The following is a 54,304-nucleotide window of genomic DNA, read 5'->3' on the forward strand; positions in this document are numbered from 1 at the left end:
GGCCAAATGCGAGCTTTGCGACGAAGCGACCAGCGTATAGCCGTCCGGCTTGGCGCGTGCCACGCGCTGGCTGCCGATGGCGCCGCCTGCGCCGTCACGGTTTTCGATGATGATCGTGGTGCCCAATGCCTTGCCCAGCGCCTCGGCGTAGATGCGGCCGATCAGGTCGACGGAGCCGCCTGCGGGAAACGGCACGACCAGGGTGATGGGGCGGGAAGGGTAGGTACTGGCCCGCGCGGCCAGGGGCAGCAGGGTGGCGCCCAGGCCGGCAAGGACGAGGCTGCGGCGCATCAAGGACGGCGCAGCGGAGTGGTGCTTCATGAAGCTCTCTTGTGATGACAGTCAGGATGGTCTATGTTGCAATATTCATTGCAGATAGAAATATAAGATGCAATGAAAATTGTGGAATTTGGGGTTATCACCTAGAGCCGCCGCTTACGGAATTGCTGCCATCATGAATCTGAACCAACGCATCGCCACCTACGCCAAGAAGCTCAGCAAGACGGAAAGCCTGCTGGTTGAGGAAATGCAGGCGCGCTACCCCCAAAGTCTGCTGGAATCTGCCACGGCGTTGGCCAAACGGGTTGGCACAAGCGCCTCTACGGTGGTTCGCCTGTTGGCCAAGCTGGGCTATGACAGCTACCCGCAGGCGCAGATGGAGGCGCGTTCGGAGGTGACGGCACGCCTGGCTTCGCCCGGTGAACGCGCGGATGCGGTCAGCGGAGATAACCCGTCAGCGCGGGCCTGCCTGCATAACGCTCTGCTGCATGATCAGCACAATTTGCAAGAGACCTTTGCGGCAATCGACGTCGGGGCGTTTGAGTCGGCCGTACGCTTGCTGACCCAGCGCAAGGGCCGGGTGCATGTGCTGGGCCTGCGGCAAGCCGCGCCGCTGGCCAGTCACGTGGCGCTCTATCTGAATCTGTGCCTGCCGTCGGTCAAGCCGATGGGCGGGGCGGGGCCGATGTTCCTGGAAGACCAGCTGCTTTGGATCGATGCCAATGACGTGCTGCTGGCATTCACCTTCAGGCGTTATTCAGTTGCCACGGCCAATGCGGTGAAGGTCTTTCGGCAGCGCGGCGGCAAAGTGGTGCTGATCACGGACGCGGCATCGGCGCCAGCCGCGGCTTCCGCGGACCATGTGCTGGTCGCGCGCAGCTCCAGCGCATCGCCGTTCGACTCCTATACGGCAGCCTTCTCGGTGTGCAATGCGTTGCTGGCGGCGGTGGCGCAACGTTGCAGGAAAGCACTGAGCGGCGCGCTGGAACGGGGTGAGGATCTGTGGGAGTCGAAATGGATCAGGCCGCCCGGCGAAGGGCCGGCCGGCAAGCAAGGCCTCTGATCCTGTCAGGTTGCCCGGCGATTTGCGGTCATCCAAAGAAATCGCGCAATGGCGTTGAAAACCCCGATTTCGCCCGTTTTTCAGTGTCTGCAAGATGCGTCTGCACTATCCGTCCTAGTGCGCCATAACCCGTTGAAAGGACTGCTTTTCAAGCGCTTTTTTTTTTGGCATATTGCGCCCGAATAGACCCATTTCAGGAGCAAGAAGCATGAGCGCGTGGCCGCAGCGCCATATCGACGGATTTCAAGTGGGATGCGAGATCGTGAGCCTGGACGCCGGCGTGCTGGCCATCGAGGTGACGGTCTGCCGTGCGAGTGATGGCGATTTTCAACAGCGCTGGTCGTTGCCCAGGTTCGTGACGTTCGCTGATGCGGCCGTGGCCAGACGCCACGCCGAACTGGTACTGTCAGGAATCGTTTCGGTCGACGAGGCGACGGGCGAGCCCCGATATGGCATTCTGTAGGGGCGTGGCAAGGGTCGCCGCGGGGTCATGCCGGCTGGTTGGGGCAATTGCCCTACTAAATGTTGCTGGATTACAGTAGCCATGCGAGGCCCAGCAGGTGCATGATGCTTGGAGAGAAGTCCGCGTTGAAGGATGTCGCAATAGGTAGGTTTTGTTTCGTTTATCACAATCGCGTGCCTTGTACCTATGGGTTTGGCCGGTACAGTGGTAGCGGATGACAACAAAAAGGAGAGTTCCATGTTTGATACTTTTCCTGTCCTGCGTCGTGTTGGCCTGGCGGCCGCGACAATCGGTGTAGCGGGTCTGCTGTTCGCAGGCTGCACCACCACCAGTCCTAAAACTTCCGCAACTACGTCGGACAAGCGCGAGTCGATGAATAGCGCGGCCAATGCGACGTTGACCAAGCTGTACGAGGCCTCACCGCAATCCAAGGAATTGGTGGCACGCGCCAGGGGTGTGCTGGTGTTTCCTGATGTGCTGAGCGGCAGCTTCATCGTGGGCGCGGAGCATGGCAACGGTGTGCTGCGTGTGGGTGGCTCCAATGCGGGCTACTACAGCACGACGGCGGGTTCGATCGGCTTCCAGGCCGGCGCGCAATCCAAGGCCATGGTGCTGTTGTTCATGACGGATGATGCGTTGAACAAGTTCCGCAATAGCAGCGGTTGGACCGTGGGTGCGGACGCGACGGTGGCGGTTGTGAATGTTGGCGCGAATGGCCGCATCGACACCAACACGGCACAACAACCCATCGTTGGCTTCGTGATGAACAATGGCGGTCTGATGGCTGGCGTGTCGCTGGCTGGCACCAAGATCTCCAAGCTCGATTGGTAATTCATTGAGCTGAAAACAAAACGCCGCGAAGTTTCCTTCGCGGCGTTTTGTTTTGTGCGGCGGTTCAGCCGAGCAGGGTGTCGCCGTTGTTGCGTACGGCGCTTTCGCGTTGCATTTCGGCTTCTTCGATTTTCGGATCCAGGCCGCGCCAGCGCACGATGTGGCCACGGTCTTGCTCGGGTTCCCAACCCAGCATGCCGTAGCGCGTGATTTCAGTTTCGCCTGTGTCGAATTCCACTTCAAAGTAGCCCTGACGATCGGGTAGCGTGCCGCCGGGGAACCATTCTGTTTCGGGCATGGTTTGCTCCTTGCTAAGCGATGGGAGGGATGCCGGCGCGCATGCGCGGCCGACGTGCTCATTGTGCGGGCGCGGGCGGTATCCCGCAAGTTTCCGAAAGCGTCGCGCGGTATCTTCAGGCGAGCGGGACCGCCGTGGTGTAGAGCACCTGCTTTAGCGCGAAACTGGAGCGGATGCTTGCAACACCGGGGATGCGTGTGATGTGTTCGACGATCAGGCGTTCCAGCGCGTCCACGTCCGGCACCAGCGCGCGGATCAGGTAGTCGGCGTCACCCGACATCAGATAGCACTCCATGATCTCTGGCAGGACGGCGATTTCACGTTCAAAGACGTCGAGGGCTGCCTTGCGTTGCTTATCCAGCGAGATCTGGATGAACACATTGACCTTCAGCCCAAGCTTGCGCGCGTTCAGCAGCGTGACCCGGCGGTCGATCAGGCCTTCGGTTTCAAGCCGGCGCACTCTGGCCAGGCAGGGCGAGGCGGACAGGTTCACGCGGGCGGCAAGTTCCACGTTGGTCAGGCGCGCGTCGCGCTGAAGTTCGTTCAGAATCCGGATGTCAGTGGCATCCAGGTTGATTTCCGGCATAAGTCACCTAAGTGTTATCGATTGGCAGTGCATTTGTGCTGAGGATGTAGTGTATCGAAGTGAATTGAGGTGAAATGTTCTGGGGTTTACCCTATAGACTATTTCTTCCTTTGGTCAATCGGCCAAAGCGCAGAATAATCAAGCGGTAGATTGGGCAGTAATGAGTCAGCAAAGCACGTTGCGTAAGTTCTTGCCGTTGGTGGGCGCGGTCATGATCTGGGGCGGAAATTGGCCCGTCATGAAGCTGGGATTGGCGCACATGAGTCCGCTGTGGCTGGCCGCCAGCCGTTTTGGATCAGCCGCGCTGATCAGTGTGCTGGTGCTGGGCCTGGTGGGGCGCCTGCGGCTGCCGACGCGCCAGGAATGGCCGTTGGTGGCGGGCGTGGCGCTGCTGCAAATGGGCGCCTTCACTGCGTTGGCGTTGTGGGCCTTGCAGTACGTGGCGCCCGGGCGTGCCTCCGTGATTGCATACGCGACCTCGATCTGGGTCATTCCTCTGTCCGCCTTGACCCTGAAAGAGCGTTTGTCGATGGGGCAGTGGTTGGCGACCGCGTTGAGCTATGCAGGCATTGGTGTGATCGTCGCGCCGGCGTTCAGCCCATGGCAGGCACACACGGTCATCGGTCTGGTCATGCTGCTGGGCGCCTCGTTCGCGTGGGCCTGCAACATCATTCAGCTGCGCGGCAACCGTCACGTGCGATTGGGCGCGGACATGATCCCCTGGCAGACCGCCATCGCCACCGTGCCGCTGGCCGCGCTGGCCTGGATGCGTGACGGTGCGCCCAGCTTCCTGGCCGTGCCGGATGCATGGCCCATCATCTTGTACACCGGGCCACTGGCCACCGCGCTGACCTTTATCGTGGTGCTGGGCATGACGCAGAAAATGCCGCCGGTGGCGACGTCCATCGCGATGCTGTGCGTGCCGGTGATCGGTTTGATCGTGTCGTCGGTGGTGTTCCATGAAAGGATCTCTGCCGACCTGGCGCTGGGCTTGTCGCTGATCGGCGCAAGCGTTGTTGCTTCCGCGCTGGCGTCGCGCTTCAAGCGCCCAATGGTGCTGCGTCCTTCCTAGAACGCTCTAGAATGGCGTGCGCCAGGGAAGGCCTGGCATTTCTCTGGGTGCACGTCGTAAATGGACTCCCTATATGTGCTGGTCGTGGTGGGCGCCATGGCCGCGGGATTTGTGCAGGGCCTGTCGGGGTTCGGATTCGGGATGGTGGCCATGTCCTTCTGGGCCTGGACGATCGACCCCAGGCTGGCTGCGGCGATGGCCGTGTTCGGTTCCTTGACGGGCCAACTGTTGGCCGCATTCACGGTACGGCGCGGCTTTGCACTGACGCATCTGTTGCCCTTCATCGTCGGCGGCTTGGCCGGTATTCCGCTGGGCGTGATGTTGTTGCCGCATCTGGATCCCTTGCTGTTCAAAACGTTCATCGGCGCCTTGCTGGGGATCTGGTGTCCGATCATGTTGTTCGCGACTCGTCTGCCGCGTATCACCGCAGGCGGCAAAGTCGCGGACGGCGTGGCGGGCGCCGTGGGCGGCATCATGGGCGGCATCGGCGGATTCACGGGCGTCATCCCGACGTTGTGGTGCACCCTGCGGGGGTTCGATCGCGATGTGCAACGCTCGGTGATTCAGAATTTCAATTTGTCCATGCTGGCGGTGACGATGGCCACCTACGTGTTCACGGGCGTGGTCACACGTGACATGCTGCCGTTGTTTGCCATGATCGTGCCTGCCATGCTTGTGCCCACGCTGCTGGGCGCGCGCTTGTATGTGGGCATTAGCGACATTGCGTTTCGCCGGATCGTGCTGGGCTTGCTGACGCTTTCCGGCATTGCGCTGCTGGCGTCATCGGTGCCCAAGCTGCTGGGCTAGCCCGAGGCGGCGCGGCCGGCATGCTATCGTTAAGCCTTCAAGAGAGAATCACGCATGGCATTGCATCGTTTCCAGAAAGGCGAACTGGGCCATTGGCTGCGGCTCGTTGCCGATAATTCCGAGCCGGGCGCCGCTCAAGCGGATGTGCCCGAGGAAGTCGCGAAGGCGCTGGTGACCTTGCGTTGCATTCAGGCTGGCGCCGATGGCCGCTGGCTTGTCACTGAAAAGGGCAAGCTTGCCCTTCGCATGGAAGAGCCAGGCGCCATACACGTGCGCTGAGCAACCGCTACGCAGGCGCTGGGCGCCGCTGGCCGCATTCCTGATCTGCCCCAAATATTGCGCGTCACATTGCAGTGGCTTGAGCCAAGACGCCTGAAGAACGGCATAGTTTGCGAATGATTTCGCTGTATGTCGTGAGTTCGAGGGTATTGGCGGGACAGTACGGGAATCTCCTGAGACGGAATGTGCGATTTGGCATCTTCTGGATGTATCGCGCCTGCTGTGTCGCCAGTAAGATGAACTTGCGTGACGCTTTCAGGTCTATTTATTGATGCGGGAATTCTGCTCCCGCCACGTCACGCGTGGTTCACGCGTTTAGGTAACCGACTGGGAGGTAGCACATGCAGCATCGTGACCAGGAAGTACTGATCGACGTTTCCACAGCGGCCATGGATACCGGCGGATATGGCGTTTTGCTGACGGTAACGGCCGAGGGCGGCACCGAAGTGGATGCCGCATTTTCCCACTTGGGCAACTGCGCTTCGTTGGACGAAGCACGTGGTCGCGCGGAAATTTTCGCGCAGAACTGGGTCGAGGAAAATATCTTCCGATAGGGCACGGCCCTGGGCGAAGCCAAGAGGTTGAACCGGTCTGTGCGGGCATGACGCTGCGGAGAATACTCGAAAGTTTGCGACGAAAATTTCGGTTATCGTTGCTGCTCCAAAACCTGGGGCCCTTTTTGGGTATGCGTCGTTCCAAGATGATTGCCGCACAGACCAACCTCTCTCTTGCAGAGCATGTCCGCGCGCTGCGCGAGCATTTCGATGGCGTGATCCTGCCCATGTGGATGGGGCGGGGCTTCAATGACGCCACGGGTCTACCCTTTGAATCGCTGGATGCCGCAACGGGCGAGCCGCTTGCGCCGGTGCGTTATCGGGCCATGGCGTGCGCCCGGCAACTGTACGTGTTTGCGCAGGCGCCCGGTGTTGCCGCCGGCCAGCATGCCGACCGCCTGTTTGAATCATTGCGCCGTGTGTTTCGCGACGAGGCGCACGGCGGATGGCGATATAGCGTGGACGCCGATGCGCGTCCGCTGGACGAAACCCAGGATCTGTATACGCACGCATTCATCGTTCTGGCCTGCGCGGCGTATTTTCAGCGCAGCCGCCATGCGGATGCGCGCAAGCTCATGTTGACGACCGCGTCGACGATTGAGGCGCGCTTCAAGACGCGCGACGGGCTATACCACGCGGCGCTGAGCCCTGACTTTGTTCAGGCGCTGCGCCCGCCCGCGCAGAATCCCATGATGCATCTGACCGAGGCGTATCTGGCTGCGGCCCAGGTGGCCGAGCCCGCATTGTTCGCGCAGCACTTGCGCGGCTTGGCGCAGGGCATCAGCCAGTTTTTCGTGCACGTGCCCACGCAATGTATTTCCGAGGCGTTGCAAGGCACGGCAGGCAACCGACTGGAACCCGGGCACCAATTCGAATGGCTATCGCTGGTGCATGGGGCCACCGAAGTCTTTGAAAGCCTGGACCTGGTGGAATCGCTGCCGCGTGCAGTGCATTGGTCCCGGGCGCATGGCGTGGCTGCCGATGGGACGGGGGTGCTGGCGTCATTGAATGAGTCGGGGGCCGTCATCGACGATACGCGCCGTATCTGGGCGCAGACGGAATATCTGCGTGCCTTGGCGGTGCAGGGCGATTGGCCGGCGCTGGTGGAGGGACTTGCCAATTTCCGCGCGCGTTTCCTGCACGAAGGGGGCTGGTTCGAGTGCCTGGATGGAGCGGGTAATGTCGTGCGGGCCGATATGCCGTCCACGTCGCCTTACCACCTGGCAACCTGCCTGGCAGCCCTGCCGATTGTTGTTTAATGATCACGTTAACAATTGTTGTTTAATGATCGCGTTAACAATTTTTGTCGTTCTGTTGTCATGAATTGATAGAAAAATATTGGTGAAATCCCTTACAATTTGCTAACACTGTTTGTGGGGAAGCATCAATGAGCGTTATGTGCTTGGCTTGCCAACGCATCAATCCGGGGCTTTCGGGCGTAGCACCGCATTCGCACCTGGGACATCAAGGTTTCACCAATCCGACGCAGAAAGGGCGTGAGGAAAGCCGCGAAGACCATTTCCGCTGCCTGAGTTGCGGCGCAAAATGGTTGCGTGAAACCGATAAGTGGGGCGTGGACCTGGGCTTCAAGCTTGCGCCTTGATTCGTTGCGCTGCCGTGTTGAAAGCGGGCCTCTGTGAAGAGGCCCGTTTCATTTTGAATTGCTTTGCGCCGTTCCCCGAAACTTTATGTATCAGCCCAACCCGCCTTGGAGTCAGGGCGTTGGCCTGGCGGCGAGCACGTCGGGGTCCGCGTTGGCGGTTTGCAGCAGCCATTGCCGGAAACAGGCCAGCGCGTAGTGATCGCGGCGCTGAGCCGGCGCGCACAAGTGATAGCCGCGGCTTAATCGGATGGGCAGGTCGGGAAAGGGGGCGGCCACTCGGCCGGCCTGGAGTTCGTCACGCACCAGGCAGCGCTGCAACACGGCGATCCCCATGTCGGCCATGACGGCGCGGACCAGGATGGATACCTGGTCGAATCCGTTGGACAGCGCGACGGCATCGCGCGGCACGCCAGCCGCCGTGAACCATTGGGCCCAGTTGTCCTTGCCGTTCGAGTGATACAGCAGCGGTTCGCCCAGCAGGCCGTTGGGTGTGTTCCACAACCCCTGAGCCTGCCTGGTGGCCAGTCGTCCGGGATGGCAGATCACCACCATTTCCCGACCGATGACGTAGTCGGCTTGCCATCCGGGCCACTGTTCGGGCGTGCCGGACAGGATGCTGGCGTCGGGTGTCGCGCCTGAAAAGTCCTCATTGCGCCGATAGGCCACAAAACTCAGGTGGATCTCGGGATGACGGCGGTGGAAGTCGGGCAGGTGCGGCACCAGCCAGGCGCTGGCCAACGTGGGAACCGTGGAAAGCGTCAGGTGGAAGCGGCGGTCGTCCGCCCGAAGTTCGGTGCTGAGCGCTTCAATGGCCTGCAACGGTGCCTGTGCACCTTCGTAGAGCCGCCGCCCCATGTCGGTCAGGGTCAGCCCGTGCGCGTTCCTGTGCATCAAGGGCTGGCCGAAATGCGCCTCCAGGCGCGAGATGGCGCGGCTGATGGCGCCCTGGGTCACGCACAGGGTCTGCGCGGCTTGGGTGAAGCTGCCCAAGCGCGCCGCCGTGATGAAGGCATGCAGCTCGGACATGGAGGGCGAGTGCAAACGCATTGAGCATGATCTTTGGTAATGAAGGAGTGCAATATAGTCGTTTGAAAGGAGATCGTAAAGTTTGGACACTGGCGGCCGTGTTCGTAGACCCATCACCGACCTTATCCATTTTCGGAGTCGCCTCATGTCCCGCCATCTGTTGAACCGGTCTGCGCGTTTCGCGCTTGCCGGCATGTTCGCCACGTTGTCCTTTGCCGGCATTGCCCAAGCCGCCGACTATCCGTCCCGTCCGATCAAGCTTGTCGTGCCGTTTGCCGCGGGTGGGTCGACCGACATCGTTGCCCGCCTGGTGGCGGAGTACGCGGGGCGTGATCTGAAGCAGACCATCGTGGTTGAGAACAAGGCGGGCGCGGGCGGCTCGATGGGCATGGAGCAGGTAGCCCGGTCCACGCCGGACGGCTACACCATCGGCATGGCCACGATGAGCACGCATGGCTCGAACCCCGCCGTGTACCGCAAGATGAACTACGACCCCATCAAGGATTTCGCGCCCGTGGCCAATGTGTTGGCCGTGCCCAGCATCTTTGCGATCAATCCGAACTTGCCGGCCAAGAACATGGCTGAATTCGTGGCGCTGTCCAAGAGCGCGCCGGCCGACCGCTACAGCTTTGCGTCGCCGGGCGTGGGATCGCTGGGCCACGTGAACATTGAGAACTTCATGATGCTGTCGGGTATCAAGCTGCTGCACGTGCCGTATCGCGGCGCGGGCCCTGCCTTGAACGATGTGATGGGCGGGCAGGTGGATGCGATCACCGACAATCTGTCGTCGACCTTGCCGCAGGTGCTGGGCGGCAAATTGCGCCCGTTGGCCGTGCTGGGCGCGCAGCGTTCGCCGCTGCTGCCGGACGTGCCCACCTACATCGAGTTGGGCTATCCCGACATGGGCACCGGCGGCTGGTTTGGCCTGGTGGCGCCGGCCGGCACGCCGACCGCCGTGATCGACCGCTTGAACCAGGCGGTGCGCGCCGCGATGCAGGACCCCGAGTTCCGCAAGAAGGCCGAGGACGTGGGTGGTACGCTGATGCCGACGACCCCGCAAGAGTTCCAGGTCCAGATCGAACAGGCCCTGGCCCGCTACGCCAAGGTGGCCAAGGCCGCCAACATTCAGGCTGACTGACGATGACTCACGCCGATTTCAACGCGGTTTCCGTGCATGAACCTCAAGGACCGGCGTTGCCGCTGGTCTGTGATTCGCCTCACAGCGGCGAACGCTATCCCGATGATTTCGGGGCGGTCGCAACGCATTCGCAGCTGCGCCAGGGCGAAGACACGCACGTGGACGTGTTGTGGTCGGCGGCCCCCGCCTTGGGAGCCACGTTGATCGCGGCGAATTTCCCGCGTGTGTATATCGACCCGAACCGCACCTTGCAGGATCTGGATCCGGAATTGCTGGCCGAACCCTGGCCCGATCCTCTGGAACCGGGCGAGAAGACCCGCTTGGGCAAGGGATTGATCTGGCGCCGCATGGACAAGGCCACGCCGATCTATGACCGAAAGCTGACGCTGGATGAGGTGCGGCATCGCATTCAGGCGTACTACCAGCCCTATCACGCGGCGCTGTCGCAAGCGATCAAGGGGGTTGAGCAACGCTTTGGCGCGGTCTGGCACTTGAACCTGCATTCCATGCCCAACGACGCCTACGAGCGCCTGGGCCGGCAAAGCGAGCATCCCCTGGCTGACTTTGTACTGGGCGACCGGGACGGCACCACGTGCGAGCCGGAATTCATTGCACTGATCGAGAAGGCCCTGCGCGATCTGGGCTACACGGTTGCGCGCAATGATCCCTACAAGGGCGTGCAATTGATCGCGCAGATCGGCCAGCCGGCGCTGAACCGGCACAGTCTGCAAGTGGAGATCCGGCGCCCGTTGTACATGGACGAGGCCACGCGCGAGCGCAACGCGGGTTTTGAATTGCTCCGCGGGCATCTCTCGCAAGTGCTGGAGCAGGTGGCGGATTACGTGCGGGTCCGCATGAGCGCCGTTACATCGACAAAATAAACGAGTTTGTGTTTTGGAATGCCTGGAAGCCGGGATTGATGCAGATCAATCCCGGTTTTTTACAGGGTGCTTAAGTTTTCTTGTGCCGGGCCGTTGTCGCTAACAACGAGCTGCGCCGTCTTTGGCCGTGGCGATAGGGAACCGTAATGCTAGAGAAGACTATCAACGGGTTTTCAGTGGTGGCGTATGCGACGCAACCAGAGGGGCGCACGCCTGCGCGGGCGTTTTTGGAGACAAGGCGTCTTAAGCCCAAAGTGAAGGCGGCAGACGCTCCCGCGCAGGAAGCGGAGGAGCCGGGAGAATCGGAAGACGCCAAACCGGAAGGCCAGCCTTTCGAGATCTTCGTCAGCCGGCGGTTTCGCAGCGCGATCGAAGCGATGTCGGCAGCGCGCAACGCGCTGGACCGCGTGAAAAGCGTGGATGAGGACGGCGTGCCGGATCACCTGCCGGAGTAGCGCACGCCGGGGTTTCGGACGCGCTGGCCGAGACTGGCGAGCCGCCGGTCCCATATTGTTATCCCCACTTTGTATTTGTCGAACACCTGAGCGCAGGCTGATGATGCCGCATGGCAATCATCGCCATTCACAGTCTGCTCAAAAGGAAGGTTGATGAATACGAACGTCCATTCCAGCGCGCTAACCGCGCGCGGAGTCTCACGCCGCGCGTTGTTGCGCGCGGCAAGTGTCGCGGGATTGGCCGCGCCGCTGGGCATGCTGGGTTCCCGCGTGCTGGCGGCCGACGCTGCACCACGCACGTTCAAGATCGCTTGGAGTCAGACCGCCGTCTGCCAGTCGCCCGTGTCGGTGGCGCTTGAGCGCGGCTTCTTCGAAAAGTACGGCTTGAAGGTTGAGCGCATCAATTTCAGCGGGTCGACCGATCAGTTGCTGGAAGCGATTGCCACCGGGCACGCCGATGGCGGCATCGGCATGGCGTTGCGATGGCTCAAGCCGCTGGAGCAAGGCTTTGACGTGAAACTGGCGGTGGGCACGCACGGCGGCTGCATGCGCTTGCTGACCGCGGAAGATTCGCCCGTCAAGAGCGTGAATGACCTGAAGGGCCGCCGCGTGGCCGTGTCCGACCAGGCCAGCCCGGTGAAGAACTTCTTTGCGATCCGTGTGGCGCAATTGGGCATCGACCCTGAGTCCGTGGACTGGCGCCAGTATCCGCAAGACCTGTTCGGCGAAGTGCTGAGAAAGGGCGAGGTGGATGCGATTGCCGGCGACGATCCGCTGATCTACACGCTGCGCGAAGACAACAAGCTGCGCGAGATAGCCACCAACATCGAAGGCGATTACGAGAACCGGACGTGCTGCGTGCTGGGCTTGCGCGGCGACTTGGTGCGCAAGGATCCCGAGGCGGCTGCGGCCATCACCCGCGCGGTGATCGATGCGCAGCGCTGGACCGCATCCAATCCCGATGAGACGGCCCGCATCTTCGCGCCGTATGTGCCAGGCAAGGTGCCCGCCGAGCGAGTGGCCGCGATCTTGCGCAGCCACAGCCATGGGCATGCGTCGACGGGAGCCGCGCTGCGCGAGGAGATCGTGGGTTACGCCAAGGACCTGAAGACGATCAAGGTGCTGAGCGCGAATCTGGACATCAACAAGTACGCGCAAGTGGTGGTGCCCAATGTCCTCGGCTGACGCATTGCTGCCGGCCCGCGCCGCAGGCGCGGCGCGAGTGCCAGGGGCCGGCTGGCGCTTGTGGAAGACAGGCGTGGCGGCGGCCGTCGCCTGGGCCGGCGTGGGCGGGGTGACGCTGGGATGGCCGAACGTTGAAGTGGGCTTCTCGTCATGGGGCTATACGCGGGAGTTCGGCGTGGCGGCGCTGACGTTGGCCGTGCTGCTTTTGCTGGCAGCGGTGTCCGGCGTCGAGCAGGCGCGTCCGGTGCGCGCGTTGCGCCGCGCCGGGCCCTGGCTGGTGGTGCTGGCCGTGGCGGTGGGCGCGTGGGAAATTGCCACGGCGAAACTGGCGCTGCTACCCAGCCCATTCTTCGCCCCGCCGCAATCGTTGATCGAGGTCTACGTCACGGACTACAAGCGCTTGGCGGACAGCTTGGCGAATTCGCTGTGGCTGCTGGCCAATGGCTTCTTGTTGGGGGCGGCGGCAGGCTTTCTGACGGGCGTGGCGATCGGTTGGTCGCGCGGATTGGGCTATTGGGTGCATCCGGTGCTGCGCTTTCTGGGACCGGTACCGTCCACCGCGCTGCTGCCGATGGCGTTCTTCTTCTTTCCCTCCAGTTGGTCGGCGGCGGTGTTCCTGATCGCGCTGGCGACCTGGTTCCCCGTCACGGTGCTGACGTGGTCGGGCGTGGCGGGCGTGAATCGCGCCTATTACGACGTGGCGCGCACGATGGGCGCGAACGAATGGTTCCTGGTGCTGCGCGTGGCCATACCCGCCGCCTTGCCGCAGGTTTTCGTGGGCCTGTTCATGGGGCTGGGGGCATCGTTCTCGGTGTTGGTGGCGGCCGAAATGATGGGCGTGAAATCCGGGTTGGGCTGGTACTTGTCCTGGGCGCAGGGCTGGGCGTCCTACGCCAACATGTACGGTGCGCTGATCGTCATGGCGCTGGTGTTCTCGGGGTTGATCACCTTGTTGTTCCTGGGGCGTGACCGCCTCCTGGCCTGGCAGAAGGGAGTCGTGAAATGGTAGTGGCAGCGGTGGCGGACGCTTCCGCCGCGCGCGGCGCGGCGCTGGCCGTGCAGGGCGTGAATCATCATTTTGATCTGGACGGCGCGGCGTTGCCGGTGTTGGACAACATCGACCTGGAGGTGAAGCCGGGCGAATTCGTGGCGCTGCTAGGGCCCAGCGGATGCGGAAAATCGACGCTGTTGCGGTTGGTGGCAGGGCTGGAGCCGCCGGCGCAAGGCGGATTGCTGGCTGACGGAGCGCCGATCGAAGGACCATCGCCGTCGCGCATCGTGGTGTTCCAGGACCCCACGCTGTATCCATGGCGCACGGTGTGGAACAACGTGGCCCTGGGTCTACAGGCGCGGGGTTTGCTGAAGACCGAACGCCATCGCGTGGATGATGCGTTGCAGCGCGTGGGCTTGGCGGCCTTCAGCCAGGCGTATCCGCATCAGTTGTCGGGAGGCATGGCGCAACGTGCCGCGCTGGCCCGCGCTCTGGTCAATGACCCGCGCATTTTGATTCTGGATGAGCCGTTGGGAAAGCTGGATTCGCTGACGCGCATCGCCATGCAATCCGAACTGGTCGAGCTATGGCAACGCACGGGGTTCACGGCCCTGTTGGTGACGCACGACGTGGAGGAGGCCTTGTTCATGGCGTCGCGCATCGTGGTGCTGAGCGAACGGCCCGCGCGGATCAAGGATGAGATCGTCAATGACCTGCCGTATCCCCGGCATCGGGGCGACCCTCGGTTGGCCGAACTGCGTCACCGCGCGTTGTCCTTGCTGGGCTTGGATGCGACGTGGTGAGCAACGGAGGGCTGGCGTTTGCCGCGGCAGCGGCGGGCGCTGCCATGCTGGCATGGTCCGCCAGCCGGCTGCGAGTGGGCGAGGTTGGCGCGCTGCGGTTGCACTGGCTGGCGGGCGGGGCGCTGGCAGCATCCGCGATCTTGCTGGGATTGTCGTGGCATGCCGTGCAAGGCGTGCCTGGCCTGCTGGGTTCCAGGATGGGACACCTGGCGCTGACGGTGACGGCGGTCTTGCTATTGTCGGCACTGGCTGCCGCCTGGCTGCATAGTCGGGCGAGTCAGGTTGAAGCGGGTGCCACGGCAGCATGGCGGCGCGGCGCGGCGGTGGCCATGGCAGCGTTGGCATTGCTGGCGTTGATCCTGGCGGCGGCGATATGGCGGCTGCCGCAGGATGCCGCCGCGATGACGCATTGGCCGTTCGCGTGGCGCTACGACCCGGACCTGCCGGTCAGCCCGCATACTTGGAAGCGCCTGTGGCTGGCGTTGGCGCAGACCGGCGTGGCGGCGGCGTTGCTGGTAGGCGCGCTGTTTGCCAGGCGATGGCGGATCGGCCTGTTGGCGCTGGCCGCCGTGCTGGCCTTCAGCGCCAGTTGGCCGCGTCCGCAAATGCTGCTGACGGAAGCAAGAAGCACGTCGTTCCAACGGTCGCCCTTGGCGTTCTCGGATACCAACGTGTTGCAGGGCGGACGGCTGTACCAGGCGCACTGCGCGGGTTGTCACGGCGCGAAGGCCGATGGCCGGGGGGCGCTTGCCGCGAGCCTGCCCACGTGGCCCAGTGTGTTGGGTGCGGCGCTGTTCGACAACCGGCCGGAGGGCGAGCTGCATTGGCGCGTGGCGCAAGGCGGTGGCCCAGCCTTGTCCGCGTCTGGCTCGCATGCATTTCTGGCGGTGCTGGGGCCTGACGAGATTTGGCAGGTGCTGGATTACCTGCGCTTGCAGGCCTATGGCACAAGCGGGGGGACGGGCATGCCGGCGATCCCGGCGCCGGTCGTGGAGCTTGCCTGCCGCGACGGGCGCGCAGCACGCTTGAGCGGATTGCGAGGGTTGCCCTTGCGTGTGATGGCGCATGCGCCAGGTGCGCCGGACGAGCCGCAGGACCCGCGCTTGTTGACGGTCGCGCTGACGCGCGGCGCGACGGGCGAGGTGAATGCCGATTGTGTGGCGGCCAGCGGCGAGGCCTGGGATGCCTACGCGCTGGCGGCCGGCGTGCCATCCGCCGGACTGGCGGGCGCGCAATTCATGGTGGACCGCCGTGGCTGGCTGCGCGCACGCCGCTTGCCCGGCGCGGCGCCGGCCTGGACCAGCGCCGACAACGTGTGCGGGCCGGGCGGGCGCATGGAAAACACGAGCGCTGGTGGGTTGGGTGATTTGTTGCTGGCGATGGATCGTGCCCCCATCGCTGTTCCAGACGTTCGGCGTCGATGAGGCGCGCGGTTCAGGTCAGCGTGCTGCGCATCAGGATTTCGGTCAGTGCGCGGGTAGGTTTGTTGGGCGCCGGGGCCGAGATCACGATGAACTCCACTTGGGGTAGCGCGGGCAGGTGGCCCGCGCCGGCGGGCGCGGCCAGGCCCATCGTGGACAGGTGCGAGGGTTGCACCGTGATGCCCAGGCCGGCACGCGCTGCGGCCTGGCAGCCGGCGTAGCTGGTGCTGGTGCAGACGATTTGCCAACTGCGGCCGGCGCGTGCCAGCGCATCCAGCGTCAGCGTGCGCGTGACGCTGGGTTCACGCAGCAGGATCAGCGGCAGCGGTTCGTCCGCGGCGATGCGCAAGCCTTCCTTGGCCCGCCACAACAAGGCTTCCTTGTGCAGGGTCTGCCCCCGGCGGTCGCCGCGGCGCCGCTTGCCGATCATCACATCCAGCCCGTTGTCGTCCAGCAGCTTATAGAGCTCGCTGGTGACGCCGATGGTCAGGTCCAGCTCGACTTCCGGGTGGGCCAGGCGGAAGGCGGCCAGCACGTCGGGTAGCGGCCCCATCGCCAGATCATCCGAGGTACCCAGGCGGACGCGGCCGCGCAGCCGGGGCGCATCGAACAGCCGTTCGGCGCGTTCGTGGGCGTCCAGGATGATTTCGGCATGCACCAGCAGGCTGCGGCCGTCGCTGGTCAAGGTGAGCGAATGCGTATCGCGCAGGAACAGGCGGCGGTTGACGGCGGCTTCCAGCTGCCGGATGTGCTCACTGACCGTGGGTTGGGTCAGGCCCAGCCGGCGGGCGGCTTCGGTGAAGCTGGGGGCGGCAGCGGCCGCCGCAAACGTCTTGAGCCATAGGGGGTTAAGCATGGGGGTGGGCGCTGGTCATAGGATTTCCCGATGACAGTTAAAGTAATCAGTGGTCTTCACGATGGCAAGGGGCGAGCCTATAGTTTTCCGTAACTTTCCGGAAACCTTGTTGCCATGCGCCGCTTCCTGCCCGACCAATTCACGCTCATCCTGATCGCCACGGTGGTCTTTGCCAGCTTTTTCCCCGCCGTGGGCAAGGGCGCGTCCTTCATGATGGTGGCCAGCAATGTGGCCATTTCGCTGCTGTTCTTCCTGCATGGCGCGCGCCTGTCCACGGACGCCATCGTGGCGGGCGTGAAGGATGTGCGCCTGCACGCGCTGATCCTGGCGTGCACCTTCATTCTGTTCCCGGCGCTGGGCCTGGGCCTGCGGGCGCTGTTTCCCGGGCTGCTGACGCCGTCGTTGTGGCTGGGCGTGCTGTTTGTCTGCACCTTGTCTTCCACCGTGCAATCGTCCATTGCGTTCACCTCCATGGCGCGCGGCAACGTGCCCGGCGCGATTTGCGCGGCAACGGCGTCAAATCTGCTGGGTACGGTGCTGACGCCGCTGCTGGTGGCTGTGTTGCTGCACCGCCAAGGTGGCGGGCACGGGCTGGCGGACGCGGGCCGCATCCTGTTGCAGTTGCTGTTGCCGTTCGCGGTGGGCAGCTTGTTGCGGCCGTGGATCGGCGCTTGGGCGCAGCGCAATAGCCGGACATTGTCCAAGGTGGATCGCAGTTCGATCCTGCTGGCCGTCTACACGGCGTTCAGCGAGGCCGTGGCGCAGGGGATCTGGCATGCCTTCCCGGCGATTGACCTGGCCACGATGTTACTGGTGAACGCCTTGTTGCTCGGGTCGGTGTTGCTGATCACGACCTGGGGCAGCCGCAAGTTGGGCTTGTCCAAGGAAAACGAGATCACGCTGGTCTTTTGCGGATCGAAGAAATCGCTGGCGTCAGGCATTCCATTGGCCACCGTGCTGTTTGGCACGTCGCAGATGGGCGTGGTGGTGCTGCCGTTGATGATCTTCCACCAGATGCAGCTGATGGTATGCGCGGTGCTGGCTCGCCGCTATGCGGAACGCCAGCAGCCGGTGGAAGTGGCGGTGGCAGGCGCCTAGCAGGCGGGGCCGGGGTTCATCGCGGCCCGGTCAGGCCGCCTCGTCGCGGGGGCGGATTTTTCCGCTGGGTTGCCAGAAGACGTCGCCGTCGCGTTCATGGACGGCCAGCACGGTCAGGCGGCCGTTCTTGCAGGGGCCGCCCACGCACACACCCGTATCCGGCTGATAGGTGGCGCCATGGCGCGCGCACATGATCAGGTCGCCGGCGCGCGTGAAAAAGCTGCCTTCCCAATCGAGTTCGACGCCGACGTGGGCGCAGCGGTTCAGGTAGCCATGCACGCGGTCCTGGAAACGGACGAAGAAGGCGGTGGTCTGGCCCGAGTTGTCGGTGACAGGTATCTTCACGCCTAGGCCGCCGTTGACGAGTTCGGAGGCGGCACAGACTCGGACTTCAGGGGCGGCGGGGGAATCTTGCATGGCGGACCTTCAATGAAAGGGGGCGATCTTCGGGCAGGGGGCCGGGCTTGTCAATCGGTGGGGGCCGTTGCAGCGCTGTCCTGCTGGCGGGCCCACATGCTGGCGTAGACACCGTTTTGGGCCAGCAACTGAGGATGACGGCCTCGCTCGATGATGCGGCCGTCGGACAGCACGATGATCTCGTCCGCGTCCGCCACCGTGGACAGGCGGTGGGCGATGATCAGCGTGCTGCGACCCTGGCTGACCTCTCGCAGGTTCGCCTGGATTTCGCGTTCGGTATGGGTGTCCAGCGCGCTGGTGGCCTCGTCGAACAGGAAGATGGCGGGGTTCTTCAGGATGGTGCGTGCAATCGCGACGCGCTGCTTTTCGCCACCCGACAACTTCAGGCCGCGCTCGCCCACCATGGTCTGGTAGCCATCGGGCATGGTCAGGATCAGGTCGTGGATGTGCGCCAGCCGCGCGGCGGCCTGGATCTCGGCGTCGGTCGCGCCGGGCCGGCCATAGCCGATGTTGTAGTGAATGGTGTCGTTGAACAGCACCGTGTCTTGCGGCACCACGCCAATCGCTGCCCGCAGGCTGCCTTGCGTGACGTCGCGCACGTCCTGGCCGTCCACCAGGATGGCGCCGCTGTCGGTGTCGTAGAAACGGAACAGCAGGCGGGCGATCGTGGATTTGCCGGCGCCGGACGTACCCACCACCGCCACGGTCTTGCCTGCGGGAATGGTGAAGCTGACCCCTTTCAGGATGGGGCGGCGTTCGTCATAGCCGAAATGCACGTCGCGGAATTCGACCTGGCCGCCTGCGATCCGGAGCGGCAGGGCGTCGGGGCGGTCGGCCACTTCGCGATCCTGGCCCAGCAGTTCAAACATGCGTTCCATGTCGATGATCGCCTGCTTGATCTCGCGGTAGATGAAGCCGAAGAAGCTAAGCGGCTGGTAAAGCTGGAGCAGGTAGGTGTTGACCAGCACGAAGTCGCCCAGGGTGTAGCGGCCTTCGGCAATACCGGTGGCGGCCATCCACATGACGAGTGTCAGCCCGACCGAGATGATGGCGGCCTGGCCCACGTTCAGGATCGACAGGCTGACCTGGCTGCGCACGGCAGCGCGTTCGTAGCGGGTCAGCGAGGCGTCGTAGCGGCGTGCTTCGTGCTCTTCGTTGCCGAAGTACTTGACGGTTTCGTAGTTCAGCAGGCTTTCGATGGCCTTGGTGTTGGCCTCGGAGTCGGTCTCGTTCATCTGGCGCCGGAACTTTGCGCGCCACTCGGTCACGGCAAGCGTGTAGGCCATGTAAAGGATGACGGTGGCGCCCGTGGCTGCTGCCAGCCAGATGTCGAACATCTTCCACAGCACGATACAGACCAGGCCGATTTCAAAAAATGTCGGCAGGATGTTGAACAGCAGGAACGACAGCAGCGTCTGGATGCCCTTGGTGCCGCGTTCGATGGCGCGGGTCAGCCCGCCGGTCTGGCGTTGCAGGTGAAAGCGCAGTGCCAGGGCGTGCAGGTGCCGGAAGATTTGCAGGCCGACGGCACGGATGGCGTGCTGGCCGACGCGGGCAAAGATGGCGTCGCGCAGTTCCGAGAACAGCAGCGACAGCACCCGGGCCGTGCCGTAGGCCAGGATCAGCCCCAACGGCACCGTCACGGCGCCGGGGGCGCCCTTGCCGAGTTCGTCGATGGCGTGCTTGTAGATCAGCGGCACATAGACCGTGGCCGCCTTGGCGGCGAACAGACAGAGCAGGGCCGCGACCACGCGCACCTTCAGCCCCGTCATCCCTGGGGGCCAAAGATAGGGGAAAAGGGTGCGCAGAGTGGAAAAGCCGCCGCGATTTTCGGGCGGCGCGTCAGTGGATTTCATGGCTGGGCAGGGGGCTGATGCGGGGGGCGAGCCGGAGGGCGGGAGGGCGGTTGAGGGCCATTATCGGGCACCGGCGCTATTATTTGGCTGATAACCCCTGGTGCACACGGACCATTGCTGGGGGACGTTGATCCGGTAAAGTGATGCGGGCGCAGCTCGGCAAGCCTGCTTTTTGTCACTTCAATCCTGGGGTAGGCCGGGCTGTGCCCAGGATTGCGCGACCTGGCGCGTATTCGCCGCGCGAGCGTTGCGGTACAAGTTTCGGAGGGTCTTATGGCGAAAGTACCCGCAGTGAAGTTGAACGACGGCAACAAGATCCCGCAACTGGGGCTGGGCGTCTGGCAGGTGCCTGACGAGCAGGCCTCGTCCAGCGTGAAAGAGGCGCTGGCGGCCGGCTACCGCTCGGTGGACACCGCGGCCATTTACGGCAATGAGGCAGGCGTGGGCACCGGGCTGCGCGCGGCGGGTGTGGCGCGCAAGGACCTATTCGTCACCACCAAGCTCTGGAATGACCGGCACGGCTATGACGACGCCCACAAGGCGATGGACGAAAGCCTGGAAAAGCTGGGATTGGCCTATGTGGATCTGTATCTGATCCATTGGCCGGTGGCGGGCAGCGCCAAGTTCCTGGACGCCTGGCGCGCGATGGTCGAGATGAAGGAAGATGGCCGCGCCCGTTCGATCGGCGTATCCAATTTCACGCAGGCCAATCTGGAGCGGCTGATGGAAGCGTCGAAAGTGGTGCCGGCGGTGAATCAGATCGAGCTGCACCCGGGATTCGCGCAACGTGAGTTGCGGGCATTCCATGCCAAGCATGGGATCGCGACCGAATCCTGGAGCCCGTTGGCCCAAGGCAACATCACCAAGGAAAAGGTCATCCTGGATCTGGCGAAGAAGTATGGAAAGTCGCCCGCACAGGTGACGCTGCGCTGGCACTTGCAGAGTGACCTGATCGTGATTCCGAAATCGGTCACGCCCGCCCGCATCCGCGAGAACATCGATGTGTTCGACTTTGAATTGTCGGTGGACGACATGGCGGCGATCGACGGCATCAAGGAAAGCCCGCGTTTGGGGCCGGACCCCGCGCAATTCGGCAAATAGGGCCGAGGACGGCCGCGAGGCAGGGGGCGCGACGCTCCCTGTGTCTGGCGGCCGTCTTGCTTGCTGCCTAGTGCTTCAGTGGGAAGCACCAGTAGCGCACGATGACGACCAGCAGGATGGTCAGCGTGATCCAGGAGGCCCAGTGCCACGCGCCGGTACCCAACAGGGCAGCCAGCAGGCCGAACACGCTTAGTGCGCCCAGCAGGGTCGGCACACCCCAGACAAACATGAAGCCTCGACTGCCTTTGCTTTTGTGGGCGCTCATGCGGGAGTCCTTTGCGGGGCGGCGGCGGCTTGGTGCTTTTTCACGAGTTCGTTGATGCGTGCTTCCGTGGCGCGGCGGCGTGCCAGCCACAGGTAAAGGCCGCTGACGAGGACCACGATGGTGATCAGGTCCAGTAGCGCCCAGATGATTTTCAGGGGCAGTCCGGCGTAATCGCCGAAGTGCAGCGGGCGGGAGACTTCCAGCGCGGTCAGGTACCAGGGCATCTTGGCCACGGTCGTCAGCGCGCCGGTCTTGCCGTCCACCAGCACAGGCGTGTTCAATTTCGAGGTCAGCGGGGTGTCGCCGCGCATCCAGGCGATGTAGTGGTGCGGGCTGCCGAAGGCGTTGCCAGGGAACGCGATGAACGACACTTCGTTGCCCGGCAGGGCTTTTTTCGCGGTGTCGGCGGCCAACTGCGCAGAGGCCAGTTCGGTCGGTACGGTCTGGCCCTTGTAGGGTTCCAGGATGCGCACCAGTTCGGTCGATTGCCACAGGCGGAACAGCGGCGTGGACAGTTCATTGATGACGCCGGTGACGCCCACCACGAAAGCCCAGACCAGCGTCACGATGCCCAGCAGGTTGTGCAGGTCCAGCCATTTCAGGCGCGTGGAGCGTGCCGCTCGCACCGTGCCGAATTCCAGCTTCTTCATGAAGGGGCCGTAGAGCACCACGCCGGACACGATGGCCACGCAGAACAGCAAGCCCATGAAGCCCAGGAACAGTTCGCCGGGCAACCCCGCGAACAGGTCCACGTGCAGGGCCAGCATGATGCCCATGAAAGAGAACTTGTCCTGGGTATAGGGCGGGCCATCCAGCAGCACGTCGCCCGTGCGGCCGTCCATGCGCACCGCGTGCCCGGAGGCCTGGCCGTCGCCCGGCTTCTTGGCCATGCCCACCCAGACTTGGGGTTCGTCCGGATCGAAGAACAGATAGTCGATCACTTCGCCCGGATACATGGATTTGGCGCTTTCGACCAGCTTGTCCAGATGAGCGGGCGGCGTGTTGGCCGGCACGTCAGACAAGGGCTTTGCATCATCCAGCCAGTGTTCGATTTCGTGGTGGAACACCAACGGCAAACCGGTCAGACAGATGATGAGCAGGAAGATGGTGCAGACGAGGCTGGTCCATTTATGGATCCAGTACCACGTCTTGATGGTGGAGGCGGCAGTCATGGCGACGGCAGGGGGCGACTTGCGCGGCCCCCTTTAAGGTATTGGTTGGGAAAGTCGGAACATTATCACGAACAATAGCGATTCTCGTAACGCAATATTTTGACCCCGATGGCAAGCGGGGCGCAAAGGCGTCCTGAGTGAAAGCGGGTTAAAACCAAGGGTCAGGCATCAACAGGCAAGAGCAGCCACGGCAAGGTTATGGGGACGGATTGTTCCGCGGGTAACCGGTGGCTTTGGATCATCATGGAGCAGCGATTTCTGAAAGTCCCGCGCAATGAACGCGGCCGCGATTTTGCGGTGGGCGACGTGCATGGGCATTTTTCCCGTTTACAGGAAAGCCTGGACCGGCTGGGTTTCGACCCGTCGCGGGACAGGCTGTTTTCCGTGGGCGACCTGGTGGACCGGGGGCCGGAAAGTGAGGCCGCGCTGGAATGGCTGGCGCAGCCCTGGTTCCACGCGGTGCAGGGCAACCACGAAGACTATGCAATCCGCCACGTCCGGACAGGAGAGGTGGATGTCATGAATTGGCGTGGGTACGGCGGCGGCTGGTTCCTGGACCTGCCGTCCGACCGGCAAAAAGTCTATGCCGAGGCGTTTGCGCGGTTGCCCATCGCCATCGAGGTTGAGACCTCGGCGGGCGGCGTCGGCCTGTTGCATGCGGATTGCCCGGTGCTGTTCTGGCCACGGCTGGAGTCCGCGCTGCAAGACCGCTACAAACGCACCAGCGCGACCTGCCAGTGGTCACGCGAACGCCTGCGGCAAATGGACCGGACGGCCATCATGGGCGTGCGGGCCGTGGTGGCGGGGCATACGCCGGTGGCGGCGCCGCTGTTGCTGGGCAACGTTTATCACATCGATACCGAAGGCTGGAGATCGGGTTATTTCACCTTCCTGGATCTTGAATCCCTGTCGGCGTGGCCGCACGAGGTGGTGACGGAGCTGATAGCGGAAGAATAGGTCGGCCGCGTGGCCGCAATGGCCGGCGGGCAAAGGCAACGGGCGCCCCAAGGGGCGCCCGTTGTGTCTTGTGCGGAACCGCGTCAGAGAGGCCGGGCCGTCACGGGAGCTGACGTGGTGACGGCACTGGCGCTGGCGCCACCTTCGGAATTGACGGCAGGCAGCCCCGGCGCGGGCAAGCCCGGCGTGGGCAAGCCTGGGGTGGACGAGCCTGCCGTGGGCGTGCTGTCGGCGCGCGGTGCCGGGATCGGGACCAGCGGCGCCTGGATCGGGCTGTTCGGGTCCGTTTGCCGGGTGGCGCCGGGGGCGGGCAGCGGCTTGACGGAGGTATCGACCCCGTCGGTGGAGCGGTTGTTGTTCAGGAAGTCGGTCAGCGCGTCGCCTGAGGACAGGTCCAGTGAGGCCACGGCCTGGCCCGGCGGGAATTCCGAGAAGTAGTATTCGCCGTTTTCGACCAGCAGCCCATCCGGACGGGGCGCCTGCTTGGCATCCGGCACGCCCTTGAGCACCGGCTGCATGTAGTCCAGCCAGGTCGACAAGGCCAGACCGCTGCCGAATTCGTTCGTGCCCAGCGATTTGGGCTGGTCAAAGCCCATCCAGACGGTCGTTGCCAGCGCGGGCGTGAAGCCCGAGAACCAGACGTCCACCGCCTCATTGGTGGTGCCGGTCTTGCCGCCGACGTCATTGCGCTTGAGCACCTGGTGCGCGCGCGCCGCAGTACCGCTGGTGGCGACGCCGCGCAGGATGTCGTCCATGACCCAGGCGGTGCGCGGATCGATGGCGCGCGCGGCTTCGTCGCCGGCCTTGACGGGTTGCGCCTGCATCAGCACCTTGCCAGACCGATCCGTGACGTGGTCAACCAGGTAGGGCGTGACGCGGTAGCCGCCGTTGGCGAAGACGCTATAGCCGTTGACCACCTGCAAGGGCGTGGCGCCGCCCGCGCCCAGCGCCAGCGGCAGCACGGCCGGCCAGCGGGACTTGTCGAAGCCAAAACGGGTCAGGTAGTCCTGCGCGTATTGCGGCGAGATGGCTTGCAGGATGCGGATCGACACCATGTTCTTGGAACGGTACAGGCCCTGGCGCAAGGTCAGCATGGGCTCGTACTTGTTGCCGTCATTCTTGGGCTGCCAGTCCTTCGAGCCCGTTTGGGCGGCGGTCAGCATGAAGGGCTGGTCCGAGATCTGGGTGGCGGGCGTGAAGCCGCGCTCAAGCGCTGCCGCGTAGACGAAGGGCTTGATATTGGAGCCCGGTTGGCGCCAGGCCTGCGTCACCCGGTTGAAGGTGCCGCGGTTGTAGTCGAAGCCGCCGATCATGGCGCGGATGGCGCCGTCCTGCGGCGCCACGGACACCAGCGCTGCTTGCAGCGCCGGCATGTTGATGATCTCCCAGCTGTCGCTGTCCTTGTCGCCGGTCTTGTGGATGTAGACGACCGAGCCGCGGCTGATGCGCTGGCTGTCGCTGGCTTTCGGGTTCAGGGCGCGGGCCACCACGGCCAGCGCCTTCTTGTCCGTGATGGTGATGATCTCGCGAGCGCTGCGGGCCAGCTTCACTTCAATGGGGCTGGCCGACAGCACGACGGCGGCCAGCAGATCTTCGCTGTCGGGCGTCTTGTCTTGCACGCCGTCGAGGATTTCGTCCAGGGCCTGCGCATCGCTTTCCACGTTGTCGGGCAGGTCAATCTGGTCTTCCGGGCCGGGATAGACGGCGCGGCGCGTGTAGTCCAGCACGCCATCGCGCACGGCGCGGTAGGCGGCGTCCTGAGCCTTGGAATCGATCGTGGTGTAGACGTCGATGCCCTTGGAATAGGTGTCTTCCTGGAACACGCCATACATCAGCTGGCGTGCCAGTTCAGCGGGGTAGTCGCCATGCACGGCGAAGCCGCGCGCGCTGGTGCCGTCCGCGCCGCGGATCGTCAGATGCTGCTTCAGGGCTTCGTCGGCCTGCTCGGGCGTCAGGTAGCCCAGCGTCTTCATGCGTCCCAGCACATAGTGCTGGCGGATTTCTGCGCGCGGGAAGTTGGTGATGGGGTTGAAGCGTGACGGGGCCTTGGGAACGCCGGCCAGCATGGCGGCTTCGGCCGGGGTGACTTCGGACAGGGGCTTGCCGAAGTAGGTGCGCGAGGCCGCGGCAAAGCCATAGGCGCGGTGGCCCAGGTAGATCTGGTTCATGTAGAGCTCAAGGATCTGATCCTTGGTGAGCTCGGATTCGATCTTGAACGTCAACAGCAGTTCGTAGAACTTGCGTGAATAGGTCTTTTCCGACGACAGGTAGAAGTTGCGCGCCACCTGCATGGTGATCGTGCTGCCGCCTTGCGACTTCGATCCCTTGACGAGGTTGGTCAGCACGGCGCGCGCGACGCCCATCCAGTCGACGCCGCCGTGGCTGTAGAAGCGGTCGTCCTCGGCCGCCAGCACCGCCTGGCGCATCACGGGCGGGATCTCGTCAAAGCGCAGCACGTTGCGGTGCTCTTCGCCGTATTCGCCGATCAGCACCTTGTCCGCCGTGTAGATGCGCAGCGGCACCCGGGGGCGGTAATCCGTCATGGCATGCAGGTCGGGCAGGCTGGGCCAGGCCAGCGCCAGGGCGAGTCCCAGCAGGACGGCTCCGCATACGCCGGCGCCGGCCACGGCGATGCCCGCTTTGACCAGGATTCGTTTCCAGGGAAGGCCCGATTTGCCGCCCGGGGTGGCGGAGGATTGCTGGGGGGTGCTCATTGCAGGCGATTCTAGGACAGAACGCTATAGACCGGCCAGGACGCAATAAGGTTTCAGTAACCAAACTTGCCGGGGCGCGGTCGAGGCGAATTGCCAAGTAAATATAGGGACGGGGTCTAGCATACGCGGGGCGCGGCTTTCGCGCGCGCACGCGATGAAATGCGCAGTGAAATGTATTGCGCGCCGTGACAAACAGCAAGGCCGGTTGCACGCTTTTATCGAATTTCAGCTGCCATTCAGCGTATCGGCGCCTTGCAGATACCGCTGCGGCGGCGCACCCAGGGCACGATGGAACATGGCGCTGAACGCGCTGGGGCTGCGATAGCCCAGGTCGGCCGCGATCCGCGCCACCGGCACGCCCAGGGACAGACGGCAAACCGCGTCCGCCAACCGCACCTGCTGTACCCATTGGCGGTAGTTCAACCCCAATTCGGCCTGAAACAGCCGGATCAAGGTGCGGGCGCTGGCGCCGACCTCGCTGCCCCAGTCTTCAATGCCGCGTTGCAGCCCCGGCTGGTCCAGGATGGCCATGCAGATGGTTTGCAGGCGGCGGTCGCGGGGCCAGGGGATCTGGAAGGGCACGACGCGCGCGGCGGCCAGTTCCGACAGGATCAGCGCAGCGACTTGTTCTTCGCGGCCGCCAAGCGGGTAATCGACAGGCGCCGCCGTCAGCGCCAGGATCAGTTCGCGCAGCAGGCCGCTGACTTCGACCACCTGGCATTGCGGCCAATAGTCCGCCGCCGCCTCGGCTTGGATGTAGAGCGAACGCATGGACACCGCGCCCACCATGTCCACCCCATGCGGCACGCCCGCTGGCACCCACAGCGCGCGCAAGGGCGGCAGTGCCCAGAAACCGCTGGGCGTGGTGACGCGCATGACGCCGTCGACCGCGTAGATCAGTTGGGCGCGGGGGTGCGAATGCGCACCGGTCTGGGCACCCGCCGGGAATTCCTTGGCCATGGCGGTGACCGCGCGGGGAAGATCCTGATAGTCCTGGGCGTTGATACTGCGGGCGGGGTCGGGCAGCAGCGGACGGGTAGGCATGAGTGTCACTTCCATCAATAGGATGAGACGGTCGCCATAAGCGCCGTAACCATATTTTGTCACTTTCGCGACGAAAATTGGCAGATCTGTGTCGGGCCGGATTTCTACACTGTGATCAGGTCCTGGCATGCCGCCGGGCGGGCTTTTCCCTCTTGTGTGCGCCCCATGAATCCTCCCCAGAACTCCGTTGCCGGTGTCTCGGACGCCGCCATCCCCGCTCCCGCCTCCGTGCAGGCCGCCACCCCTGCCGCCTCGGATCCGTCCACGGCGTTCAAGGTGCTGGGCGCCATCAGCGTGGCGCATCTGATGAACGACATGATCCAGTCGATCCTGTTGGCCATTTATCCGATGCTGAAGGATTCATTCAGCCTGTCGTTCGCGCAGATCGGGATGATCACGCTGGTCTATCAACTGGCGGCCTCGCTGCTGCAACCGTTCATCGGCTTCTACACCGATCGCTATCCCAAACCGTATTCCTTGCCGGTGGGCATGGGCTTCACGCTGGTGGGCTTGCTGCTGCTGTCGGTGGCGCCGTCATTTGGCTGGCTGCTGGTGGCGGCCGTGCTGGTGGGAACGGGTTCGTCCGTGTTCCATCCGGAATCGTCGCGGGTGGCGCGCATGGCCTCGGGCGGACGGCACGGCCTGGCGCAATCGCTATTCCAGGTGGGGGGCAACGTGGGGTCGGCGTTGGGGCCATTGCTGGCGGCTCTCTTCATCATTCCGCACGGGCAGCGCAGCGTGGCGTGGTTCTCGTTGGCGGCATTGTTTGGCATCGTGGTGCTGACGGGGATCGGGCGCTGGTACAGCGCCAACCGGGTCCGGCTCAAGCCGCGTGCGCGCCGCGACGGCGCGGGCAATGGCTTGTCGCGCAACCAGGTGCTGGGCGCGCTGGCGGTGCTGGGTGTGCTGGTGTTTTCCAAATACTTCTATCTGGCCAGCCTGAACAGCTATTTCACCTTCTACCTGATCGACAAGTTCGGCTTGTCCGTGCGCGAGGCGCAGCTATATCTGTTCCTGTTCCTGGCCGCCGTCGCGGTGGGCACGGTGGTGGGCGGACCCGTCGGCGACCGCGTGGGTCGCAAGATCGTGATCTGGGTGTCGATCCTGGGCGTGGCGCCGTTTACGTTGATGCTGCCCTACGCGAATCTGTTCTGGACCGGCGCGCTGGTCGTGATCATCGGCATGGTGCTGGCGTCCGCGTTTTCGGCCATTGTGGTCTATGCGCAGGAACTGGTGCCGGGCAAGGTCGGCATGATCGCCGGCCTGTTCTTCGGCTTTGCCTTTGGCATGGGCGGCGTGGGCGCCGCGGCGCTGGGCAAGTTGGCGGACGCGACCAGCATCGGCTACGTGTACCAGGTGTGCGCGTATCTGCCGTTGCTAGGGGTGGTGGCGATTCTGCTGCCGAAGACGGGCAAGCCCAAGGCGGACTTGCCCCGGGCGTGACGGGTCCGCACCGGTGTCAGCTCGCCTGCACCGCGCGCAGGCGGGATTGGCTCTTTTCGATGCCCACGATTCCGCCGTCCTCGCCATGGTGGATGATCGAGATGCGGGCCCCGCGCAGTTGCTCAAGTTGGGCGGCTGTAACGCCAAAGCTCATGGCCAAGCGGCGGTCGGACAACGGTTTGATGGGCTTGCGGCGGTCCTTGCCGCCAAAGCGGCGGTGGTTGTACACGGCCCAGCCCACCAGTATCGCGGCATTGATCAGCGCCAGCAGCGCATAGGCCCACAGGGTGCGCACGGTGGGCAGGAATACGGGCCACAGCGATGCTTCGGGGCCGCCTGCGACACCGCGCAGGATGGCCACAATGCCCGAACCAAAAAGATAGACGAAGGCGAACCAGCCGACGGCGGTCAGGACAAGGTCGAACAGATAGCCCGCGCGCGAGCGTTGCGTGGTGATGATCATGATGCGTCCGGTGACTTGATGCCCCGGTCTGGGCTGGTCCAGCGCGCGCGCCGGGCCTGCTTGCGGAGCATGACTTTGGGAAAACTGACCAGCGTGGTGAAAAGGCTGACCATCCAGTAGGCCAGCGGATACCAGATGACCCAGTACAGCGCGCGGGTCAGGCCGGGTTCATACCGGCGGTCGATCAGGATGCTGACGACGAATTGCAGCAGGCACACCATCGCCAGCATCATGCCGGTGAAGGCAGGGGGCATCAGGCTGGCGATCTGCATGTGGTTGGGCAGCGTGACGAATTGGCTGAGCACCCAGAGCAGCACCGAAATCGCGAAGGCGAAGGACCAGGCCGTGGACAGGCAGAATTCCACCACCAGCGGCCACAGCCGGCGATGCCGCCAACTCCAGATGGAGCGCAGGTTCTTCAAGAAGACTTCGGCGCCGCCCTGGGCCCAGCGCAAGCGTTGTTTCCACAGTCCGCGCAAGGTCTCGGGCATCAGGATCCAGCACAGTCCGCGCGGTTCGTAGAAGATCGACCAGTGGTCGCGTTGCAGCTTCCAGCTGATGTCGATGTCTTCGGTGATCATGTCCAGGCTCCAGTAGCCCACGCGGTCCAATGCGGCGCGGCGGAACGCGGCCACGACGCCGGAAACGGTGAACACCTGCCCGTATACCCGCTGGGTGCGCTTGATCAGGCCGATGATCGACGAGAACTCGCCGACTTGAATGCGGCCGATCAAGGTGGAGCGCGTGCGGATGCGGGGATTGCCGGTAACCGCGCCCACGCGCGGGTTGTCGATCAGCGGCGCCACCAGGTAGGCCGCCGCGTCCGGGTCCAGCACGGCGTCGCCGTCGATGCAGACCAGGTATTCGCTGCGGGCGGCCAGCGCGCCCATGCGCAGCGCCATCGCCTTGCCCTGGTTATGGGCCAGATGCACGACGCGCAACTTCGGTTGCGATGCGGCCAGCCGGTCCAGCATGGCGGCGGTGCCGTCGGTGGAACCGTCATTGATGGCGATGACTTCAATGTGCGGGTAGTTCTGGCCCAGCGCGGCCAGCAGCGTTTCTTCTCCGTTGCCGGCTTCATTGAAGCAGGGCACCAGGATGGAGACCAATGGGTTGCCGACCAGCGCGGGCGGCGGATGGTCCTTGCCCCACTGCCAGTGCCGTTCCCAATGCCACCAGAAGTAGATGCCGCCGGCCATCCACATGCCGGACATGAACAGGGGATAGAAGAAGACGAAGCCCAGCAGCGCTTCTCCGGTCAGCATCAGCGTGAAACCGAAGGGAGCGCCAAGTACTGCGCAAAGGATTATCAGGGCGATCAGACGGTCGATCATCGGATGGGATACCACGCTTCGGAGATGGCGGGCCGGATGCCTTGCAACCGGGGCTGGTCTTGCGAGAAGTCATCGGGGTAGTAGCCAAAGCTGGCGGCGCCGCGCCGTTGCAGGCGTTGCATCCAGCCGGCCAGCACGGCCGTGTCCACCGGGGTGGTTTCGGGCAGGCCGGGGCCCGTGCGCCAGTCGCGGCTTTGCAGTTCAAACACGGTCTTGTTCAGCGCACCCGGGCGGCTTGCAACGGCGTCAACCATCGAATCCAGCCACGTGTTTTCCTGGCCCTTGGGCACGTCTTCCATCAAAGGCATCGCCATCGGGGCGGTCCAGTCGTAGGCGCCCAGGAAGTCGTCCAGGTTCTGCGCGAACCAGGTCTCGGATTCGGGGTTCAAGATGGGTTGCGCGTAGATGTTGCGCGCCGTCTTGATTTGCGGCCCGCGCACCGCCCGCACGCGCTGCGTCAGCGTGGCGGTGAAATCCACCAGGGCGCGGCTCTTGAACCGGGTCCAGCGTTGCAGGGTGTCAGGGTCCGCGCGCAGTTCGGCGATGCTGCCGGGCAGGCCAGCCGCGCGATAGGCGGTCAGCGCGGCGGGGCTGGCATCTTCAAAGTCGGACAGCAAGGCGTCATCATGGAACAGCAGGCCGTCGAACATCGCATAGCGCGCCAGGTCCTCGTACAGGTCGCCGATGCGGGCGCGGGCGGTGGCGTCGAAGGGCGACAGGCGGCGGTACTGGTCGGGATCGGGTTGGGCGGGTTGGCCTTCCGGGTTCCAGCGGGTGACGCGCGGCAGGGATGGGTCCAGGTCGAACGCCAGCACCGGCATCCAGGCGTAGACCATGACGTTGGCGCGGTTCTTCAATTGCCAGGCCGCGCGGTTGAACAGGTCGGCGCGCATGGGCAGCCAGCGGTTGGGGAAGTACACCGACTTCACCAGGCCATCGCCCTCGGGGTCCGCATAGGCTTGCAGGAACACGGTGTTGATCTGCATGTCCAGGATGCGCTGCACCAGCTCGCCCAGATTGCGATCCGTCTGTGCGGGATCGGGGTCGTAGACGTAGTCCAGATCGATGTGCGCCACGCGCATGAAGGGGCTGGCTTCCATGCCGACCACGCTGTTGGCAAAGGGCCTGAGCGCGGGGTCGCTGGACAGCAGCAGCCGCGGCGTGGACATCAGGCGGCCCAGGCGGCCCGCGCCGTCTTCCAGCGTCAAGGCCAGTTGATAGCCGTGTTCGTCCGCGATGCGCAGCGTGGAGCCGCCTTCGGCGCCATAGGGCCAGACCCAGACACGCGGGGCCTTGCCGGTGACGCGGCGGATCTTGTCGGTGATGGCGGCCACGTCGCGGCTCATGCGGGCGTTGAATTCGGCCTCGGTTTCATATTGGCGGGTTTGCGCGTTGTAGGCGCGGATGGCCGCGGCGGGTTCGGTATTGCCCTGAGGATTGGCCAGTGCGCCGTAGTGGGACGCATTGGTGTGCGCGGCGATCTCCACCAGTCCGGACTGGGAGATCTCGCGGATCTCATCCCAATTCAGGAATCGCTGGCGTGCCTCGGGGCTGCCGCCGAAGTCCACCGGTTGGTTGGCAGGCGTATCCATCCAGATGCCGACGGGGGCCAGCAGCGCCGGCCATCGGTAGGCTTTCAGAATCGGCAGCACCCGTGTGTAGAAGCTGCGGTAGCCGTCGTCGAACGACAGCAGCACGGCGCGTTCGGGCAGGGGCTGGCCGCCCTGGCGAGCCGCCAGGATCTGGTCGACGGACACGGCCTGGTAGCCGTTGGCGCGCAGCCAGGCCAGCTGATCCACCAGCCGGTCGGTGCGTACGCTGAGGAAGCTCTGGTCCGGGTCATCGTCTTCGACGTCGTGATAGGCCAGCACCAGGAACTGGTCGGGTTTCCAGGGCTGTTCCGCGGCGGCGACGGGGCGCTCGGCCGGTGGCGTGTAGACGGGGATGTCCTTGGCGCAGGCGGTCAGGGCCAGGATGATCAGCAGCAGCAAGCTTGCCAGGATCAAGCGGGTAGAGGTGTTAAGCGGCATGACGGGTTCTGGGTCCAGGTTCGGATGGAGGTTCAGAAGCGGTAGGCAAGGTCGAACACGATGCGCAGTTCGCGTTCGCGTACGCCGTCGTAAGGGCGGCTGATGCCGGTGACCATCGCGCCCATGTCCAGCACATCGTTGGCGCGGTAGCGTTGGCCGTAGCCCAGTGCCATGACACCGCCGGTGCCATAGCCTTGCTGGCTGTATGTGCCGGCGCCCAGGGTGCCGATCTGTTCCCAAGCGGTTTCGTAGCGGCGATAAAGCGTGTGCGTCACGCGCACGCCGGGCACCGCCATGAAGTCGGCGCTGGGGTTGAAGTAGGGCGCGTCGTCGCGCGTATTGCGCTGCGACGACAGGTCCAGTTCCAGGTCGGCCTTCAGGTGCGGGGCGGTGTAGATGCGTTCGCGGCCGTTCAGGCCCAGTTCCCAGCGGCTGTTGCCGTCGCTGAAATGCGAGGGGGCCAGCGATAGCGTCCATTCGCGCCGTTCGTTGGCACGCCAGCGGACAAACCCCGTCAGACGATTGGACGAGATGTCGTTGGTCAAGGCGCGCAGCGGGGTGTCGCGCGACATGATTTCGCCCGACCCGCCGATTTGCCAGTGGTCGTCCAGGTCGTAGGCGGCCGATAGGCGCACGCCGGGTTTGACGCCGTGGCCGTAATCATGGGTGGAGACTTCGCCTTCGACGGTCAGGTCGCGTCCGCGCCATTCCACGCCCGTGCGCAGCCAGCGGTAATTGCCGCGGCCTCCCTCGAAGTCGCCAGTGGCATAGCCGCCGCCGCCGAACACGCGCCAGTTGTAATCGATGGGCGCCGAATAGAGCACGGCGTCGATGCCGAAATCGCCGTTGCCGTTGACGGGGCTGTCCGAGGCCAGTCCGCGATAACCGCTGATGCGCAGTTCGGCCTTGTTGTGCACTTCCCATTCGCGAGCCAGGCGGCGGCTGGTCAGGTTTTCAGGCGCACGGGCCAGTGTGTCCTGCGACAGGGCTTCCACCTGCCTCCATTCCTGTAGATCCAACGCGGTGAAGCCTTGGCCGTTTTCCACCGCCAGACTGCGGGGCGCCTGGGTTTCGGCCATCTTCAATTCGGCTTCCGAGGCGCGTGGCAGGGAACGCGCGCGGCGAACGGTGGCCAGGTCGGTGCGCAGGCCGGAATTGTTGGGGGCATTGGCAACCATCTCCTCCAGGCGTTGCTGCGCGGCGACGGTGTCGTCGGCTTGCAGGCGGGCGGCGGCAAGTGTCTGGCTGCTTTCCAGGTTCAGGTCGTTGGGCATGCGTGTCGCCTGGCCCTTGTAGTACAGCCAGGGGGCGTAGCCGGATTGCACGGCTTCGGTCACGGCGCCCGTCTTGTCGAATTGCTCGCCTTCCGCCAGTGCGTAGTAGCGGCCGGTCTGGTTGGCTAGACGCTGTTCAGGGTCGTCCTTGTCGAAGGCCTCGTCGACGGCCACTTGTTCATAGAGGTCGCGGGCGCGCTCGGGCTGGCGCTGGTATAGATAGGCCGCTGCCACATCGTTCAGGGCATAACGCGGCACATTGACGCCTTCGGCAGTCAGGGCTTCGTATTCCTGGGTCAATTCCGCCATGCGCACGCGGGCGTGCAGCGCATGCAGGCGGTCGATCCGGGCGCGCACCACTGCATCGCGTGCCGCGTCGCCCAGTTGCCGCCAGGCCGGAATCAGTTCGTCGTAGCGCGCCAGCGCCCGGTCGGCGATGGCGAACCGTTCGGCTTCGCTACGGGTGGGCATGGCCGCCAACCGCACCTGCTGGGCCAGCGCATCGGCCTCGAAGCCCCGCATCTGCGCGGCATTGAACAGATCGGGATGCCGTTGTGCGTGCTCCAGCGCCGTGTCGGCCATGCGAGCCCGTTGCAGCGCATGGATGTACTCGCGCTGGACGGCCGGGGAGTCGGGCGCGATGCCCTGGGCCAGATCCATCTGGTGCAAGGCTTCGAAAGGCTGGCCCTGCCGGGCGTGGACATAGCCCAACGCCAGGCGCGCGTCGGCGTTGCGGGGCTGGCGTGCCACCCATTTCTGGCCGGCGGTTTCAGCGGCGTCGAACTGGCCCGCATCCGCGAGGGTCATGATTTCGCCAGCGGCGAAGGCCGCCTGCCCGGGGTGGCGGCGCAGCCCGTCGCGAAAGACGCTCAGGGCTTGCGGCCAGCGCTGTTCATCGCGATAGGCGCGGGCCACCGCCAACTGCACGTCGGCGGGTAGGACTGCGCCGGCCGGCAGTGATTCATAGGCGGCGATGGCCTCGGCAGGCTTGCCGGCCCAGCCGGCGATGACGATGTGGTCGCGGACGGCGCGCGCGCCGCCGGCAGTTCCCTGTTGGCGCAGCATGGCCAGCGCGGGCTCGTAATCGCCGGCGCGGGCGCGAATGATCAAGGTGTCGTAGTCATCCGCCGGCCCGCTAAGCGCCAGGGCGGGGGCCAGGGCCGCACAGGCCGCCAGCATGCGCAGTGTCGATCGGGCAACCCGGGGTTGCTTGGGTCCGTTGATTTGCATCCGTTGTACTTCCGCAGTTGCGACTCGGGATGTTCATGGCTCCGCCGCCCTGCGGGCGCGCTGGCGGAATAACCGGCAGCGATACGAGAGGCGCGCAAAGGCACCTTCGGATGGGGAGATGAACATGTGGTTTGGACTGCGCGGCGCCCGCTGTGGGGACCTTCGCACGCGCGCTGAGGCGGTGCATGGCTAGTACGCGCCACGCCCGTAGGGCGTGTTCGAGGAGCTTCTTGCGGCTCTTGCGACAGGTTGGACTGTAGGGGTTTTTTGAAGTTTTAACTGTCAATTACTGCAAAGAGGGATCCCGCCGCGTTGCCCTTGGCGTATTCTTCGACGCATGTCGCGCTATCGTCCTGGCGCGAGAGTTAAAGGTTCTGGACAAGTCGCAATCGCCTCACGGCGGCCTTCGGCCGTCTTGAGGGTTGGCGTCCATTCGTCCTGGTGGTAACAAAAAGCATCAAAAATGCTGACGTGTAACGCAGCTCCCCTTACGAACCCAGTGCAACGGCAGTTCCAAGCGACGGCAAACGCCTGAAGGCGCGACCCGGCAAATACCATGACGACTTCCTTGTTCTTCTTGATGTGGGGGCTGGCCACGGCGCTGGCGCTACCTTTGCTGTTGCCATTCCAGGCGCGCGGCGTGGGCGGCGTCCAGGCGTTCATCGTGGCCAATGCGTTGGCTGTGCTGTCGATGCTGTCTTATGCGTCCGCCCAGATCATGCCGCCCGCCGTGTATGTGATGGTGTCCAACACCGCATGGGTCTGCGCCATGGGCTTGGTCTATGTGGGTGTGAGGCAGTTCTTCGGCCTGCGCCCGCACGTTGTCCGCACCGTGGGCCTCTCTGCGTTGTGCCTGCTGGCATTTGCCTTGCTGTTGTACGGTCACGACAACCAGGGCATGCGGATGGTGCTGTTTTCCGCCTATACGTGCGTGCTCATGGTGATGACTGGCCGAGTGATCCACCAGCAGCGCAAGCAAATCCAGACTCGCGGCGTGACGCTCTATCTGATGTTGGCGATCCTTGGCTTGGCTGCCCTGCACGCATTGCGGGTGGTGGTATACGGCACAGGCCTGGAGCCGCCGATTTCCCTGCTACAGCCGTCGACCTGGGGGCTGTTCTTCATTGTGTGCGGATCGGCTACGGTGCCGGCGTTGTTTCTGGCCCTGCTGCTGCTGATCCAGACCTCCCTGTCGGAGCAAATGCAGGCGGCGCTGACGTTCGACAGCCTGACCCGTGCGTATTCACGCCGCAGCATCCTGGATGAACTGGACCATGAGTTGCAGCGTTGCAGCCGAATGGCCGGCCAATTGGCGGTACTGGTGCTGGACATCGACCATTTCAAGTCGGTCAATGACCGCTACGGCCATGCGGGCGGCGACACGGCGTTGCGCCACTACGCGCAAGTGGTGCAGAACGCGGTGCGCAGTTCCGACCGTTTCGGCAGGTTGGGCGGGGAGGAGTTCGTGCTGTTGATGTACGACTGTGATCCCGCGCGAGCGTTGATCCAGGCGCAGCGGGTATGCGATGCGCTGCGGGATTCGCCGCTTTATTTGCAGGGGGTCGAAGTGCGGATGACGACCAGCGGCGGCCTGACGTCCTACCAACAGGGCGACAGCGCCGATGTGATCCTGGCGCGTGCGGACGTGGCGCTGTACCGCGCGAAGGAGCAGGGGCGCGACCGTGTGGAGATGGCTTTTGTGGGTCTTGGCGCGGGCCGTCTGGCCAGCGGCGCGACAGTGGCGGCCAACGTGCGGTTGGCCGCCCAGGATGCGTCGGGAGACTAGGGTTTGAGGTGTTCCGTCAGGAACTTCTCCATCGCTTCATAGAACTCGAACTTGTTCTCGTCGTTGTGGAAGCCGTGGCCTTCGTTGTCCTTGACCATGTATTCCACTTCGACGCCGCGCGCCTTCAGCGCCTTGACCATCTGATCGCTTTCGTCCTTGTTGACGCGCGGATCCTTGGCGCCTTGCGCGATGAACAGCGGCGTCTTGATCTTGTCCGCATGCAACGCGGGTGAGGTGGCCGCCAGCCTGTCCTTGTCGCGTTCGGGGTGGCCCACCATGTCCTGCATCTTGTCCAGCATGGGCTTCCAGTACGGTGGAATCGACTTCATGAACGTGAACAGGTTCGACACGCCCACGTAGTCCACGGCGGCGGCGTAGAGATCGGGCGTGAACGTCACGCCCGCCAGGGTGGCATAACCGCCGTAGCTGGCGCCGTAGATGCCGATGCGCTTCGGATCGGCGATGCCTTGTTGAATCAGCCACTGGACGCCGTCAGTGATGTCGTCCTGCATTTTCAGGCCCCATTGCCCGAAGCTGGCTTCCCAGAAGGCGCGGCCGTAGCCGGTCGAGCCGCGGAAATTCATCTGTAGCACGCAGAATCCGCGGTTGGCCAGGAATTGGGTTTCGGGGTTGTAGCCCCAGCCGTCGCGCGCCCACGGGCCGCCGTGCGGATTCACGATGCAAGGCAGGTTCTTGGGCGAGCGGCCGGCGGGCAATGTCAGGTAGCCGTGAATGGTCAGGCCGTCGCGGCTTTGGTAGCTGATCGGGCGCACCTGTGACATGTCGGCTTCGGGAATGGCCGGATTGATGTCGGCCAGCTTGGTCAGCGTGTCGGTGGTGGCGTCGTAGATGTAGCGCGAGCCAGGTGTGCGGTCGTTGTAGGCGGCGACGATGAACTTGTTTTCGTCGCGGTTGGTGCCTTGCAATGCGATGTCATAGCCCTTCAGCTTTTCCGACAGCGTCTTGTACAGCGTTTCGGACTGAGCATCGAAGAACTTGTATTGCGGCTTGTCGGTCTGGTAGGCGGCCAGCGTCAGCACGCGGCGCTTGCGCGAGTAACCGGCGCCGTCCAGGTCGACCGTGTCCGGCGTGAAGACTTCTTCCTCGGCGTCGGGCTTGGCCGGGTCGATGACCACCAACGACAGCTTGTCGCGGCCGCGGTTGCTGAGCGCGTAGATCTTCTTGTCGTCGAAAGTGAAGAACGATGGGCTGACGCTGGTGCGGTAATCGGTCGTGATCAGCGGACGGAATTCAGAGGCTTCGTCGTCGCGGTAGAGCAGGGTGGTGTTCAGGCCGTCGCTGGTGACGGCGGCGCGGACCTTGCCCGCGTGGTCTGTCTGCCAGCCGACGATGTTGCCCGGGTTCTGCGCCACCAGCACGGCGGCGCCGGTATGGACGTTGACGCGGTAGACGTCGAAGACTTCCGGGTTGCGCTGGTTGTGGCTGATCAGGACGTGGTCGGGATCGTCTTCCAGATCGTCTTCGATGCTGGCGCGGGCGCCTTCATACGGCGTCAGATCGGTGATCTTGCCGGTCTTGGCGTTGACGGCCAACACGTGATAGTTCTCGTCGCCGCCGAAGTCCTTCTGATAGAGCAGGACGTCGCCGCCCTTCCAGAAGTAGTTGCTGATGTCGCGGGCGGTTTCGCTGGTCAGTTGGCGGGGTTCGCCCACCAGCTTGCTGCCTTCCAGCGGTTGCACATAGATGTTCATGCGGGCGGGCTTGCCGTCCACGCTGGTGGGCTGCATGAAGGCCAGCGTCTGGCCGTCTTCGGCCATGCGGAAGAAGCCGCGTTCCGGATTGCGGAAGAAATCCTTCAGGGGGTAGGCGCGGGGCGGCGGGGGAGTGGCGCAGCCGCCCAGAGTGGTGCCGACGATGCTGGCGGCGAGAACGGTGCGCGTCATGAATGAGAACAAGGGAAGACCTCCGTGATTTCAATGCCTTATGTCGTGGGCATTGGCGGACTGCGGCGCTTGCCGGCGCCTGGCGCCGGCGGCTCGTCGATAATGCCATAGTCGCGCGGGCGGTGTCGAACCGACCCCACTTATGCCGCTGAGCGGTTTGCGGGATAATCGCGGCAATTCATCTGGAGAATTACATGTACAGGAATCTGGTCGCGGCATCGGCGCTGGCGCTCGGCCTGGCGGGCTGCTCGCTGGGCATCTCGCAGGACAGTTCGTCACCGCACAGCGAGTTCAAGGCGCCGGTCGCCTTCAAGGATGCCTACGCCACGGTGATCCGGCAGTCCAACAACTGCCTGCGCAGCACGGATAACGCCTACCGCGTGATTGCGGACCTGAATGAAAGCGCGCAGTCCGGCGTGGTGCGCGTGCTGGCACCGTACTCCGACAACGAAATGTCGCGCGTCGACCTGAAGGCCGCCGGCGAGAAAAGCACCGACGTGCGCATCGTGATGTGGGGCAAGGGCACCTGGGACGCCGCTGCGATGCGTGCGATGCAAGACGCGATCTACTACAGCATCACGTCGTGCAGCACCTACATGCCGCTGGATCCGCGGCCCGTGGTCAAGCCCTCGCGCGACCTGCCGAAGTAAGCAGGCCGTTGCCGCATGGCGGGGTCAATCGCCGCCAGGACGGCGGCGGATGATCTTGAAGGTGGCGGTGGCGCGCGCGACCAGTTCGCCATCGGCGCGGCGGATGTCGCCTTCACAGAACGCGATGGAGGCGCCACGGCGCAGGCAGCGCGCTTCAATGACCAGATCGCCCGTGCCAGGCGACAGGAACGTGGTGTTCATGTCGATGGTGGCCATGCCTTCGGTGGCGTCCGCCGAACCGCGCGCGGCGGCGCTGAGCGTGAAGTCCAGCACGCTCATCAGCGTGCCGCCGTGCACGTCGCCACGGCTGTTGGTCAGGTCCTGGCGCCAGGGCAGCGTCGTGCGGGCGTAGGCCGGCGCGATGCTCTCGGGCACCAGGCCGATGAAGGTCATGAAGGGTATCGTCAGGCCAAAGTAGTCGGTTTGAGCAGGTGCGGTCATGGATCGTTGGTGGGCGGAATGGGAAAGCGGGATTAGCCGGTCATAATATATTTTTTTGCAGTGGCCGCCAGCACATCGCGGCGGGCGGCCATGCTGTCCCTAGCGGAATGTCTCAACTTATGCGCAAGATCGTGCATGTGGACATGGATGCGTTCTACGCTTCCGTGGAGCAGCGCGACAACCCTGAACTGCGTGGCAAGCCGGTCGTCGTGGCGTGGACCGGCCCGCGTTCGGTTGTGTGCGCCGCCTCTTACGAGGCCCGGCGCTTCGGCATTCACTCGGCCATGTCCGCCGTCCGGGCGGAACGGCTCTGTCCGCAGGCCATCTATGTGCCCCCTGACTTCAATCGCTACCGCGATGTGTCGCGACAGATCCGCCAGATATTCGCTCGCCACACCGACCTGATCGAGCCGCTGTCGCTGGACGAGGCCTACCTGGACGTCACGGTCAACAAGTGCGGGCTGCCGTCAGCCACGGACGTGGCGCAGGTAATCCGTCACCAGATCCGGGAAGAAACCCAGCTGACCGCATCGGCGGGCATCGCGCCCAACAAGTTCCTGGCCAAGATCGCCTCCGACTGGAACAAGCCGGATGGCCAGTTCGTGATCCGGCCGGGCAAGGTGCTGGAGTTCTTGCAGCCGCTGCCGGTGCGCAAGGTGCCTGGCGTTGGCAAAGTGACGCAGGCGCGGCTGGAGCAACTGGGCATCCAGACCGTGGGTGACCTGGCGACGCACAGCGCTGAAGAGCTTGAACACTATTTTGGCCGCTACGGCAGGCGTTTGTACGAACTGGCGCGCGGCATCGATGAGCGCGAGGTACAGACTGACCAGCCCTTGCAACAGGTGTCCGCCGAGACGACGTTTTCGGAGGATATTCGGTTGGAGGCGTTGGGCGACGCCATCGACCGCATGGCCGACCGCGTGTGGGATCAGGCGTTGAAGAAGGGCGCGTTGGGGAGGACGGTGGTGCTCAAGTTGAAGACCGACCGCTTCCGCATCCTGACGCGCAGCCAGACCAGCCCGAATCCGCCCGGATCGGCGACCGAGCTGGCCGCCGTGGCCAGGCTGTTGTGCGCGCGCGTGGAGTTGCCGCCGGAAACCCTGTACCGGCTGGCGGGCGTGGGCATGAGCAATTTTTCCGATCCCGCCGAGCAGTCGCGCCAGCCTGATTTGTTCGGCGGCGCGTTTTAACTGCCCGGGGTTCGGTGAGACCAGGCGGGTCAGGCCAGGCGGGCCTTCACTTGCTGGGACAGCGCGGTCATGTCGGCACGGCCGGCCAGCGCTTGCTTCAAGAGAGCCATGACCTTGCCCATTGCGGGCGCACCGGTCACGCCTTGCGCGGCCACTTCGGCCAGGGCGGCGTCAATGGCGGCAGCCACTTCCTCGGGCGTTGCGGCTTGCGGCAGGAATTCCTGCAAGACGGCCATTTCGGCCTTTTCCTGTTCTGCCGTTTCCGTGCGGCCAGCCTGTTCAAACGCGGCGATGGACTCGCGGCGTTGCTTGACCTGCTTTTCGATGATGGCGGTGATTTCGGCGTCGCTCAGGTCGCGGCGTTCGTCCACTTCCTTTTGCTTGACGGCTGCCAGCAGGAAACGCAGCGTGGTCAGGCGCTCGGAGGCCTTGGCGCGCATCGCGTCCTTGACGGAATCAGAGAGGCGGGTCTTGAGCGTAGCAGTGCTCATGGGTGAACCTTTTGTGTGGTGTTGCGGCAACTGCCAAGTGTAAACCGGGCTTACTTCAGCTGGGTCAGATCGCCCCGCAGGGCCACGCCGGCCACCATGGCGCCCGCATGGCATTCGTAGTCGGTCTTGCTGGTGTATTCGTTCTTGCGATAGTAGCTGACGATGTTGGTGACGGCGTTGGCGTTGGCCTTCTTGGCCGCTTCGTGCAACGCGATGACGGCGGACTGGGCCACCCATTCGCAAGCTTCTTCGTCCTTCTTCGCGAAGGCATTGGTCTTGCGGTTGGTCACGACATCGGCTTGCAAGACTTTGCCTTTGGGGCCGGTGCCCGCCAGGTAGAACTTGACGCTGCCGTCGATCTTGCCCGCAGCCTGCGCCGCGGCAATGGCGGGTTGCAGGGGCAGAAACACCGTGCGGTCTGCGCCCAGCGCCTGGGCCGAGCAAACCAGTGAAAGGGACAGAGCCCCGAGCAGCTTATGGGTGATGGTCATCAAATGCGTTCCGTGAATAGCAGTTGAAAGGTGCGGACGGCTCTACCCGATGTTCAGGGCCACCGCCGGAAAATAAGGGAGGTATTGATGCCGCCGAACGCGAAATTGTTGTTCATGACGTATTCGTTGCTCAGGTGGCGGCCCGCGCCTTGCAAGTAGTCCAGCTCGCCGCAGCGGGGATCGACGTTATGCAGGTTCAGCGTGGGGGCATACCAGTCGCGATTCATCATTTCAATGCTGAACCAGGATTCCAGCACGCCGCAGGCGCCCAGCGTGTGCCCCAGATAGCTCTTCTGCGAGCTGATGGGCATGTGGCTGCCGAACAGGTTGTGCGTGGCTTGTGTTTCCGCAATGTCGCCTTGTTCGGTGGCGGTGCCGTGGCCGTTCACGTAACCGATCGCTTGCGGCGGCAGCGCCGCATCCGCCAGCGCCATTTCCATGGCGATGCGCATGGTGCTGGCCTCGGGACGGGTGATGTGGGTACCGTCGGAATTGCTGCCGAACCCGACGATCTCGGCATGGATGCGGGCGCCACGCGCCAAGGCGTGGTCCAGTGATTCCAGCACCAGCATGCCGCCGCCTTCGCCGATCACCAGTCCGTCGCGGTCGCGGTCGTAAGGGCGCGGAGTGAGTTCAGGCGTATCGTTTTGCTGGCTGGTGGCGTAGAGCGCGTCGAAGACCAGGGCCTCGCTGGCGCAGAGTTCTTCCGCGCCGCCGGCCAGCATCATGTCCTGGCGGCCATAGCGGATGGCTTCGTAGGCATAGCCGATGCCTTGGCTGCCTGAGGTGCAGGCGCTGGAGGTCGGGATGATGCGGCCCTTCAATTCAAAGAAGATGCCGACGTTGGCCGCGGTGGTGTGCGGCATCATGCGCACATAGGAATTGGCATTGAGGTCTTCGGTCACGCCGTTGAGCAGCATGTTGCCGAACGCGCGGATTTCGGCGGTGCTACCCACGGAAGACCCGCAGGCGACGCCCATGCGGCCATCCGTGATGGTGGGGTCGCCAAGCAGTGCGGCGTCGGCCAGCGCCAGTTCGGCGGCGCGAACCGCCAATTGCGAGACGCGGCCCATGCTGCGCAATTGCTTGCGGGTCCAGTGCGAGGGCACCCGGAAATCTTCGACGGGGCCAGCCAGCCGCGTGTTCAGTTCGGGGAACCGAGACCAATCAGGCATATGGCGGATGGCGCTTCGGCCCGATTGGAAAGCGTGCTGGATGCTGGTCCAATCGGACCCCAGCGCGCTGATGCCGGCCATGCCGGTGACGACGACGCGCTTCATCAGCATAGCCCTCCGTTGACGGCGATCACCTGGCGCGTGATGTAGGCGGCGCCCGGCGACATCAGGAAGACCACGGTGGCGGCGACTTCCTCGGGGCGGCCCATGCGTTGGGCCGGCACGGCTTTCAAGATGTCTTCCACCGGGACGTGTTCGTCGATCATGTCGGTGTCGATCAGCCCGGGCGCGACGCAGTTCACGGTGATCTGGCGCTTGGCCAGTTCAACGGCCAAGGCCTTGGCGGCGCCGATCAATCCCGCCTTGGAGGCGCTGTAGTTGACCTGCCCGCGGTTGCCCACCAGGCCTGAAACCGAGGCCATGCAGACCACGCGCCCCGCCGCGCGGCGCCGGATCATAGGCATGGCGAGCGGGCTGAGCACGTTGTAGAAGCCGTCCAGGTTGGTGCGCAGCACCTGATCCCAGTCGTCGCCGGTGAGGGCGGGGAAAGCGCCGTCACGGGTTAGGCCGGCGTTCAAGACGACACCGTAATAGGCGCCGTGGGCATCGACATCCGCTTGCAGCACCGCTGCACATTGGGCGCGATCCGCGACGTCGAACTGTAGGACGCGGGCTTGGCGGCCACGGGCTTGAATGTCGGCCTGCACGGCCTCGGCCTGTTCGCGTTGCTGGCGGCAATGCAGCACCAGATCATGGCCCGCGTCGGCCAGGGCCAGCGCAATGGCGCGGCCGATGCCGCGGCTGGAGCCGGTTACGAGGATGGGGGCAGCGCTCATTTAAGGGGGGCTTCCTGGATAAATGCGGTAGGGTCTTTGGGCTGATAGACATTCAGCCGGGCGTGGGCCAGCAGGCGGGTGTCGTCGCGCAATTCGCACTCGAAGACGCTCATGCCGCTGGCATCCATCAGGCCGCGTTCGACATGAATGGTCAGGGTGGCGCCGGCGGGCAGGTTGCCGCAGTGGCACTCGTAGCGTCGTGTGCCAAGCAGAAAACCCAGTTTGACGGCTTCACCGGCCTGGCGTGCTTGGCAGCCCGCCCAGGCGCCCACGGCTTGCGCCATGAGTTCCATGCCCAGCCAGGGCGGCAACGAGCCGTCGGGCAATGAATAGGGGCCGGGCCTGACGACGGCCCGCGCGCTCAGGGTGGTGGCGTCGTAAGCCTGGACTTCATCGATCAGGATCATATTGCCGGCGTGCGGCAACAGGGTGGCAACGGGCCAGGGGCATGCGGTCATGGGCGGACTCCCAGGATCAGGCTGGCGTTGTTGCCGCCGAAGGCGAAAGAGTTGCTCATGGCGATGCGCGGCCGGCCCTGGGCATACCGGTGTTGACCGGTGCTGAAGTCCAGCGTGGGCAGTGCGGGATCCGGCTGGCCGTCCCACACGTGCGGCGCCAGGCGGCCGTCGCCATTGCGCGCCGATAGCGTGATCCATGCCAGCGCGGCTTCCATGGCGCCGGCCGCGCCCAGCGTGTGTCCGGTCAGCGCCTTGGTGGATGCGCAGGGCACGCCTTCGGGAAACACGGCGTGCATGGCGTGGCTTTCCATGGCGTCGTTGTGCGTCGTGCCCGTGCCGTGCAGGTTGACCCAGCCGATATCGGCGGGTGTGACGTCGGCGGATCGCAGGGCCGCCAGCATCGCCTGGCGTGCGCCTGCGCCGGTGGGTTCGGGTGCGGACATGTGCCAGGCATCGGAGCTGGCGCCGCCGCCCAGCAGCGCGACGGCATCCGCGTCGGCGGCTTGGCGTTCCATCAGGAACAGGACACCGGCCTCGCCGATATTGATGCCGCGGCGGTTGGCCGAGAACGGCAGGCACAGCGCATCGTCCACGGCTTCCAGCGTGGCGAAGCCATTGATCGTCAGGCGGCAGAGGGTGTCCGCGCCACCACAGACCACCGCGTCGCAGAGGCCGGCAGCCAGCAGCCGGTGCGCCGACAACAATGCGCGGGCGCTTGACGTGCAGGCGGTCGATAGCGTGTAGGCCGGGCCAGTCACGCCCAGATGGTCCGCCAGGAACGAGGCGGGCGACGACAGGGCTTGGCGGCGATAGTCGTAGTTCGCGGGCCAGGCGCCTTCGATGGCCAGGTGGCGGAAGGCGGGCGCGTTGTCGTTGACGCCGGATGTGCTGGTGCCCAGCACCACGGCGACGCGGGCTGGGCCATGCTGGGCAACGGCGCGTTGCAGTTGCGGGGCGATCTGCGCCGCGCAGGCCAACAGCAATTGATTGTTGCGGCTATGCAGGTGCGCGGGCATGGCGTCGGAAATCGACGGCAATGCGCCGGTGTAGCCGCCCAGCGTCAAGCTGCGGCCGTCGACCCAGCCCGTGCGTGCCACCATGCCGCGGGTGTCTCCACTGAAAGCGGCTTTTGCCGCCGCTTCCACGCCGGCGCCCAGTGCGCACACGATGCCCGGCGTACCCAACCAGCTGTTCATGGCTGCTCCTTGAGCGGCGCAATCCGCCAGGTGATGCCGTTGGCACTGGTGATGGAAAAGACGTTCGGGTCGGAAGCTTGCCCCCAGCGGACGGTCCAGCGCGAGGCCCCCCGGTCTTGCAGGCTACGTTCAGCCGCGCCATCGCCGGTCTGGCGCACACGCCAGGCGCCCGGGCCATAAGCGGCATCCAGATCCGCTTGCGGCGTCCAGGCGAACATCAGCGCGGCGAAGAGGTCGCGGGCCTGGGCGTTTGGCCGCAGGAAGCCATCATTGCGCCACTGTCCGTGTTCGAGCATCTGCCGCGCCTGGGGCACGCCCATGGGGTCGAACAACGACCAACGCAGCGCGTCGCCTTCGCGCTGCACCACCAGCATCGTGTCCAGCGGCGGCTGGCCGGCGGCCACCTGCACCACATGCAACTGGCGCGGCAAGGCGAAGTCGGTGTCGTGCTTGGGCACGGGCGGGGCGCTTGCGCAGCCGGCAAGCAAGGCGATGGCCATCGCCGCGGCGATGGCGCGGCCACGGGACAGGAGGGGCAGGGAAGCACGCATCATGGGGCTCAGGCGGGTTCCGCTTGCGCGTCCACGCCGCGGCAAAGCTCGCTCAACATGCGCAGACGGCGCTGCGGATTGGCGACAAACGGATTGTTGGCATCCCAGGCGTACCCCGCCAGGATGGAGCTGATCATGCGCCGAATGTCCGGTTGGGCGTTCTTGTAGAACACGACATCCTGGAATTCGCCGCTGTACCAACCTTGCACATAGGCACGGAACGTTTCTACCCCGACCATCAGCGGATCGGCAAAATCGCGTTGCCAGTCGACGAGTTCGCCGCCCAGTTCGCGGTGCAGGGCGTCGGCCGCCAGCTTGGACGAGCGCAGGGCAATGGTGACGCCGGATGAAAACACCGGGTCCAGGAATTCAGCGGCATTACCCAGCAATGCGTAGCCCGGGCCATGCAAGCGCGTGACGCTGGCGGAATAGCCGCCGATGGTATTGGCCGGCGTATCCCACACCGCATTCGCCAGGACGCGCTTGAGGTTGGGAGCGGCCTCGGCCATGGCGCGCAAGGTCGTCATCAAGTCCTGGTCCGGGCCGCCGAACAAGTCTTGTCCACCAACGACGCCGAACGAGCAACGTCCATTCGAGAACGGGATCAACCAATACCAGATGCCGGCTTGCTCGGGATGCACGCTGATCAGAATCTTGTCGCGATCGAAACCGGGGTCGTCGATGCGGTCTTCGATATGCGTGAAGATGGCCTTGCGCGGCGGCATCGACGAAGGGCGTTCAAGGTCCAGCAGGCGTGCCAGGACGCGGCCGTAGCCGCTGGCGTCCAGCACGAAGCGGCTCTTGATCTGGCGGGTTTCGCCGTCGGGGCCACGCACGTCCAGGCGGGGGCCGTCGCCGCTGAAATCGACGGCGGTGACTTCTTGCAGATAGCGCACATCCACCCCTTGGCGGGCAGCATCGTCGGCAAGCACCTTGTCGAAGTGGGCACGCTGGACCTGGAAGGTGGTGCCGGGGCCGGGGGTGAACTTGTCGCGGAAGTCGAAGTAGGTGTATTCATCTCCGCGCGCGAAGGCGGCGCCATTCTTCACCTGGAAGCCCGCGGCTTGCACGGCGGGCATCATGCCGGCTTCTTCGACGAATTCCAGGCAGTGCGCCAGCAGGCTTTCGCCAATGGAGAATCGCGGGAACTGTTGACGTTCCAGCATCAGCACATCGTGCCCTTGCCGCTTGAGGAGGGCAGCGGCGACTGCGCCGGCGGGGCCTGCTCCGATGACGACGACTTCACGATGTTCCATGCGGGATGATTCCATGTCGATTTGAAGGAAGATAAGGGTCAGGCCGGCTGGGGCTGGCGGGTCCAGGGCGCCCACAATAACGAGAACGTGACGCCCAGCGCGACCGCCAGCCCGAAGTTGGCGATGGCCGGCGTGTGGCTGATGGCCAGCAGGCCGAACGACAGCAGCGTTGTGACGGCGCCCAGCAAGATGCCAACCAGACTGGCCGCGCCACCCGCGACGCGCTCATACATGAAGATGGCGTAGTCCACTCCGATGGCGGAAACCAGCAACAGGCCAAACAGGCTGAACAAGGTCAAGGGCTGTCCGAGATACCCCAGGGTGGCCAGCGCGCAGGCGGTTGCGGCCAGCGGCACGGCCAGGATGCGCCACGTGGCGGCGCGGCCCAGGGTCAGCAATAGCAGTACGGCGGCGACAGCGTAGGACAGCAGCTTGAGCTCGGCGGCTTCGATGCGGGTTGACGCGAACATCTGGTTCAGGTCGCCGCTGCGGTCCACCAGCACGACGCCGGGCAGGCCGTGCGCGATGCCCTCAAGCGCGGCGGCATTGCGCAGGCCCAGCAGTGTGACCATGCCCGCCGCTTCGCCGTCGCGCACACCCAGCCATTGGGTACGCCAACGTTCAGCCAGTGGACCTTGCAGCGCGTCGTCGATGGTCAACGCGGGCAGCGTGGCCATCGCCTGTAGCTCTTGCCGCAATGCGTCGAAGGGAATGCCAAGGTCCGTCATGGGCTTCCAGACCTGCGGCTGCGCGGCCAAGTCGGCGAGTTGCCGGCCTAGCGCGAGTTGGTCCGCCGCGGGCGACACCAGTTGGCTCAATGCGCTGTAGGCGGCCAGGTCGCCGCGCTTGACCAGGACGTCCAGCTGCTGGGCCACTTGCGCCTGGCGGCGCAGCAGTTCGTCGGCGTTGGCGGCGCGGACCAGAAAGAACTGGCTGGTGGGCGTGAAACCGGTGATCTCGCCGATCTGGCGTGCCTGTTGCAGCAGCGGTGCGGGCAGGCTCAACCATTGACGCAAGTCGTCCTGGATGACCAGCCGGCTGAGGCCACCGACGGTTGCCGCGACCAGGACCAGCGCGCCGGCCGCGAGCACTGCACGCCGGCCGGCCAGCCGCTCGCGTGCGCGCAACGCTGCCTCTGCGGCGCGCAACAGCGGCGGCCAGGGGCGCGGACGCCAGCCGTCCATCCAGGCGGGTAGCTGGCAGACGGTGCAGGCATAGGCGCCCAACAGCCCCGCGGCCGAGAACACGGCGGTCTGCGTCAGCGCGGGAAACGGCGTGAAGGCCAGTGCGATGTATCCGACCAGGCTGGCGGCCAGGCTGATCGTCAGACCCGGCAAGACACGGCGCAGCGCCGGCCACGCCCGCCAGTCGGGCATGCCGTAGCTTTTGCCGAGCCAGTGCATGGGAAAGTCGACGGCGACGCCGATCAGGCTGGCGCCGATCACCAGTGTCAGCACATGGATCGAGCCGAATACCGCGATGCAGGCCACGGCGCCGGTCAGCAGACCCACCGCCACCGGCACAAATGCCAGCAGAGCGCGCACGCGGCGCAGGGCCAGCAGCAGGACAAGGACGATGCCGGCCATGGCGCTGGAACCGATCCAGGTGCTTTCCGCCACGGCCTGCGCGCGACCGGCCGCGGCGTACAGTGGCCCCCCGGCGACCAGCAATTCCGCGCCGCTGGCGTCGAGCGCCTGGCGGTCGTGATCGATCTGCGCGGAAATGTCCTGTGGCGCGTCAGTGTCGAAGGCGTCTGCCCGGGTCTCGGCTCGCACCAGTACCCAGCGCGTGCCGCCATGGTCGGCTTGTAGCGTGCCGGTGCCCATGTCGTATTGCACCGCGCCGCCAGGGCGGAGCGCCTGCTCGGCACGGCGCGTCAGACCCAGCCAGTCCTGGTCGGCAGGCACCAGGCCGGAGGACGAAAACGGGTCGGCAAGCTCGCGTGCGCGCCGCTGGGCGTAGGCGGCAGGGTCAGTCGCCAGTTGCTCGCGGTCGGCCGCAGGCAGCATGGCAAGGCGTCCGGCAAGCAATTGCGCACGCAGCGCGGGAACGTCTACGTTCAGTTCGATTTGCACGGTCGCGAACAGGCCGCTTCGCGTCCAGCGGTCAGCCAGCAAGCGGGCGGGCGCGACGGGGTCCGAGCCGGGTCGCGCCGCAACCAGCGCGATCAATTGCCGGGACAGCGGTTCCTGGATACGGGCTTCGGCCAACTGGCGTGTGGCGTCGGCGGCTGCGTGGGGCACCAGCTCCATCAGGTTGGCCGACACGGGCCAGCCATTGCGGCACTGCCAGGCGCCGGTGCATAGCACCAGCAGAAGGCCCAGCTTGAACAGCCGCGGCAGCCAGCGTTCAATCGGCAAACGCACGTTGCTCCTCGGGGGTCAAGGTCTTGGACGGGGTGGCCTCCGTCATTTGGAGGACACTGCGGTCTCCTTGGGTTTCGCGCAGTTCGATGCGGTCGACGAGTTGGCCGCCGTTGATCTGGATGTTGTCGAAAATTTGGCGCAGCAGGGCTGAGCGCGGTGTCAGCAGCAATTGCCAGGCGTTTGCCTCGCCAGTCAGCGCCAGGTCGAAGTTTTCTTGCAGCGCCCGGGTGTCGCCCGCCAGCACCGACAGAAACAGCCGGTTCTCGCGGCCCGAGCCCGTTTGCTGCGGCAGGGCCTGCCAGGCGCCGGACTCGTCGCGTCGCGAAATGCCGTTCGCGTTGATGCGCAGATCCTGTGCGATGGGCGTGCGCAGCAGCCACAGCAGCCCTTGGCCGGTCGCCAGCGTGAAGTCGCCTCGGCTGGTCAGGGGTTGCGGCAACGAGCGCAGGAATTTCTGCTGCACGAAGTGGCCGCGGACAACCGGCGTGGCGCGCAGTTGAGCCTGCAAGTCGTTCAGGTCGAAGGCGCGGGCGGTCCAGGGCAGAACGGCCAGTGCCACCAGCACAAACAGACGCTGGAGGAATGCGCTGAGGATGCCCGGGCGCGTCGCGCCCTTCAGGGGATTCATGGCGTTCATGCGGGGATCTCCAGGGATTGAAGCTTGCGTCGCACCGCGTCCACGAACACGGCAGGCGATGCCAACTGCATTTCGCGGGTTTCAATGCAGACCGCGACCTGCTCGGAGGTGGCGCGCGTCAGCCGTGTGCCGCTTGCGGTATCCAGGATCAAATAGTTGATCTTCAAGCGGTTTTCCCATTCCACCAATTCGGCGCGCACGGTCAGCCGCTGACCAAACTGCGCGGGTTGCGCGTAGCGCAAATGCAGATCGATCACCGGCCAGGCGTAGCCGCTGGCGCGCATGGCGTCGTAGTTGTGGCCCAGTTGGTCCAGCAGTTCGCAGCGCGCCTGCTCCAGGTACTTCACATAGTGGCCATGCCAAACGACGTGGATCGAGTCGACGTCGAAGAAGGGGACCCGGATTTCGACTTCAGCGCCGATAAGGCCGCGTTTACGCATCGTCTTTCCAGAAAGGGTAGAAGTTGAACCATTGCAGCGGCGCCTGGCGGCAATGCGCGCCAAGGCGGTCGGCGTAGCGCTGCGCCCAATGGCCGATGCGCTCCTGCCGGGTGGCACGTGTCCATTCGATGCCGTCCGACAGGCGTTCCATCGCCACGCGGTAGCGAGCGCCGTGCCGGGTGCAGAAAAGCACATTGATGGGGCAGCGCAACAGGCCGGCCAGCAACCAGGGGCCTTGCGGCAGCGGGGCGGTGGCGCCCAGGAACTGGACCGGCGTGGTGCGATCGCCCTGTAGCGGCACCCGGTCGCCAGCGATGGCAAGCCATTCGCCCCGGTCCAGCCGTTGCGCCAGGTCCAGCATGACGGACGTATCCAATTCGCTGACCTGGATCATGCGCAGTCCGCCGCCGGCTTCGTTCAGGAGGCGGTTGAAATGAACGGCGTGCTTGCTGTGGACGAGCACATTCAGCCGCAGGACGCCAGACTGTTCCGCCAGCGCGCGGCACACTTCAATGTTGCCCAGGTGCGAGCCCACCAGGATCTGGCCGCGGCCCGTGCCCATCTGCGCATGCAAGCCGTCCGGATCGTCGATATCCAGATGCGCCAGGGTGATCCTGCCTTGCCAGACATCCAGCTTGTCCAGCATGGCCTCGGCGAACGCCAGATATTGCCGGTACACGGGCAGCGTGCGCGGCAGCGGGGCGGACAGTCCGCCCGATTGAACCAGCCGCCGCTGGTACTGGGCAATCGCACGCCTGGCGCGGCCGCCGACGAGATAGAAGTACAGGACCACCAGCCAGACCACCGGTGCGACGATACGGCGGCCCAACGTACGGGCACCCCATGCCGTCAGGCGCATCAGCACCGGACTGCCCCGTTCGGGCTGGTCGGCCCAGTGCGGATCGGCGGCGTTCATGGCCGGGGTTCCCGCGCCAGCCGGCGCCATAGCAGGGCCGGCGCGCGGCCAAGCATGCCGAAGAACAGCCGCGCGTGCATGCGGCTGATCAGCAGGTTGTCGCGCAAGCCCTTGAAGTGCGAGACCCCGCCTTCGGGGTACACGACGCGCGTCGGCAGCCATGCCATCGCGACGCCGCGCCAATGCAGGCGCACCAGGATGGCAATGTCGAAATCCATGCGGCGGCCCACGTGGGCGCCGTTGATCACCGGCAGCACTTCTGCCAAGGGGTAGACCCGAAAGCCGCACATGGCATCGGGGATGTCGAAGGACAGCGTGTTGATCCAGACCCAGATCCGCGTCAGCCAACGTCCATACAGGCGGCTGCGTGGCACGTCGTCGCCGTAGACGGGCGCTCCGCAGATCACGGCTTGGGGCCGGGTCCGCGACGCGCTGGCGAAGGCGGCGGCATCGGGCAGCGCGTGTTGGCCGTCGGCATCCACCTGCAAGGCATGCGTGTATCCCAGCGCGGCGGCGGCGCGCAGGCCGTCTTGCACCGCCGCGCCCTTGCCGCCGTTCACGCCGCGGCGGACGAGATGGGTGTGGGGCAAGGTGGCCAGGGCGTCCAGCGTGGCGGCGCAGGCGAGCTCGGAGCCGTCGTCCACCAGGACGCAGGGCAAGTCCTGCGCAGCCAATTGCGCATGCACGGCTGCGACCGTGGCGCCATGGTTGTAGACCGGAATGACCGCGCAGAGCCTATGTGCCGACATCGCCATTCGCCTGAAGAAACCGGCCCGACGAGCAGGGCGCGTCATCCAGCGTGCAGGTGAAATACAGCTTCTGCCTGGCCTCGTCCCACCGCAACGCAAGCACGGCCAGGTCGCCGGGGCGCAGCAGTTTTTGGAATTTCAACGCTTCCATCCCGCCGAAGCGAAATTCGGGGCACAAGTCGCGCTGCGCCAGCGATAAGGCCCAACTGATCTGGGCGACGCCCGGCACGACGGGCACCGACGGAAAGTGCCCGCTGAAGTGGGCCAGGTCGTAGGGAATGTCCAGGGTGTAGCGGCGCTCGTGGGCGGGCTGACCGGGCAGTTCCACCGCGACGGGATCCACGGGGCGTGGTCCGGCCGCCGCTTCAAAGACGGACTGCGGCAGCTTGCCTTGCGCATTGCTGGGCAGATGCCGGTAGAAGCGCCAGGTGCGCGGAATGGCCAGGGACTCGAAGCCTGCGCCCAGATGCGCGCGCAACGCATCCACCACCGCCTTGCGGCCATGGTTGCGCAAGGCGTGCAGGCCCGCGGCTGACAGCGCGATCAGTCCGGTCAGGCGCGCGGCCCCGGCAGAACTGCCCAGGCGGGCGTCGTCCACATAGGCGTGGTGCATCAGCGACTGTTCCAGCATGGGCAGCGAAACCCGCTTTTCTTCGATCTTGACGATCCGGTCCAGGCGGCCCAACAGCTGGAATCCGCCGGAGGTCAGCTGCGCGCCGTCGGAGGTCTGCTCGTCGGCCGCGTCTACCCATGGTGATCGCACGCGCAAGGCGCCGTCGGCGTTCAGGCTGATGGCCGCGCCGGGCAAGGGCTGCCAATCCGCCGAGCCCGTGCGCCACGCGACCGCGCCCGTTTCGGAACTGCCATAGATTTCGGTGGGACGCAGGCCCAAGTCATGTTCGATGTCGTCGGATATCTCTGGCGGCAATGCGCCGCCCGACGAATGGATGCGGGTCAGCCGGCCACGTAGTTGCGCCCAGTCGAGCCTTTGTCCAAGGCGCCGCAGCAATGCGGGGCTGGCGATCCAGGTGAAGGACGGATAGCGCAGGCTGGCCTGCTGAAGCTCTTCGGGGTAGAGGCGCTGACGACGGTCGATCAGCCTGCCTGCGCACAAAGGCCACAGTACGCGGAAGGGCAGGCCGTACATGTGTTGCGCGGACACGCTGCCCAGCACCGGCGCATCCGAGTCGGGCCATTGCTGTTGCAAGGCCTGGACTTCCGCCGCCAGTTGCCGCCATTGCTTGATCAAGTGCTTGGGGCTACCGCTTGAACCCGATGTGCACAGCACCAGGGTCAGGGCCGGATCCAGCTCGGCGGGGGGCAGCGGTTCCTGGTCCTGGAGATCGGGCAGGTGCCATTGCCTGGCGGCGGGCAGGGGAAGGTCGGTGTCGGTCAGCCAGGCATCGACGTCCGCATCCAGCATGGCGCAAGTCTGCGCCTGAGCATCCCCCGGCAGGACCGCCTCCACGCCAGCGCGCCAGCAGGCGATGAGGGCGGTGGCCAGCGATGCGGCGTCGTCGAACCAGAGCGCGGCGCGGCGCGTCGAACGCGCCAGCAATGCGCCTGCGGTGAGCAGGCAGGCGTGCTGGAACGCGGCGTGCGTCAATAGCGGGGTGTCGGCAACGGGGGCATCGCCGGCCTCGGCCGACGGCAGCAACAGATGTTCAAGCGGTGTCCAGCGCATGCTCAGGCCGCCTTTGCCGCTGCCGGACGCAGCAGCCATTCGCCCGCGATCAGCAGGCCCATCAGCCCGTAGCTGGCGGCGCCGTTATAGGCAACCCA

The 54,304-nt window shown here is 64.8% G+C and carries 55 protein-coding genes (2 of these 55 cut by a window edge); 23 read left to right on the forward strand and 32 right to left on the reverse strand.

Annotated elements, in window-relative coordinates; translation table 11 throughout:
* Positions 1-321, reverse strand: partial view of a Bug family tripartite tricarboxylate transporter substrate binding protein gene (locus tag HV753_RS22880; RefSeq protein WP_175176868.1) — the start only. 678 nt of this gene lie to the left of the window's left edge; the window shows 321 of its 999 coding nt (coding positions 1-321); its start codon is at positions 319-321; its stop codon lies off the left edge, out of view.
* A gap of 133 nt (positions 322-454) precedes the next feature.
* Here HV753_RS22880 and HV753_RS22885 point away from each other — a divergent pair, with 133 nt between their 5' ends.
* The 3 genes from HV753_RS22885 (at position 455) to HV753_RS22895 (ending at position 2,636) form a co-directional block, all read left to right on the forward strand.
* The gene (locus tag HV753_RS22885) at positions 455-1,342 is read left to right on the forward strand and encodes a MurR/RpiR family transcriptional regulator (RefSeq protein ID WP_175176869.1); all 888 of its coding nucleotides are present in this window, start codon (positions 455-457) and stop codon (positions 1,340-1,342) included.
* A gap of 208 nt (positions 1,343-1,550) precedes the next feature.
* The gene (locus HV753_RS22890) at positions 1,551-1,805 is read left to right on the forward strand and encodes a hypothetical protein (protein WP_175176870.1); all 255 of its coding nucleotides are present in this window, start codon (positions 1,551-1,553) and stop codon (positions 1,803-1,805) included.
* A 237-nt stretch (positions 1,806-2,042) separates the two neighbouring features.
* Positions 2,043-2,636 (forward strand): BPSL1445 family SYLF domain-containing lipoprotein, encoded by a 594-nt coding sequence (locus tag HV753_RS22895; RefSeq protein WP_175176871.1) that lies wholly within the window; start codon positions 2,043-2,045, stop codon positions 2,634-2,636.
* 64 nt (positions 2,637-2,700) lie between these two features.
* On the opposite strand, the gene HV753_RS22900 is transcribed toward HV753_RS22895, so the two are convergent.
* Both HV753_RS22900 and HV753_RS22905 read right to left on the reverse strand, forming a co-directional pair.
* A complete protein-coding gene (locus HV753_RS22900) occupies positions 2,701-2,934 on the reverse strand; it encodes a hypothetical protein (protein WP_175176872.1) in 234 nt (77 codons plus the stop codon).
* 115 nt (positions 2,935-3,049) lie between these two features.
* A complete protein-coding gene (locus HV753_RS22905) occupies positions 3,050-3,520 on the reverse strand; it encodes an Lrp/AsnC family transcriptional regulator (RefSeq protein WP_006226939.1) in 471 nt (156 codons plus the stop codon).
* Positions 3,521-3,680: 160 nt separating this feature from the next.
* On the opposite strand from HV753_RS22905, the gene HV753_RS22910 reads away from it, so the two are divergent.
* From HV753_RS22910 to HV753_RS22935, 6 genes are all read left to right on the forward strand, one after another.
* Positions 3,681-4,592, forward strand: a complete 912-nt coding sequence (locus HV753_RS22910; RefSeq protein ID WP_175176873.1) for a DMT family transporter — start codon at positions 3,681-3,683, stop codon at positions 4,590-4,592.
* A gap of 60 nt (positions 4,593-4,652) precedes the next feature.
* A complete protein-coding gene (locus HV753_RS22915; protein ID WP_175176874.1) occupies positions 4,653-5,399 on the forward strand; it encodes a sulfite exporter TauE/SafE family protein in 747 nt (248 codons plus the stop codon).
* Positions 5,400-5,453: 54 nt separating this feature from the next.
* On the forward strand, positions 5,454-5,678 hold the full coding sequence (locus HV753_RS22920) for a hypothetical protein (RefSeq protein WP_175176875.1): 225 nt from the start codon (positions 5,454-5,456) through the stop codon (positions 5,676-5,678).
* A gap of 341 nt (positions 5,679-6,019) precedes the next feature.
* The gene (locus HV753_RS22925) at positions 6,020-6,232 is read left to right on the forward strand and encodes a hypothetical protein (RefSeq protein WP_175176876.1); all 213 of its coding nucleotides are present in this window, start codon (positions 6,020-6,022) and stop codon (positions 6,230-6,232) included.
* Positions 6,233-6,378: 146 nt separating this feature from the next.
* Complete coding sequence (locus tag HV753_RS22930; RefSeq protein WP_175176977.1) at positions 6,379-7,491, forward strand: AGE family epimerase/isomerase; 1,113 nt, start codon at positions 6,379-6,381, stop codon at positions 7,489-7,491.
* A gap of 128 nt (positions 7,492-7,619) precedes the next feature.
* On the forward strand, positions 7,620-7,835 hold the full coding sequence (locus HV753_RS22935; RefSeq protein WP_082386981.1) for a hypothetical protein: 216 nt from the start codon (positions 7,620-7,622) through the stop codon (positions 7,833-7,835).
* 111 nt (positions 7,836-7,946) lie between these two features.
* Here HV753_RS22935 and HV753_RS22940 read toward each other — a convergent pair whose 3' ends face one another.
* On the reverse strand, positions 7,947-8,882 hold the full coding sequence (locus HV753_RS22940; protein WP_175176877.1) for a LysR substrate-binding domain-containing protein: 936 nt from the start codon (positions 8,880-8,882) through the stop codon (positions 7,947-7,949).
* Positions 8,883-9,006: 124 nt separating this feature from the next.
* Between HV753_RS22940 and HV753_RS22945 the strand changes: the two genes are divergently transcribed.
* From HV753_RS22945 to HV753_RS22975, 7 genes are all read left to right on the forward strand, one after another.
* Entirely contained in the window at positions 9,007-9,999 is a 993-nt protein-coding gene (locus HV753_RS22945; RefSeq protein WP_175176878.1) for a Bug family tripartite tricarboxylate transporter substrate binding protein, read from the forward strand.
* Between the two features lie 2 nt (positions 10,000-10,001).
* Positions 10,002-10,880, forward strand: a complete 879-nt coding sequence (locus tag HV753_RS22950; protein WP_175176879.1) for an N-formylglutamate amidohydrolase — start codon at positions 10,002-10,004, stop codon at positions 10,878-10,880.
* A 146-nt stretch (positions 10,881-11,026) separates the two neighbouring features.
* Positions 11,027-11,335 carry a hypothetical protein gene (locus HV753_RS22955; RefSeq protein WP_175176880.1) on the forward strand — a complete coding sequence of 103 codons (309 nt, stop codon included), beginning with the start codon at positions 11,027-11,029 and terminating at the stop codon, positions 11,333-11,335.
* Between the two features lie 153 nt (positions 11,336-11,488).
* Entirely contained in the window at positions 11,489-12,520 is a 1,032-nt protein-coding gene (locus HV753_RS22960) for an ABC transporter substrate-binding protein (protein ID WP_175176881.1), read from the forward strand.
* On the forward strand, positions 12,507-13,529 hold the full coding sequence (locus HV753_RS22965) for an ABC transporter permease (RefSeq protein WP_175176882.1): 1,023 nt from the start codon (positions 12,507-12,509) through the stop codon (positions 13,527-13,529). The genes HV753_RS22960 and HV753_RS22965 overlap by 14 nt, the downstream gene beginning before the upstream one ends.
* Positions 13,523-14,314: an ABC transporter ATP-binding protein gene (locus tag HV753_RS22970; RefSeq protein ID WP_175176883.1), complete on the forward strand. Its 792-nt coding sequence runs from the start codon at positions 13,523-13,525 to the stop codon at positions 14,312-14,314. Before HV753_RS22965 ends, HV753_RS22970 begins: the two co-directional genes overlap by 7 nt.
* On the forward strand, positions 14,311-15,738 hold the full coding sequence (locus tag HV753_RS22975; protein ID WP_246288362.1) for a c-type cytochrome: 1,428 nt from the start codon (positions 14,311-14,313) through the stop codon (positions 15,736-15,738). Before HV753_RS22970 ends, HV753_RS22975 begins: the two co-directional genes overlap by 4 nt.
* Positions 15,739-15,748: 10 nt before the next feature.
* On the opposite strand, the gene HV753_RS22980 is transcribed toward HV753_RS22975, so the two are convergent.
* A complete protein-coding gene (locus HV753_RS22980) occupies positions 15,749-16,591 on the reverse strand; it encodes a LysR family transcriptional regulator (protein WP_175176884.1) in 843 nt (280 codons plus the stop codon).
* Between the two features lie 114 nt (positions 16,592-16,705).
* Here HV753_RS22980 and HV753_RS22985 point away from each other — a divergent pair, with 114 nt between their 5' ends.
* Positions 16,706-17,689, forward strand: a complete 984-nt coding sequence (locus tag HV753_RS22985; protein WP_175176885.1) for a bile acid:sodium symporter family protein — start codon at positions 16,706-16,708, stop codon at positions 17,687-17,689.
* A gap of 30 nt (positions 17,690-17,719) precedes the next feature.
* Here the strand turns inward: HV753_RS22985 and HV753_RS22990 are convergent, their stop codons facing one another.
* Positions 17,720-18,106, reverse strand: a complete 387-nt coding sequence (locus HV753_RS22990) for a Rieske (2Fe-2S) protein (RefSeq protein ID WP_175176886.1) — start codon at positions 18,104-18,106, stop codon at positions 17,720-17,722.
* Between the two features lie 50 nt (positions 18,107-18,156).
* On the reverse strand, positions 18,157-19,962 hold the full coding sequence (locus HV753_RS22995; protein WP_175176887.1) for an ABCB family ABC transporter ATP-binding protein/permease: 1,806 nt from the start codon (positions 19,960-19,962) through the stop codon (positions 18,157-18,159).
* A gap of 273 nt (positions 19,963-20,235) precedes the next feature.
* On the opposite strand from HV753_RS22995, the gene HV753_RS23000 reads away from it, so the two are divergent.
* Positions 20,236-21,063 (forward strand): aldo/keto reductase, encoded by an 828-nt coding sequence (locus HV753_RS23000; protein ID WP_175176888.1) that lies wholly within the window; start codon positions 20,236-20,238, stop codon positions 21,061-21,063.
* Positions 21,064-21,130: 67 nt separating this feature from the next.
* Here HV753_RS23000 and HV753_RS23005 read toward each other — a convergent pair whose 3' ends face one another.
* Together HV753_RS23005 and HV753_RS23010 are read right to left on the reverse strand one after the other, a co-directional pair.
* The gene (locus tag HV753_RS23005; protein WP_175176889.1) at positions 21,131-21,328 is read right to left on the reverse strand and encodes a hypothetical protein; all 198 of its coding nucleotides are present in this window, start codon (positions 21,326-21,328) and stop codon (positions 21,131-21,133) included.
* Complete coding sequence (locus HV753_RS23010; protein ID WP_175176890.1) at positions 21,325-22,500, reverse strand: PepSY-associated TM helix domain-containing protein; 1,176 nt, start codon at positions 22,498-22,500, stop codon at positions 21,325-21,327. Before HV753_RS23010 ends, HV753_RS23005 begins: the two co-directional genes overlap by 4 nt.
* 243 nt (positions 22,501-22,743) lie before the next feature.
* On the opposite strand from HV753_RS23010, the gene HV753_RS23015 reads away from it, so the two are divergent.
* The gene (locus HV753_RS23015; RefSeq protein WP_175176891.1) at positions 22,744-23,457 is read left to right on the forward strand and encodes a metallophosphoesterase; all 714 of its coding nucleotides are present in this window, start codon (positions 22,744-22,746) and stop codon (positions 23,455-23,457) included.
* A gap of 83 nt (positions 23,458-23,540) precedes the next feature.
* Here HV753_RS23015 and HV753_RS23020 read toward each other — a convergent pair whose 3' ends face one another.
* Entirely contained in the window at positions 23,541-26,171 is a 2,631-nt protein-coding gene (locus tag HV753_RS23020) for a penicillin-binding protein 1A (RefSeq protein ID WP_175176892.1), read from the reverse strand.
* A gap of 225 nt (positions 26,172-26,396) precedes the next feature.
* On the reverse strand, positions 26,397-27,215 hold the full coding sequence (locus HV753_RS23025) for an AraC family transcriptional regulator (protein WP_175176893.1): 819 nt from the start codon (positions 27,213-27,215) through the stop codon (positions 26,397-26,399).
* A 165-nt stretch (positions 27,216-27,380) separates the two neighbouring features.
* On the opposite strand from HV753_RS23025, the gene HV753_RS23030 reads away from it, so the two are divergent.
* Positions 27,381-28,658: an MFS transporter gene (locus tag HV753_RS23030; RefSeq protein WP_175176894.1), complete on the forward strand. Its 1,278-nt coding sequence runs from the start codon at positions 27,381-27,383 to the stop codon at positions 28,656-28,658.
* A gap of 16 nt (positions 28,659-28,674) precedes the next feature.
* Here the strand turns inward: HV753_RS23030 and pgaD are convergent, their stop codons facing one another.
* From pgaD to pgaA, 4 genes are read right to left on the reverse strand one after another with little or no spacing between them, the layout of a single operon-like run.
* The gene (gene pgaD, locus HV753_RS23035) at positions 28,675-29,121 is read right to left on the reverse strand and encodes a poly-beta-1,6-N-acetyl-D-glucosamine biosynthesis protein PgaD (RefSeq protein WP_175176895.1); all 447 of its coding nucleotides are present in this window, start codon (positions 29,119-29,121) and stop codon (positions 28,675-28,677) included.
* Positions 29,118-30,455 carry a poly-beta-1,6-N-acetyl-D-glucosamine synthase gene (gene pgaC / locus HV753_RS23040; protein ID WP_175176896.1) on the reverse strand — a complete coding sequence of 446 codons (1,338 nt, stop codon included), beginning with the start codon at positions 30,453-30,455 and terminating at the stop codon, positions 29,118-29,120. The genes pgaD and pgaC overlap by 4 nt, the downstream gene beginning before the upstream one ends.
* On the reverse strand, positions 30,452-32,485 hold the full coding sequence (pgaB, locus tag HV753_RS23045) for a poly-beta-1,6-N-acetyl-D-glucosamine N-deacetylase PgaB (protein WP_175176897.1): 2,034 nt from the start codon (positions 32,483-32,485) through the stop codon (positions 30,452-30,454). The genes pgaC and pgaB overlap by 4 nt, the downstream gene beginning before the upstream one ends.
* Positions 32,486-32,517: 32 nt before the next feature.
* Positions 32,518-34,989, reverse strand: a complete 2,472-nt coding sequence (gene pgaA / locus HV753_RS23050; RefSeq protein ID WP_175176898.1) for a poly-beta-1,6 N-acetyl-D-glucosamine export porin PgaA — start codon at positions 34,987-34,989, stop codon at positions 32,518-32,520.
* Between the two features lie 556 nt (positions 34,990-35,545).
* On the opposite strand from pgaA, the gene HV753_RS23055 reads away from it, so the two are divergent.
* Complete coding sequence (locus HV753_RS23055) at positions 35,546-36,775, forward strand: GGDEF domain-containing protein (protein WP_175176899.1); 1,230 nt, start codon at positions 35,546-35,548, stop codon at positions 36,773-36,775.
* Here HV753_RS23055 and HV753_RS23060 read toward each other — a convergent pair.
* Positions 36,772-38,679, reverse strand: coding sequence for a S9 family peptidase (locus tag HV753_RS23060; RefSeq protein ID WP_425485923.1), 1,908 nt, complete (start codon positions 38,677-38,679; stop codon positions 36,772-36,774). The genes HV753_RS23055 and HV753_RS23060 overlap by 4 nt on opposite strands.
* A gap of 194 nt (positions 38,680-38,873) precedes the next feature.
* On the opposite strand from HV753_RS23060, the gene HV753_RS23065 reads away from it, so the two are divergent.
* A complete protein-coding gene (locus HV753_RS23065; protein ID WP_175176901.1) occupies positions 38,874-39,329 on the forward strand; it encodes a BPTD_2524 family lipoprotein in 456 nt (151 codons plus the stop codon).
* Positions 39,330-39,353: 24 nt separating this feature from the next.
* Here HV753_RS23065 and HV753_RS23070 read toward each other — a convergent pair whose 3' ends face one another.
* Positions 39,354-39,770, reverse strand: coding sequence for a PaaI family thioesterase (locus HV753_RS23070; protein WP_175176902.1), 417 nt, complete (start codon positions 39,768-39,770; stop codon positions 39,354-39,356).
* A gap of 107 nt (positions 39,771-39,877) precedes the next feature.
* Here HV753_RS23070 and dinB point away from each other — a divergent pair, with 107 nt between their 5' ends.
* Positions 39,878-40,960, forward strand: coding sequence for a DNA polymerase IV (dinB, locus tag HV753_RS23075; protein ID WP_175176903.1), 1,083 nt, complete (start codon positions 39,878-39,880; stop codon positions 40,958-40,960).
* 29 nt (positions 40,961-40,989) lie between these two features.
* Here the strand turns inward: dinB and HV753_RS23080 are convergent, their stop codons facing one another.
* The 15 genes in view from HV753_RS23080 to HV753_RS23150 are tightly spaced (at most 53 nt apart) and all read right to left on the reverse strand, a layout consistent with a single transcriptional unit that may run on beyond the window.
* Complete coding sequence (locus HV753_RS23080; protein WP_175176904.1) at positions 40,990-41,451, reverse strand: GatB/YqeY domain-containing protein; 462 nt, start codon at positions 41,449-41,451, stop codon at positions 40,990-40,992.
* 50 nt (positions 41,452-41,501) lie between these two features.
* Positions 41,502-41,942 carry an excinuclease gene (locus HV753_RS23085; protein WP_175176905.1) on the reverse strand — a complete coding sequence of 147 codons (441 nt, stop codon included), beginning with the start codon at positions 41,940-41,942 and terminating at the stop codon, positions 41,502-41,504.
* A gap of 53 nt (positions 41,943-41,995) precedes the next feature.
* On the reverse strand, positions 41,996-43,222 hold the full coding sequence (locus HV753_RS23090; RefSeq protein WP_175176906.1) for a beta-ketoacyl-ACP synthase: 1,227 nt from the start codon (positions 43,220-43,222) through the stop codon (positions 41,996-41,998).
* A complete protein-coding gene (gene fabG, locus HV753_RS23095; protein ID WP_175176907.1) occupies positions 43,222-43,953 on the reverse strand; it encodes a 3-oxoacyl-ACP reductase FabG in 732 nt (243 codons plus the stop codon). The genes HV753_RS23090 and fabG overlap by 1 nt, the downstream gene beginning before the upstream one ends.
* Positions 43,950-44,411 (reverse strand): hotdog family protein, encoded by a 462-nt coding sequence (locus tag HV753_RS23100; protein ID WP_175176908.1) that lies wholly within the window; start codon positions 44,409-44,411, stop codon positions 43,950-43,952. The genes fabG and HV753_RS23100 overlap by 4 nt, the downstream gene beginning before the upstream one ends.
* Entirely contained in the window at positions 44,408-45,607 is a 1,200-nt protein-coding gene (locus tag HV753_RS23105) for a beta-ketoacyl-ACP synthase (RefSeq protein WP_175176909.1), read from the reverse strand. The genes HV753_RS23100 and HV753_RS23105 overlap by 4 nt, the downstream gene beginning before the upstream one ends.
* Positions 45,604-46,161, reverse strand: a complete 558-nt coding sequence (locus HV753_RS23110; protein WP_175176910.1) for a DUF3261 domain-containing protein — start codon at positions 46,159-46,161, stop codon at positions 45,604-45,606. Before HV753_RS23110 ends, HV753_RS23105 begins: the two co-directional genes overlap by 4 nt.
* A gap of 5 nt (positions 46,162-46,166) precedes the next feature.
* Positions 46,167-47,414: an NAD(P)/FAD-dependent oxidoreductase gene (locus HV753_RS23115; RefSeq protein WP_217481492.1), complete on the reverse strand. Its 1,248-nt coding sequence runs from the start codon at positions 47,412-47,414 to the stop codon at positions 46,167-46,169.
* A 38-nt stretch (positions 47,415-47,452) separates the two neighbouring features.
* Complete coding sequence (locus HV753_RS23120; protein WP_175176912.1) at positions 47,453-49,780, reverse strand: MMPL family transporter; 2,328 nt, start codon at positions 49,778-49,780, stop codon at positions 47,453-47,455.
* Positions 49,764-50,417, reverse strand: coding sequence for an outer membrane lipoprotein carrier protein LolA (locus HV753_RS23125; protein WP_175176913.1), 654 nt, complete (start codon positions 50,415-50,417; stop codon positions 49,764-49,766). The genes HV753_RS23120 and HV753_RS23125 overlap by 17 nt, the downstream gene beginning before the upstream one ends.
* On the reverse strand, positions 50,414-50,857 hold the full coding sequence (locus tag HV753_RS23130) for an acyl-CoA thioesterase (protein WP_175176914.1): 444 nt from the start codon (positions 50,855-50,857) through the stop codon (positions 50,414-50,416). The genes HV753_RS23125 and HV753_RS23130 overlap by 4 nt, the downstream gene beginning before the upstream one ends.
* On the reverse strand, positions 50,850-51,773 hold the full coding sequence (locus HV753_RS23135) for a lysophospholipid acyltransferase family protein (protein WP_175176915.1): 924 nt from the start codon (positions 51,771-51,773) through the stop codon (positions 50,850-50,852). Before HV753_RS23135 ends, HV753_RS23130 begins: the two co-directional genes overlap by 8 nt.
* Entirely contained in the window at positions 51,770-52,522 is a 753-nt protein-coding gene (locus HV753_RS23140) for a glycosyltransferase family 2 protein (protein WP_175176916.1), read from the reverse strand. The genes HV753_RS23135 and HV753_RS23140 overlap by 4 nt, the downstream gene beginning before the upstream one ends.
* Positions 52,509-54,245, reverse strand: coding sequence for an ApeI family dehydratase (locus tag HV753_RS23145; RefSeq protein WP_246288363.1), 1,737 nt, complete (start codon positions 54,243-54,245; stop codon positions 52,509-52,511). Before HV753_RS23145 ends, HV753_RS23140 begins: the two co-directional genes overlap by 14 nt.
* Positions 54,209-54,304, reverse strand: partial view of a COG4648 family protein gene (locus tag HV753_RS23150; RefSeq protein ID WP_175176917.1) — the end only. Its footprint extends 453 nt past the window's final position; the window shows 96 of its 549 coding nt (coding positions 454-549); its start codon lies beyond the right edge, outside the window; the stop codon is at positions 54,209-54,211. The genes HV753_RS23145 and HV753_RS23150 overlap by 37 nt, the downstream gene beginning before the upstream one ends.

The organism is Achromobacter pestifer (assembly GCF_902859625.1).
Classification (GTDB): domain Bacteria; phylum Pseudomonadota; class Gammaproteobacteria; order Burkholderiales; family Burkholderiaceae_B; genus Achromobacter; species Achromobacter pestifer.

Excerpts from the sequence above, each read along its gene's own strand:
- HV753_RS23010 (WP_175176890.1), bottom strand. The coding sequence starts at position 22,500 with ATGACTGCCGCCTCCACCATCAAGACGTGGTACTGGATCCATAAATGG.
- HV753_RS22965 (WP_175176882.1), top strand. The coding sequence starts at position 12,507 with ATGTCCTCGGCTGACGCATTGCTGCCGGCCCGCGCCGCAGGCGCGGCG.
- HV753_RS23015 (WP_175176891.1), top strand. The coding sequence starts at position 22,744 with ATGGAGCAGCGATTTCTGAAAGTCCCGCGCAATGAACGCGGCCGCGAT.
- HV753_RS23140 (WP_175176916.1), bottom strand. The coding sequence starts at position 52,522 with ATGTCGGCACATAGGCTCTGCGCGGTCATTCCGGTCTACAACCATGGC.
- dinB (WP_175176903.1), top strand. The coding sequence starts at position 39,878 with ATGTCTCAACTTATGCGCAAGATCGTGCATGTGGACATGGATGCGTTC.
- HV753_RS22985 (WP_175176885.1), top strand. The coding sequence starts at position 16,706 with ATGCGCCGCTTCCTGCCCGACCAATTCACGCTCATCCTGATCGCCACG.
- HV753_RS23145 (WP_246288363.1), bottom strand. The coding sequence starts at position 54,245 with ATGGCTGCTGCGTCCGGCAGCGGCAAAGGCGGCCTGAGCATGCGCTGG.
- HV753_RS22930 (WP_175176977.1), top strand. The coding sequence starts at position 6,379 with ATGATTGCCGCACAGACCAACCTCTCTCTTGCAGAGCATGTCCGCGCG.
- HV753_RS23060 (WP_425485923.1), bottom strand. The coding sequence starts at position 38,679 with ATGACGCGCACCGTTCTCGCCGCCAGCATCGTCGGCACCACTCTGGGC.
- pgaC (WP_175176896.1), bottom strand. The coding sequence starts at position 30,455 with ATGATCGACCGTCTGATCGCCCTGATAATCCTTTGCGCAGTACTTGGC.
- fabG (WP_175176907.1), bottom strand. The coding sequence starts at position 43,953 with ATGAGCGCTGCCCCCATCCTCGTAACCGGCTCCAGCCGCGGCATCGGC.
- HV753_RS23090 (WP_175176906.1), bottom strand. The coding sequence starts at position 43,222 with ATGAAGCGCGTCGTCGTCACCGGCATGGCCGGCATCAGCGCGCTGGGG.
- HV753_RS22955 (WP_175176880.1), top strand. The coding sequence starts at position 11,027 with ATGCTAGAGAAGACTATCAACGGGTTTTCAGTGGTGGCGTATGCGACG.
- HV753_RS23065 (WP_175176901.1), top strand. The coding sequence starts at position 38,874 with ATGTACAGGAATCTGGTCGCGGCATCGGCGCTGGCGCTCGGCCTGGCG.
- HV753_RS22940 (WP_175176877.1), bottom strand. The coding sequence starts at position 8,882 with ATGCGTTTGCACTCGCCCTCCATGTCCGAGCTGCATGCCTTCATCACG.
- HV753_RS22935 (WP_082386981.1), top strand. The coding sequence starts at position 7,620 with ATGAGCGTTATGTGCTTGGCTTGCCAACGCATCAATCCGGGGCTTTCG.
- HV753_RS23115 (WP_217481492.1), bottom strand. The coding sequence starts at position 47,414 with ATGGAACATCGTGAAGTCGTCGTCATCGGAGCAGGCCCCGCCGGCGCA.
- HV753_RS23125 (WP_175176913.1), bottom strand. The coding sequence starts at position 50,417 with ATGAACGCCATGAATCCCCTGAAGGGCGCGACGCGCCCGGGCATCCTC.
- HV753_RS23135 (WP_175176915.1), bottom strand. The coding sequence starts at position 51,773 with ATGAACGCCGCCGATCCGCACTGGGCCGACCAGCCCGAACGGGGCAGT.
- HV753_RS23025 (WP_175176893.1), bottom strand. The coding sequence starts at position 27,215 with ATGCCTACCCGTCCGCTGCTGCCCGACCCCGCCCGCAGTATCAACGCC.
- HV753_RS22890 (WP_175176870.1), top strand. The coding sequence starts at position 1,551 with ATGAGCGCGTGGCCGCAGCGCCATATCGACGGATTTCAAGTGGGATGC.
- HV753_RS22980 (WP_175176884.1), bottom strand. The coding sequence starts at position 16,591 with ATGCTTAACCCCCTATGGCTCAAGACGTTTGCGGCGGCCGCTGCCGCC.
- HV753_RS22885 (WP_175176869.1), top strand. The coding sequence starts at position 455 with ATGAATCTGAACCAACGCATCGCCACCTACGCCAAGAAGCTCAGCAAG.
- HV753_RS22910 (WP_175176873.1), top strand. The coding sequence starts at position 3,681 with ATGAGTCAGCAAAGCACGTTGCGTAAGTTCTTGCCGTTGGTGGGCGCG.
- HV753_RS22950 (WP_175176879.1), top strand. The coding sequence starts at position 10,002 with ATGACTCACGCCGATTTCAACGCGGTTTCCGTGCATGAACCTCAAGGA.
- HV753_RS22915 (WP_175176874.1), top strand. The coding sequence starts at position 4,653 with ATGGACTCCCTATATGTGCTGGTCGTGGTGGGCGCCATGGCCGCGGGA.
- HV753_RS22895 (WP_175176871.1), top strand. The coding sequence starts at position 2,043 with ATGTTTGATACTTTTCCTGTCCTGCGTCGTGTTGGCCTGGCGGCCGCG.
- HV753_RS22905 (WP_006226939.1), bottom strand. The coding sequence starts at position 3,520 with ATGCCGGAAATCAACCTGGATGCCACTGACATCCGGATTCTGAACGAA.
- HV753_RS22920 (WP_175176875.1), top strand. The coding sequence starts at position 5,454 with ATGGCATTGCATCGTTTCCAGAAAGGCGAACTGGGCCATTGGCTGCGG.
- HV753_RS23080 (WP_175176904.1), bottom strand. The coding sequence starts at position 41,451 with ATGAGCACTGCTACGCTCAAGACCCGCCTCTCTGATTCCGTCAAGGAC.
- pgaD (WP_175176895.1), bottom strand. The coding sequence starts at position 29,121 with ATGATCATCACCACGCAACGCTCGCGCGCGGGCTATCTGTTCGACCTT.
- pgaB (WP_175176897.1), bottom strand. The coding sequence starts at position 32,485 with ATGCCGCTTAACACCTCTACCCGCTTGATCCTGGCAAGCTTGCTGCTG.
- HV753_RS23005 (WP_175176889.1), bottom strand. The coding sequence starts at position 21,328 with ATGAGCGCCCACAAAAGCAAAGGCAGTCGAGGCTTCATGTTTGTCTGG.
- HV753_RS22990 (WP_175176886.1), bottom strand. The coding sequence starts at position 18,106 with ATGCAAGATTCCCCCGCCGCCCCTGAAGTCCGAGTCTGTGCCGCCTCC.
- HV753_RS22960 (WP_175176881.1), top strand. The coding sequence starts at position 11,489 with ATGAATACGAACGTCCATTCCAGCGCGCTAACCGCGCGCGGAGTCTCA.
- HV753_RS23070 (WP_175176902.1), bottom strand. The coding sequence starts at position 39,770 with ATGACCGCACCTGCTCAAACCGACTACTTTGGCCTGACGATACCCTTC.
- HV753_RS23100 (WP_175176908.1), bottom strand. The coding sequence starts at position 44,411 with ATGACCGCATGCCCCTGGCCCGTTGCCACCCTGTTGCCGCACGCCGGC.
- HV753_RS22900 (WP_175176872.1), bottom strand. The coding sequence starts at position 2,934 with ATGCCCGAAACAGAATGGTTCCCCGGCGGCACGCTACCCGATCGTCAG.
- HV753_RS23105 (WP_175176909.1), bottom strand. The coding sequence starts at position 45,607 with ATGAACAGCTGGTTGGGTACGCCGGGCATCGTGTGCGCACTGGGCGCC.
- HV753_RS22925 (WP_175176876.1), top strand. The coding sequence starts at position 6,020 with ATGCAGCATCGTGACCAGGAAGTACTGATCGACGTTTCCACAGCGGCC.
- HV753_RS23055 (WP_175176899.1), top strand. The coding sequence starts at position 35,546 with ATGACGACTTCCTTGTTCTTCTTGATGTGGGGGCTGGCCACGGCGCTG.
- HV753_RS23000 (WP_175176888.1), top strand. The coding sequence starts at position 20,236 with ATGGCGAAAGTACCCGCAGTGAAGTTGAACGACGGCAACAAGATCCCG.
- HV753_RS23030 (WP_175176894.1), top strand. The coding sequence starts at position 27,381 with ATGAATCCTCCCCAGAACTCCGTTGCCGGTGTCTCGGACGCCGCCATC.
- HV753_RS23130 (WP_175176914.1), bottom strand. The coding sequence starts at position 50,857 with ATGCGTAAACGCGGCCTTATCGGCGCTGAAGTCGAAATCCGGGTCCCC.
- HV753_RS22970 (WP_175176883.1), top strand. The coding sequence starts at position 13,523 with ATGGTAGTGGCAGCGGTGGCGGACGCTTCCGCCGCGCGCGGCGCGGCG.
- HV753_RS23020 (WP_175176892.1), bottom strand. The coding sequence starts at position 26,171 with ATGAGCACCCCCCAGCAATCCTCCGCCACCCCGGGCGGCAAATCGGGC.
- HV753_RS23110 (WP_175176910.1), bottom strand. The coding sequence starts at position 46,161 with ATGATGCGTGCTTCCCTGCCCCTCCTGTCCCGTGGCCGCGCCATCGCC.
- HV753_RS22995 (WP_175176887.1), bottom strand. The coding sequence starts at position 19,962 with ATGAAATCCACTGACGCGCCGCCCGAAAATCGCGGCGGCTTTTCCACT.
- HV753_RS22945 (WP_175176878.1), top strand. The coding sequence starts at position 9,007 with ATGTCCCGCCATCTGTTGAACCGGTCTGCGCGTTTCGCGCTTGCCGGC.
- HV753_RS23085 (WP_175176905.1), bottom strand. The coding sequence starts at position 41,942 with ATGACCATCACCCATAAGCTGCTCGGGGCTCTGTCCCTTTCACTGGTT.
- pgaA (WP_175176898.1), bottom strand. The coding sequence starts at position 34,989 with ATGCAAATCAACGGACCCAAGCAACCCCGGGTTGCCCGATCGACACTG.